The sequence below is a fragment of the Bradyrhizobium sp. Unk1 genome (genome assembly GCF_059512345.1).
Genome location: NZ_JCAMOP010000014.1, coordinates 168577 through 223024, shown reverse-complemented (window position 1 = coordinate 223024; position 54448 = coordinate 168577). Strand labels below are relative to the sequence as shown.

The window sequence follows — 54448 nt, the reverse complement described above, 5'->3', positions numbered from 1 at the left end:
CCTCCCTTAAGTGGTGCTCAACAACTCCACTTTGGCACATCGATGCCGTCGGGCGGGGCGTCCACCCCATCATAAAGCGAGCTTGATTGGTGCAGGCTCGCCCAATGTCCGTTGTGCCCTGGTAGCGATCAAATTCCGCACCGCCGCGAAACGACGCGATGGGCCAAAACCGGAAGTCGTCAATTTACCAGGAATACCGCACCGCGCCCTTGCCGGCGTAGCTGGTGGTGACGTCGGAGAACTCGCCCTCGAAGGTGGCGGCGGCGGACCAGCCGTTCAGCCATTTCTTTTCGGCAGAGGCGGTGACGAGCGCGGAGTCGCGGGCTTGCGCGGCGCCGCCAACGACAAAGGATGCGCCCGGCAGCGTCTGGAACGTCGCACCGATATTACGGTTGGGATTGAAATCATGCGCCCATGCCAGGCGCCCCCGCAGCGTGAAGATTCCGTCCGGCATCGCATATGATTTGTCGCTGCGAAGGCCGAGTTCGCTGCGCGTATCGGTGACGCTCTTCGCGCCGTAGGCCAGCGCAAACGTGTTGGCGCCGGTTACTGCCTGCTCGGCATAAGCCGGCAGGTCGAAGGTGGTGAACTGGCCTGCGGCATAAGGCGTGATGCCCACCCCGCCCATCCCTGGGCTGACAAAACGATAGCCGCCTTCGACGCGACCGGACCACGCATTGGTGTTGAACTGCGCGCGCAACTGGTCGATGCCGGCCACCGTCACGGTGCGGTTGGTGGTGATGTCCTGCCAGCCATAGGCCAGCGCGCCGGAGAGATACGCCGCACCCGCATTGTGCCGGATGAAGGCGCCGGCCTGGAACATATCAGATCGGCCAGAGCCGCCATTGACGACGCTGAAGTTCGTACCACCGCCCGCCAGCGCAAAGCCCGCCAGCGTATTCGGCGAGATACGATAATCGGCGCCGACCGCGGTGCCTGCGATGCGGCTGGTCGTGTTGTTGGAGCCGAGTGTCGTGTTGCCATCGGTGGTCTGCGAGCCGCCATAGCCCGCCGCCCACACGCTCCAGCGCTGCGCGAACGGATCGGCCATGACGGCCGCCTTGGTGAACATCGCATTGGCGTCCCGCGCCGCACCGGAACGCGGTCTGTCCTGCGAGGCGTAGGCCGATGCGCCCGCGGATGATCCCGCTGAAACGCCATCGCCGCGACCGTCGACGAAGGGATCGGTCAGCAGACCCATGAACTGGTTCATGGCGTTGAACGTGGTTTGCTGCGATCCCGTGCCGGTCTCGCCGGAGATCTGGGCCAGTCCCGCCGGCGTCAACCCGCCGAACGCCAGCGGAATACCGCCGTTGGTGTTGAAGAAATTGACGATCGAGTCGGCGATGTTCCGTTGGTTGATGTTGAGACCCGTCCCGGTCAGCGGCACGAAGCTGAGAGCGAGATTGAGATAAGCATTGTTGGTGTCATAGCTCAGGCTCGACGTGAATCCACCCGGCAAGTTGGTGTTGACGATCGAGCCGAACTTGCTGGTGCCGATACCGCCGGTGGCGTTGAGGATGGTGTATTGCTTTGCGACATAGGTCCCGGCTGCGAAAGATGCCTTGACGGTGGCGCCGCCGAACGTCGCCACGCCGGTGACGTTGGTGCCGTCGGCCGCCGAAGGCGATACCTCGACCATGTAGCTCGATGCGGCCGTCAACACGAGATTGCCCTGCACGGTCAACGTCCCGATCGAATTGCCGGGCGCCAGCGTGCCGCCATTGATGGTCGTGTTGCCGACCGTGCCGTTGCCGCCGAGCGTGCCGCCGGCATTCACCGTCACCGCGCTGGCCGTGCTCGTGCCGTTGACCGAGAGCAGGCCGCCGTTGACCGTGGTCGCGCCTGTGAAGGTGTTGGTGCCCGTCACATTGGTCGCGCCGCTATTCACCGTCAGCGTCATGGCGCCGCCGAGGCTGTTCAGCGTGCCGCCGCTTGAGGTCACTGCGCCGGTCAACGCGCCGTTGGCCAACGTGCCGCCCGATAGCGAAGCGATATTGATCGTTTGTCCCAGCAAACCGAGATCGAGCGTGCCACCGGTGTTGATTGTCGTCGCACTCGTAGCGCTGAATGTGTTCGCCGCAGCGCCCCTTAGCGTGCCGGCATTGATCGTCGTAGCTCCGGCATAGGTGTTGGCGGCTGTGAGCGCAGTTGTGCCGACGCCGTTCTGCTGCACGCCGCCGGTACCGGAGATCGCGCCGTCGAACTGGTAGGCGTTGGAGCGATTGAACGCGAGCGTGGCGTTGTTGAGCACGTTGCCCAGGATCGAGCCGGTGGTGCCGCCGTTGCCGAGCTGCAGCACGCCGCCATTGACCGTGGTCGGCCCGCTATAGGTGTTGGTCGCGGTCAGCATGGTGGTGCCGTTCTCCACCGTCACCGACCCCGCGCCGGAAATGGTCGGGGCGAAGTTGTAGTTCGAGGCGGTGTGGTTGAAGACGATGCGGCCGGTGCCTGCCCCGAACGCGATCGAGGGCGTGGTCAGAGTGCCCGGCGCGGCCGCGGTCTGGCCGGCGGCGGCGCCGATATTGAGCGTGCCGGTCGAGCCGGCCTGACGGGCGATTTGCATGCCCGAAGCCGGCGAGACGGCGCCGCCATTGGCGATCGTCAGCGTGCCGGTGCCGGATTCGCCAACAACGAGCACGCCGGAATTGGTCCAGGATGAGCCGGCGCCATCAACCGTCAGGGTGCCGGTCGAGCCGGCATTGTTGCCGAGGAAGGCGTGGCCGACGTTGCTCGCCTTGCCGCCGTTCTGGATCGTCAGCGTGCCGGTGCCGGAATAGCCGACAACGAGCGTGCTGGAACTGGTCCAGGCCGAGCCAGCGCCATCAACCGTCACGGTGCCGGTCGAGCCGGCAACGAAGCCGAGATAGCCGATGTTGGCGGTGCTCACCGTGCCGCCGTTCCGGATCGTCAGCGTGCCGGCGCCGAAATAGCCGACATAGAGGTCGCTGGAATTGGTCAAGGCCGAGCCGGCGCCATCCACCGTCACGGTGCCGGTCGCGCCGAAACCGTAGCCGAAATAGCCGAACCCGGCGTTGCTCATCGTGCCGCCGTTCCGGATCGTCAGCTTTCCAGTGCCGGAAATGCCGACAAAGACACTACGCGCCTGCGCGCCGGCCGCTCCGACCACTGTGGCATTGGGCGCAACGGTGTCGATATTCGCGTCGACCGCGCTGGTTGGAACGCCGGCCGACCAGTTGGTGGCGGTGAACCAGTCGGTTGAGGTGCCGCCGGTCCAGTCGGTGGCGCGCGATGGCGTCGATGTTGCCAGGACCAGTCCGAGCGCCACCATGGAGCTGGTGCCCAGCAGGCGGCGGGACAACGCGGCCAAGGTCAGCGCCGCAAAGCGGCTAATCGATCGCTTGCGCGCAACAACGGCCGCGCCGGTTTCCAGCGCGCCTTCAGACGCTTCAAAATAAGACAAACAAATCTCCCCGCAGCCCAAATAGCGACGTTTGAAATTCCGTTGCGCCGTTGTGGCGCCGGTCGCGCATGAACCCGTTAAGCGGGGCTCTGCGGTATCAGGTCTAGCGGGGGAACATCGCGGAGTCCGACCAATATCGGTCATCCGACAAAGCGCGCCGCCGTATTTGGCCGACTGCGTCACTAATATCACAGGAGGAACGCGGACAGGATATGAACGTCACCAGTTGGCAAAGAGGCGAGGTCCGTTGCGGGTCATTCGCGACCAAGTCGAGTCGCAGCAAGGTGCGCAGCACCTCGTCCATCGGACTACCCCACCAGTCGTTGGAGAATATCTCGATCTTCGAATAGCAGGATTTGTCCTGAAGCTGCCTGCGTCGGAAGATCGCAATGCCGGCCGCAGCCAACGACGAGTTAGCGGTCCGGCCAGAACCGGACTCGTGCAGCGCAGCAAACAGTAGTGACTCATGGTCCTAAGGCAAAACTCGGCATGATCCCGGCAACCGGATGAACGGCGTGCGTGGAACCTATCGGAGCGACGGACGTTTTTGTCCGCGAATGAGCAGCGCCGTGCCCGGCGCAGCAAGCGCTGAGGCCGGAGGCGATGAGCTGCGCGGATCGGAGAAATGCTCATGAGACTCACTCTTTCAGTCATCAAAGCTGACGTTGGCTCCGTTGGCGGGCATACGAAACCGTCTTCACGCATGATCGCGACTGTCGAGGGCGAGGTTGCCAAGGCGATCTGCAATGGCCTGCTGATCGACGGTTTCATCTGCCACACCGGCGACGACATTGCGATCATCATGACGCACACTCGGGGCGAAGGAAGCTCCGAGGTACATCAGCTCGCTTGGAAGTCGTTCCTCGCGGCCACCTCGGTCGCGAAAAGCTCAGGGCTCTATGGCGCTGGCCAGGATCTTCTCGCCGACGCGCCTTCCGGGAACATTCGCGGCGCCGGCCCAGGCGTCGCCGAGCTCAGCTTCGACCACAGCCTCTCCGGCGTGCGACCCGCGGAGTCCTTCATGGTGTTCGCGGCCGACAAATGCGGCCCCGGCGCCTACAACCTGCCGCTCTATCTCGCCTTTGCCGACCCTATGTACTGCGCTGGGCTGATGCTGCCTCCGATGATCAAGGGATTCCGTTTCCATGTCATCGACATGGACAACACAGCCGGCGACAGCCTACTCGAGCTCGACGCACCCGCCGACAGCTACCACATCGCCGCCCTGCTTCGCGACAACGAGCGCTTCGGCATCGATCGCATCATTTCTCGAACCCATGGCGAGGTCGTCGTAGCCGTTTCGGCACAGCGCCTCCACGCGATCGCAGGCAAGTACACCGGCAAGGATGATCCAGTCGCGATCGTCAGGAACCAGGGGATTTTCCCAGCTCCGGAGGAAATAATCTCGCCGTTCGCCAAAGCGCACTTCGTGGGCGGCGATGCACGCGGCTCGCATGTGATGCCGCTCATGCCGGTGCCACTCAACACGCCCGTTACCGGCATGTACTGCCTGCCGATCGTTTCTTGCGTCGGCTTTTCGATCGACAGGGAAGGCCGCTTTGCGGAGTCCTACACCGATTTCTTCGACAACCAGGCATGGGATGAGGTTCGCCGGCGCGCCCAGCGCAAGGCCATCGAGATGCGCAGCCAAGGCTGGTCTGGCGCCGCCATGCTACCCTATTCCGAACTGGAATATGGCGGCTTCCGCGACACCGTGTCCGGACTGCTGAAGCGCTTTCGACTGCGCGACGACCGCAAACCGGAAGCGGCCGAGTAGCGACCGCCTCCAATCAGAAGCTGGAGCGACGTTCACCATTCAATCGACAGATGCAGGCGCTATGACGACATGCCGATCCGGAGGTGGATATGGCCAAGAAACGCATCGGCATTCTCACGGGCGGCGGCGACGTCGCCGGCCTCAATGCAGTCATCAAGAGCGTGACTTATCGCGGCAGTGAGGACGACATCGAAGTTGTCGGTCTGCGCCGTGGTTGGGAGGCCCTCACGCACCTGAACCTCGACGACCCTAACAGCAGGTCCCACTACGTCATCCCGCTGAACCGTGAAAACACTCGAACCATCGACCGGCGCGGCGGTACCGTGCTGCACTCGAGCCGCGTCAATCCCTCCAAAATACAAAAGCTGCCAGATCATCTCGTCGGCAATGATGTGCCGGTCTCGCTGAGCACCAACGGCGGCATCGCGACAAAGACGTGGGACCTCACCAACCGGGTGCTCGCTAACCTTTCGGGACTTGGCATCGAACACCTGATCGCCATCGGCGGCGACGACACGCTCAGTTATGCGGCCAAGCTCAACGAACTCGGCGTCAAGATCATCGCCATCCCGAAGACGATGGATAATGACGTCCGCAACACTGAGTACTGCATCGGGTTCTCGACCGCGATCACCCGTGCCAGCGATGCCATCCAGCGGCAGCGCACCACCATCGGCTCGCATGAGCGAATTGGCATTTTCCGCGTCTTTGGCCGCGATGCCGGATTTACGGCACTCTACACCGCGTATGCGACCTCGATACGATGCGTCATACCGGAGTATAAGGTCGACCTCGACAAGCTGATCCAGTTGCTCGTCGAGGACAAGCGCGCCAATCCAAGCAACTACGCGCTGATCGTGCTCAGCGAGGGAGCTCAGTGGGAAGGCTACAAGCTGCGGGAATACGGCGAGCCTGACGCCTACGGTCACCGCAAGAAGGCCAACGTGGCGGAATCGCTTGCTGACGAGATCAAGCAGCGTACCGGGGAGGAGACGATCACCTCCGATCTCACCTACGATTTGCGATCGGGCGATCCGGACTTCATCGACAAGCTTGTGGCCCTGACTTTCGGTAACATGGCCTACGATGCCATGCTGGAAAGCAAGACCGGCCTCATGTCGGCGCTGGTCGAGGGCCGCTACGACCTCGTGCCCATCCCTGACGCCAAGCTCGGTCCGCGCAAATTGGACGTTGCGAGCAGCTACAACACGGAGCGCTACCGCCCCATCTACGCCAACAAGCAGGGGCTGCCGATCTTTCTCAACCGCGCGTCCTAGCGTGCCGGACCGGGCGCGCCAGCGCAGCGCCTCGTCCAATTGCCCCACCAGTCGTTGGAGAAGATCTCGATCTCCGAGAAGCCGGCATAGTCCTGCAAGGTCTTCCGACGTCAGCAACTCGCCCGCAATTGGCTCAAGCTGGACAGCCGCTTGAAATCGACTGGGCGCTGGAGCAGTTCGCCACCACCCTGACGCAGGATTTCTCCTGAAGCTGCCTGCGTCGGAAGATCGCAATGCCGGCCGCGGCCAGCAAAGAACGATTCCGCCAGCCGTGCGTTGAACGTCGTGGGCGATTACGAGCTGGGAGCGACAATCATGCTTCCGCGTGGCGTTTGCCTGACGGCTGTTCTAGTTGGTGTCTCGATGCTGACGGCGAGCATCAGTGCGTTCGCCCAAGGACCCGGCCAGGGACATGGAAGAGGCGGGCCACCCGGTCCAGCTGCAGCGCCGGCAGCCCGGCCAGCACCACCACCTGCGATGGCGCGTCCGGCAGCACCACCTGCCATGGCGCGTCCCGCCGCGCCGGCATTTCATCCTCCGGCCATGCCGCAGCGACCGGCCATGGCGCCGAATCCGGCGCCTCGCATGGCCTCACCGCCACCGCGCCCGGCCCCGCACTTCGCGGCACCGCCGCAGCGGGCTACCCCGCACGTGGCGGCGCCCCGGCCTGAATTCCACCGCGCGCCGGCAGCGCCGCAACGTCCGGCGATGGTACCGCAACCGACGCCGCAGATCGCCGCCCCCTCACACCCAAGCGCACCGTCGGCTGCGAGCGTGCGGCCGGAACAGCCGCGCGAGACGCTGTCGCGCCAAGCCTCGGAACGCCAGGGCCGCATCGACCGCTTGCAGCAGCGTGTGCAGACATTGCAGTCGCAAAAACCGGAAGGCGCGAGAGCGCAACGCGATCAGCAGCGATTGCTGCAGTCGCAGAACAGGCAGCTGGAGCGCGAGCAGCGCGTACAACAGCGTGAGCAGCACGTCGAGCAACGGCAGCGCGTGATGCTGTCGCGCCAGACGACGGAGCGTCAGACCCGCATCGATCGCCTGCAGCAGCGCGTGCAGACATTGCAGTCGCAGAAACCGGAAGGCGCACGCGCGCAGCGCGAGCAGCAACGGATACTCCAGACGCAGAACCGCTTGCTCGACCGCGAGCAACGCGCACAGCAGAGCGATCTGGCGCGCCAGCAGAGGCTGGGACCGCAGGCCCCCGCTGCAACAGTTGCAGCGGCAGGCGCCGCGCGCGGGCGGTTTGGCGCGCACTTCCGCGAGCGGCCTCTTGCGCAAACCCAGGCGGCCCTCGTCGCCCGCCAGAGCGGCTGGGCTCCCCGGCAGGCCTGGCGACACCGCCATCCCGCGGTGTTCGTGGCATGGCTTGGGCCCGTGTTCTGGCCCTACGCCTATTCCGACATTTTTGACTACACGTTCTGGTCCTATGCTTACGAGCCCGGCTATTGGGCGTACGCGTATGACGACTTCGTCGACACCGTGTTCTGGGGCGATGACAGTCCCTATTCCGCCTATGCCAGCACCAACCCGAATGACTATCCGCAAGCCGGCGGCGGCACCCGCGCGCGCCAGCGCGCCAGCGCGAGCCCGCAGACGCTGCAGCAATTGTGCGGCACACCGGACAAGGGCGTCACTGCTTGGCCGCTCGACGATATCACGAGCGCGGTGCGGCCGACGGCGGAGCAACGCGCGCTGCTCGACGCGTTGAAGACCGCGGCGGCCAATGCTGCCGGTGTGTTCAAGGACTCCTGCGCTGATACTTATGCACTGACGCCGCCCGGCCGCTTGCGGGCGATGATGAACCGCGTCAGCGCGACACTGGATGCTGTCAAGATCGTGCGACCGGCACTGGAGAATTTCTACAACTCGCTCAGTGACGAGCAGCAGGCCCGCTTCAACGCGCTCGGCCCCAACATCGGCGACCGCTCGCCTCGGCAGCAGGAAGCCGGTGCCCAGGAAGGCAGTGCCGAAGGCTGCGGCGATCCGAAGTCCGGCCTGACCCAATTGCCGATCCAAAGGATCGAGGCTGTGCTCCATCCCGCGGGCAAGCAGAAGGAGGCGCTCGACCGTCTCGGCGAAGCGACGGCGAAGGGCGTTGAGGGCCTACAGGCAGCCTGTCCGAACGATGTGCCGCTGACGCCGGTCGGACGGCTGGAAGCGATGCAGCACCGGCTCGAGGCCATGCTTCAGGCCGCCAAGCTGGTCGAGCCCGCCCTGGACGAGTTCTATGCCACGCTGAGCAGCGAGCAGAAGGCGCGCTTCAACACGCTGCAACAGCTCGCAGGCCCTTGACGGCGGCGTCGCATTCTCTCGTTGCAATGTGAGCAGCGGCCGAACGACGCGGGGTGCCATTATCGCCCTGCTCCACAGTTCGACCAGAACATGCGTGTCCGGGCCGCTTCTCTCTGTGATAAGTGCGGTGGCACGGGATGCAAACAACCGCTTCGTCTTGACCTCACGCGACGGAAATCGTCTTCGGTCCAGCGTCATTCGTGGTTGGGATCGCTTGAGGCCGCTCTTTCTCATCCGAGCCGACGGCGTTGCATTGCTGGGAGTGAGCAGACAACTCAAGATCGGCCAGGTGGTCCCAGTATTCTGCTTCTGCGAGCAGCTTCCATTTGTTCATGCTGTTGTACGCGGCCTGTTGGCGGCACAGCGAACCCATCGCACGCAAGCGCTGCACTCTCTCCACTGCCTCCACTGCCAACCTCCCTTCGCGCCAGCTTGTTTACAAGCGCATTTGTGTCGTCACAATTTCGCAGATTGAATTGACGAGTGATAGTCCGGTGTTTGACGTCAATCGATGATAGCGCAATCGTCAGACTTTTCACCGACGTGAGCAGCTTCAGCCCTCAGAGCTAGTCGAAGTTCTCAGCGCCGCAGCCCCTTCGGCCACCGCTGCACACAGGCACGCAACAAGACTCGCCTCGGACGGCGGGTTCCCAAGCCGCAGGTGCATTCCATTTCAGGACTGAAATCTTAATTGTCAGCGGCCTTCCCGGGATAGTGGTTAGCTGGCGATCAGACCGGGCCGGACAAGGTTTGATCCCGAAACTATTTTGGCCCGGCCCATTGGACTGCAAGACCGCCTTCGGGCGGTCTTTCCTTGTCGCCGCAATGGAACGGGCCTGGGGCTGGAACACGCCGGGGCCTCCGGCAAAAGTCGTTAGCGTTGCCCCCGCCGATCACAACAATGGCCCCGACGATTGCGCGCCGGGGCCATCCAAGATCATCAGGCGTGGGTACATCCGCCGTGCCTGCCGATCGTTGATGCCACTGATTACCGCATCCGATCTGGCGCAGACCGTGGCGAGGCTGCGGCATCGGGATGATATCATTCTGCCTGAAAGCTGACGGCTGTCCACCTCTCGTTGGTGGTACTCCAACCGGCTCGCTGAATCGCTCGAGCCCGCCGCTTCGGTGCCGTCAAGCGGAAGGCGCGCTTCAACGCGCTGCAACAAGTCGCACGCCCGTGAGGACAGCGCGCGTGGGAGCTACACCACCCTCTTGTGCCGCGTAATGCACGTGCTCAGCACCTCGTCCATCGGCTTGCTCCACCAGTCGTTGGAGAAGATCTCGATCTCCGAATAGCCGGCAAACCCCTGCGCCTCGACCGCAGCGCGCGCCGATTTGATGTCGATGACGCCGTCGCCCATCATGCCGCGGTCATTGAGGATGTCGTTGGTCGGCACCAGCCAGTCGCAGACATGGAAGGCGAGCAGGCGATCCTTGCCGGCGCGCGCGATCTGTCCCATCAGCTCCGGATCCCACCAGATGTGATAGACGTCGAGCGCGACGCCGAGGATGCCGGTACGATCAGGGTCGAGCCGGTCGCAAATGTCGAGCGCCTGCTTTGTGGTGTTCACGCAGGCGCGGTCGGCTGCATAGGCCGGATGCAAGGGCTCGATCGCCAGCGGCAGCTTTGCCTGTTTGGCATAGTCGAGCATCTCGGCAAGCGCTTCCTCAACCTGCCCGCGTGCGCGCGCGATATCCTTCGACGCCCCGCTGCCCGGCCGCGAATATTGCGGCAGGCCGCCGACGACGAGAACGATGCAGGGCGCGCCCAGCGCCTTGGCCTCATCCACGCAGCGGCGGTTGTCGTCGCGCACTTCCCCCCGGAGCGATGCGTCCGAGGTGAACATGCCGCCGCGGCAATAGCCCGACAGCTCGAGGCCGGCATCGCGCACCGCGCGCGCGGCGCGATCGAGACCGACGGAAGCGACCTGGTCGCGCCAGGGATCGATGGCGCGGATGTCATGCCTTGCACAGGCCTCGATGATCTCGACGAGGTCACCCTGCTTGCGGACCGTCGCTGTGTTCAGCGACAGCCAGCGATGGTCGGACGAGAAATCGCGCATCAGTCTTCCAGTCCGCGCGAGGCCAGCACGGTCTTCATCCGCCGCGTCGCGAGCTCAGGATTGGCGAGCAGGCCGGCCTGATCGGCAAGCCGGAACAGCTCGGCCAGATGCAGCATCGAGCGCGCGCTCTCCTGTCCCCCGACCATGGTAAAATGATCCTGGTGGCCATTGAGATACGCCATGAAGACGACGCCCGTCTTGTAGAAGCGCGTCGGCGCCCTAAAGATATGACGTGACAGCGGGACGGTCGGACCCAGCACGTCATGGAAGCCGGCTTCGTCGCCTGCCGCGAGCCGCGACAGCGCGTAGGACGCCGCCGGCGCGATCGCGTCGAAGATGCCGAGCAGCGCGTGCGAAAAGCCCTGGTCGTCGCCGGCGATCAGCTCCGCGTAGTTGAAATCGTCGCCGGTGTACATCTTGATGCGCTTGTCCAGGCGCCTGCGCATGTCGATCTCGCGTTGCTTGTCGAGCAGCGAAACTTTTACACCATCGACCTTGGCGGCGTTGCCGTTGATGATGGCCACCGCTGTGTCCATCGCCTTGTCGAGATCTCTGGTGCCCCAATATCCCGTCAGCGCCGGATCGAACATATCGCCGAGCCAGTGGATGATCACGGGCTCACGGACCTGCGACAGCACGCGGTCATAGACTTTTGCGTAGTCATCGGCGTTGCGGCCGAGTTTCGCCAGCGCGCGTGACGCCATCAAGATGATGCGGCCGCCGACCTTCTCGACCGCCGAGATCTGCTCCTCATAGGCGCGAATCACATCGTCAAGGCTCTTGGCATCCTCGACCGCAAGATGGTCCGTGCCCGCACCAGAGAACACCAGCGCATTGCGCCGCTTGGCGGCGCTGACCGAACGCGTGATCAGCTCCAGCGAGGTCGGCCAGTCCAACCCCATCCCGCGTTGCGCGGTGTCCATGGCTTCGGCGACGCCGAGGCCGAGGTCCCAGACGTGCTCGCGGAAGGCGATGGTTTTGTCCCAGTCGACAGCAGCGGAGAGCCAGGGATCGTTGTCCGCAAAGGGATCGACGACGGTGTGCACCGCCGAGAAGGCGATGCGGTTCAGCGGTCCCTCGAGTTTCGTGGGAAACGTTCGCGAGGCCGCGAGCCGGTAGGTCTCGATCGAACGATCCGCCTTCGGTAGTTTCAGGGACAACGACGACATCGGCTGGACGGGCTTGTTCATGACTTCGAACCTCTCTCCGTCATTGCGAGGAGCGAAGCGACGAAGCAATCCAGAGTATATCCGCGGAGGCAGTCTGGATTGCTTCGCTTCGCTCGCAATGACGGCTCAACATTGAGACTTATCCAATCAACCTCAGGCCTTGATCGGGGCGACGTCGATCCAGCGCCGCTCCTTCCAGCTCTTCAGCGCGCATTCGGCGAGCTGCACGCCCTTGACGCCTTCGAGCAGCGTGAACTTGTAGGGCGCGTCCTCGTAGACGTGGCGGATGAACATCTCCCATTGCTCCCTAAAGCCGTTGTCGTAGGTGACGTTGTCAGGCAGCTTCTGCCAGTCTCCGTAGAAATCGTGCAGCCGCTTCTCGTCGGGATTCCACACCGGCCGGGGCGTCGCCTGCCGCGTCTGGATCATGCAATCCGACAGGCCCGCGACCGCCGAGCCGTGCGTGCCGTCGACCTGGAAGGTGACGAGGTCGTCGCGATAGACGCGCGTCACCCAGGACATGTTGATGTGCGCGATGACGCCGCCTTCGAGCTGGAAGGTCGCGTAGGCGGAATCGTCCGCGGTCGCCTTGTACTTCTTGCCCTGCTCGTCAAAACGCTCGGGGATGTCGGTGTTGCCGATGCAGACCACGCTCTGGACGTTGCCGAAGAGATTGTCGAGCACGTAGCGCCAGTGGCAGACCATGTCGAGGATGATGCCGCCGCCGTCCTCGTCGCGGTAGTTCCAGGACGGCCGCTGCGCTTCCTGCCAGCCGCCTTCGAACACCCAATAGCCGAATTCGCCGCGCACCGAGAGGATGCGGCCGAAGAAGCCGGAGTCGCGCAGGAAGGCGATCTTCTTCAGGCCCGGCAGGAACAGCTTGTCCTGCACCGTGCCGTGCTTGACGCCCTTGGCGTTCGCAAGCTTGACGACTTCGAGGGCCTCTTCAAAATTCGTCGCGATCGGCTTCTCGCAATAGACGTGCTTGCCGGCATTGATGGCCTGGGTCAGAAGGCCCGGCCGCGCCTGCGTGGTCGCGGCGTCGAAGAACATGGTGTCGTTCTTGTCGGCGAGCGCCGCATCGAGGTCGGTGGTCCAGCGCGTGATGTTGTAGCGCTTGGCGAGGGCTTCGACCTTGTCGGCGCTGCGGCCGACGAGGATCGGATCGGGCATGACGCGGTCGCCGTTCCTCAAGCGAACGCCGCCCTGCTCGCGAATCGCGACAATCGAGCGGATCAGATGCTGGTTGAGACCCATGCGGCCGGTAACGCCGTTCATGATGAGGCCGAGGCGTTGGGTGGTCATGCCAATTGCTCCTGAAGTGAAGTTGGATGTTCGAGCGGGCGGAGCGCCGACCAGTCCGGATGGACCGACGTCGCAAAGCCCACTGTCTTGAGCGATCCCGTCAGGAGATCGCCGTTGTGAATGGAGAGGCGGATGCCCTGCCCGGCATCGGCATAGAGATCTGGATGCGCGGCCGCGAAAGCCTGCGCTTCAGCGGGCGGCGTCTCGCCGAAACCGTCGACATAGTGGTGGCCGTTGCGCTCGGCATGCTCGAGGCAAAGGAGCGCGCCGAGTGCCAGATCCTGTTGAAGAGCAAGCCCGGGCTGGCAAGTCAGATCTTCGCCCGTCACGAGACACTCCGCACCCTCGTCGTTCAGCTTGGCGATGCGGGTGAAGTTTACGATCGACTTGTAGATGCCTTTGCAGGACTTCGACGAGACGCCGCGGTAACCGAGTTTGTAAGCGGTCGGCCAGGCGTCATAGGAATCGTCCGCTTCGTCGATAATGAAATCGCGCCAACGCAAGGCTTCACTGAGCGACGATTGACGCGTGACGTCGCGCGGCATGGGCTGTTCGATATAGAGCAGCTTGCGAAAGATCGGTTCCAGGGCGTCGTCGCGCTCCAGCCGGCTGACCAGGGTCGTGAGCGCCGTCAAATCCGCATATTGCTCATTGCCGTCAAGCGTCACCTTGTAATCAAAAGGCAGCGGCGCCAGCTCACGTCCAATACGGATCAACCGGGCGGCATCTGCCTCCGGATCGCCGCCGAGCTTCAGCTTGAAATAGCGAGCGCCGGAATTCTCCTTCGGATCGGCTACGCCGCCATCGCCCTCGACCTTGTCGTCGAGGCCGACAGTGTGGCGAACGGCAACGCGTTCAGACCGGTACTGATTGGCAATAACGAGAAATCGCGCGATATCCCCATCATTCAGGTCAGGCGAGAGCCGCGCATCGATGCCGGCAATGTTGCCTCCCATGCCGTCAAAGAAGTTCGTCTCGACACCGCGGAGCAGCGCATCGAGGATCGCCTTGTCGATTTCGGCCGGGCCATAAGCCGCCGCAAGCGCCGGAATGTTCTTGTTCGCACAGGTCGCGATCTGCGCACCGATGCACGAGGCATGCAGATCGAACGCCGTCAAGAATCCGGTCCGCGCCAGGTAAAGACCGCGCGCGATCTCAAGCGAGCGTCGCAAGCCATCGACCGTTTGTGCCGGCGACAGCTCCGGCCGCTTGTCGAACCATTTTGGCACCAGCAACTCGGCGCTGGCGCCGACGGCCGTGCCCCTGCCCTCGACCTCGACCTCGACCCGCACGAACAGCTGCGGCGTCGCGTTGATCGTGATCGCGCCAAAGCGGAACGGCCGCGCGAAATGCACGGGACGTTCGAAGAAAGCGATGTCTCGCAGCTTCAGGCGCGGCGCCATGATCGTCAGTCCAGTGCACCCTGTGAGAAGAAATGCTTGCGGATGCGTTGCACGAGCTCGGTGAAGACAGGATCCGCCATCACGTCGAGCGAACGCGGGCGCGGCAGCGGCACGTCGTAGATCGCCGCGATCGCGCCGGGCCGCTCGGTCATGACCAGCACGCGGTCGGCGAGGAACACGGCTTCCGGAATCGAATGCGTGATCAGCAGCACCGTCTTCCTGGTCTCGCGCTGAATCCGCATCAGCTCGACATTCATGCGCTCGCGCGTCAGCGCGTCGAGCGCGCCGAACGGCTCGTCCATCAGCATGATCTTGGGATCGTGCACCAGCGCACGACAGATCGAGGCGCGCTGCTGCATGCCGCCGGAGAGCTGCCAGGGCAGCTTCCTCTCGAAACCTTCCAGCCCGACCAGCTTCAGCAGCGCCTTGGCGCGGTCGAGATAGTGTTGTCGGGCGAGACGCTTCATGTCGATCGGCAGCATCACGTTGTTGAGGATGTTGCGCCAGGGCAGCAGCAGCGCGTTCTGGAAGACGATGCCGACATTGCCGTGCGGCTTCGTCACATTCTCGCCCTCGACCAGGACCTCGCCTGATGTCGGCGGCAGCAATCCCGAGATCAGCTTGAGCAGCGTGGACTTGCCGCAGCCGCTTGGGCCGACCACGACGAAGAACTCGCCGTCGTTGATGTGGAAATCGAGCGGACGCAGCGACGGCACGTCGCCGTCGCGCGTCCGGTAGGTTTTCGACACGCCGGACAATTTGATGCCCGACGCATCGCCGGCAGCCCGGTCGCTCACCAGTCTCAGATGCGCGGCCTGCTGCGCGGTTTCGCTCACGGCTGCGGCTTGCTTCACGATCCGCTCTTCGGCAGATAATCGTTGGTGTAGAAGGCCTTCGGGTTCTCCTTGGCCTTGGCATCCAGCCCGCCATATTCGACCATCAGATTGACGGAGTCCGTCATGTTCTGGTCGGTGACCTGGAACGGCCGCTTGCTCTTGGTCTCCGCGGTCCGGTAGAGCGGAATGGTCAGCTCAAAGCCCTGCGTCAGCGTATCGATCTTGCCGCCCTTGGGGTTGGCATCGAGGATCGATTGCGCGGCGGCCTTCGGCTCCTTCTCGGCGGCTTCGACCGCCTTGGTCGTCGCCGACATGAAGCGGCGGACGAGATCGGCATTGGCCTTCACATAGTCGGCGTTGGCGATGATGCCGGAGGAGACCATGTTGATGCCGTAGTCGGCGAACTTGATCGGGAACACGTCCTTGCCGGTGGCGTCCTTGATCTTCATCGACTGGTCCATGACGTAGCCGAGCAGCAGATCAGCCTGGCCGTTGATGACGGCGTTGAGCTTGGTCTGGCCGTCGCCGGCGACCGTCTGGAAATCGCTCTCCTTCAGGCCGGTCTTTTTCAGGAACAGCGGCCAGATCTGGGTCATGGAGTCGGCCGGCGTGATCGCCACCGTCTTGCCCTTGATGTCCTCGGGCTTTTTGATGTTCTTGTCGGCAAAACCCATGGCGGACATCGGGCTGGTCTGCAGCAGCACGCCGGTCGCGACGACAGGCGCGCCCTTGATCGCGGCGCGCATCATGGTGGGGACGTCGACATAGCCGAAATCGGCGGTCTTGGCGGCGACAGCCTGCGTGGTCGCAGCCGATCCGCGGCCTTCCTGGATTTCGAGATCGATGCCTTCGGCGGCATAGATGCCCTTGGCCTTGCCGTAATAGAACGGCGCGTGCTCACCATAGACGTACCAGTTGAGCATCAGCACGACCTTGTCGGCTGCCTGCGCGGGCATCGCCGCAAACACCATCAGCGCAGCCGAGACAGCTCCTATCCACCGCTTCATCGTCACTCTCCCTTGTCGTTGTTGCGTCGGCCGTTGGTGGCCGTTCGTTGTTGTAGTTACGAGGCGAAAATCACGTCTTCACGCTGGCTGACATGCCAGGGAATGACCAGCTTCTCGATCCGGTCCACGATCCAAAACAGGATCACGCCGAGCAGCGCCAGGATCACCAGCGCTGCGAACATCGTCGGCAGGTCGAACGTGCCGATCGAGCGCTGCATCACGTAGCCGATGCCGGAATTGGAGCCGACGAACTCGCCGACGACGGCGCCGACCACGGCGAGCGTCACCGACACTTTGAGGCCGGAGAAGATCGCCGGCAGCGCGTGCGGCAGGTTCACCGCGAGGAAAACCCGGAAGCGGCTGCCCTGCATGGCGCGGGCGAGATCGACCATGTCGGGGTCGACGGACTTGAAGCCCTGCACGGCGGAAACGACCACGGGGAAGAAGCCGAGCAGGAACGCCGAAATCACTTTTGGAATGATCCCGAAGCCAAACCACACCACGAACAGCGGCGCGATCGCGATCTTCGGCACGGATTGCGAGAACACCAGCAGCGGATAGACATAGCTCTCCACCGTCTTCGAGCCCGCGATCAGCATGGCGACGGGGATGCCGAACAGCGCCGACAGCAGGAAGCCGCAGACGGTGGCATAGGTGGTCGGCCAGGACTGGCGCAGCAGTTCCGGCCATTCGGTGCGCAGCACCGCGACGACGTCGGCCGGCGCCGGGATCTGATAGGCGGGGATCCTGAACAGGCGGATTGCGAGGTCCCAGGCCACGACGATGAAGACCAGGAACAAAAACGGCCGGACCCAGGCCGCGTTCAGCATCTTGGACACCGCACCTTGCGGCTTCAACTCAGCCACGTCTCACTCCCGGCATTCTTCTTCGTTCGGGGGAGAAATTAACTCGTTGGATAAATACTGTCCAGAGCTTTCCCTGTGACGTTTTGTGCCGGTTCCTGGCCTCCGCTCGTGTCCCGGACGCGCTGCTGCGCCACGTCAGGGCACGAGACCGCCCCACCCTCGGTGTCATTCCCCGCGAAGGCGGGGAATCCAGTACGCCGCGGCTTCTCGGTTCAATCTCAACCGTCTCTGGAATACTGGATTGCCCGCCTTCGCGGGGAATGACGGCGGAGATTGAGGAAACGACGGACGATTAGTCCACCAACGCGCGGATTAGGCCGCTAAACCGTCTGCGCCACCGCGCTGCGCGACTTCGGCGCCTTGGCGATCTCGAACAGCGCGGTCGATCGCCCCGTCAGCGCGGCCAGCACGAGGCCGACCATGTGCGAAAGCCGCTCGTCCTTGGCGTCCTTGGCCAGCAGATCGCGGCCGAAGATCACGCTCAACGTGGCCGAATTGGAGAGATAGAAGAAGCAGAGCCCCGCGATCGAGATATAGAGCTGCACCGGATCGACCGCGACCTGGAAATCGCCGCTGTCGACGCCGCGCAGCACCACGGTGCGGATCATCTCGACGAAGGGCGAGTGCATCGACTTGACCTTGGTCGAGCGCTTGAGGTGCTTTGCGCGCGCGAGATTCTCGGTCTGGAGCAGCGACAGGAATTCCGGGTTGCGCAGGAAGTAGTTCCAGGTGAACTCGATCAGGCGCCGGATCGCTTCGGGTGGATCGAGATGCTCGAGATCCAGCCCCCGCTCTTCGCTGCGGATCTTGTCATAGGCGCCTTCGAGCACCGCGAGATAGAGCTCGTCCTTGTTGCCGACGTGATAGTAGAGCATGCGCTTGTTGGCGCCGGCCTTCGCCGCGATGCGGTCGACACGCGCTCCGGCAAGGCCGTGGGCCGAAAACTCCTGCTTGGCAGCTTCGAGAATGCGCAGCCGCATCCCCTCGGGGTCGCGCTGCCATTTCAGAGTTCGCTTTGCCTTCGCCAAACCGGTTGCTCGCTGGGTGCTGTCATGACGCGTGTAACACGCGGGCGGGCGTTTGAGAACGATCTCGTGCCCCGGACGCAGCTTCGTAGGGTGGGCAAAGGCGCATTTGCGCCGTGCCCACGTCTTCTCATCAATTGGGCAAAGACGTGGGCACGCTCCGCTTTGCCCACCCTACGGGAGTCTTCGTCGCATCCGCACAACGACGCGGGAAGAGTACGGCCCCTTACTCCACCGGCTTCGGCGAGCGTTCCAGCAGCACCGTCTGGATCCCGCAGGTCCCGTTTCGCACCGTCATGATCCGCGTGCCCGGCTTGCGGCCGTTGCGCACCTCGGTGACGTCGAGGCCGGCGGCGATCAGGCGGGCGCGCGTGGCGTCGATGTCGGCGACCCGCCAGCTCAGGCCCCAGAGACGGTCATGCAGGGAATCCCCACCGGCCACGGGGCGGCGCACCAGTTCGACGATGAGGTCGCCGCAGCGGAAGAACATCAGCTGGCCCCAATCCTGGTGCGAGCGGTCCAGTGCGAGCTCAAGGCCGAGCCGCGCGCCATAGAGCGCAGCGGCGCGGTCGGACTCCTCGGTGGTGATCACGACATGGTCGAGCCCATCGATCGGCGCGAGGTCGGTCGCAGCCGACAGCGGCCGCTCCTCGGCGAGCTCGAGGAAGAACATGCGCACGCCGCGCGTCAATTCGGTTGCGGCACGCGTGCGTTTCCAGTGCAGGACTGCGCCGCTCTCGACGTCGTTGCTTTCGACCTCGGCGACCGGATCAGGCCTCAAGGCCACCCGCTCCAGCCGCCGGCGCATCTTGCCCATGTCTGCGACACGAAAGCACAGGCTGGCGAGCACGCCCTCGCGGTCGTCGAGCAGCGCGCGGATCCGGTCCGCCGCGACGTTAAAGCCGCTCGGCGCCATCAGCTCGATCGTCATGTTCGCAAGCGTGAACAGCACGCGGTCGGCGCCCTCGCCGGAATTCTGCCAAGCCGGCGCGCGCCCGAGCAGCGTCTGATACGCCGCCTTGGCCGCACCGATATCCCTCACCAGGGCGACGACGTGATCGAGGCCGGTGATCATCATTCCCCCCTTGATCGACCTGGAACCATATTCCGAAGGACGGCGTTTGTCCGGGCTTGGCATGGACCGGTGATGGTCGTATTCCGGCCCCATGCCGACCTCAAGCGCTCGGGCGGCAGATTTGCGAATAATTTCAGCGTCCCTAGAGCGGAACCGGTGTTAGAGTAAGCCCGCCGGCCGGGACCACCCAGCGCATCACGGACAACCAATGCAGGCTCTCTTTATCGGTCAGACCTATATCGACGTCGTCTTCATCACCGACCACATGCCGACCGGCGACGAAAAGCACGTGGCAACCGATTACGCGGTCTCCTTCGGCGGCAACGCGGTCACGGCGGCGTTCTGCTGCGCCAAGCTCGGCATCGTGCCCGATCTCATCGCCACGGCGGCCAATGACTGGCTGGGGCGGATGTTCCAGGACATGTGCGCGAAATACGCGATCTCGCTGCACGGGCGGAAGGTGAACCAGTCCTCGCTGTCCTTCATCATGCCCAAGGACGGCAAGCGCGCCATCGTCCGCTGCCGCGACGACGAGCACATCCATCCGTTCCCGATGCTCAATCTCGGCGGCTGCCGCGCCCTGCACATCGACGGCCATCAGCCCGATGCCGCGATCCACTATGCAAAGGTCTGCCGCGAGGCCGGAATCCTGACCTCGCTCGACGGCGGCGGCCTGCGCACCAACACGCATGAGCTGCTCGCATTCATCGACGTCGCCATCGTCGCCGAACGCCTGTGCGAGCAGATGGACCTGACGCCCGAGAAGATGCTCGACTACCTCAAAAGCCGCGGCTGCAAGATCGGCGGCGTCACCATGGGTGAGAAGGGCCTGCTCTGGTACAATGAAACGGGTGCGGTCGAGGTCATGCCGGCGATGCCGATCCCGCGCGAGCGCGTGATCGACACCAACGGCGCCGGCGACGTCTTCCACGGCGCCTATGTCTATTCCTACCTCGCCCACCCCGGCAAAAGCTGGCGCGAGCATTTTGATTTTGCCCGCGCCGCCTCGACCTTCAAGATCCAGCGGCTCGGCAACGAGGCCGGGCTACCGACCCTTGTGGACATTGCCAAAGTCAGGCACGAGTTCGAAGTCAGGGTCTAGACTTCGAAGAGGTTGTTATGGGGCGCGTCTTTATCGCCGGCAGCATCAACATGGATGTGGTGGCGACCGCCGATCGTCACCCAAAAGTCGGCGAGACCGTCGCCGGCCGGCAGGTGCTGTATTTTCCCGGCGGCAAGGGCGCGAACCAGGCCGTCGCGGCGTCACGGCTCGGTACGAAGACCACGCTGATCGGCCGGCTGGGCAAGGATTCATTTGGCGCTGAGTTGCGGACGTTCCTCGGTGCGCAGGGCATCGACCTCGGCTCTGTTCGGGACGCCGACACGCATAGCGGCACCGCGATCATCACCGTCGCGGCCTCCGACAACACCATCGTCGTCATCCCCGGCAGCAACGCGCTGGTCGGCGCCGACGATGTCGCGGACGTTCCGCTGGCGACAGGCGATGTGGCCGTCAGCCAGTTCGAGATTCCGCTGCCGACGATTGCCGCCTTCTTCCAACGCGCCCGTAGCGCCGGCGCCACGACGCTGCTCAACCCGGCACCCGCGCAAAAGATGTCCGCCGAACTGCTGGCGCTCGTCGATATCCTCGTGCTGAACGAGACCGAGCTCGGCTTCCTCGCGGGTGTGGAGCTCTCCGACGGCGACGAGGCCGCAAGGATCATCGACGTCGCGCGGCAACTTCAGGCGCGCGCGGACCAGACCATCTGCGTGACGCTCGGCAAGCGGGGCGTGCTCGCGCTCGCCGGCGGCGAGGAATTCGCGGTGCCCGGCCGCGCGGTGAAGGCGGTCGACACGACAGGCGCCGGCGATTGCTTCGTCGGCGCACTCGCGGCGCAGCTGGCGGAGGGCGTGTCCCTGCGTACCGCGCTCGCTTTCGCCAACGCGGCCGCCTCGATCAGCGTGCAGCGGATGGGCGCCGGGCCGTCGATGCCGACGGCCGCGGAAGTCGCCGCGGTCGTCAAGGCCGGCTGATCAGGCGAGCGCGCTCTTCAGGTCGAAGCCTTCATCCGCGGCCTGCTCCGGCGTGATCGAGCGCTCCAGTCCGAACAGGCGGCGGCCGAACATGTGGTCGCCGGCACGGTTGACCGACTCGATGCCGAGCAGTCTGTCGCCCTTGTAGCAGAACGCCGAGAACGCCTTCTTCGCGGGATCGCCGCGCAGCACGACCCGATCGTAGCCGGTGGTCAGCCCCGCCATCTGGAGCTTGTCGTCGCCCTGGTCGCTCCAGAACCAGGGATGGCTGGCGTAGGCCTTGAGGTCGCCGGTCAGCCGCGCCGCGAGGCAGCGGGCGTGATCGGTGGCGTTCTGCACCGATTCCAGCCGCTGCGAGCCACCAAAGCGCGGACTGGCGAACAGCGCGCAGTCGCCGACCGCGGAGATGTCAGGATCGGACGTCGAGAGATATTCGTCGACGATGATGCCGGCGGCGACGGGAAGCCCCGCCTCCGCCGCAAGCTCGATGTTCGGCAGCACGCCGACACCGACCACGACGAGGTCTGCCGGCAGATGTCTTCCGTCGCTCAAGGAAACGCCGGTGACCTTGCCGCCCTCAGCCTCGATCGAGGTTGCCTGCACACCGAGGTGAATGCGGATGCCGGCCTCGCGATGCCGCGCCTGAAAATACTCCGAGACCTCCGCCGTCACCGCGCGCGCCATCACGCGCGGGGCGAGCTCGAGCACGTCCACCTCGAGGCCCTTGATCCGCGCGGTGGCCGCGAATTCGAGGCCGATGAAGCCGGCGCCGATCACCACGACACGCGACTTCGACGGCATGATCTGTCGCAGCGCCTCGCTGTCGTCGAGGATGCGTAAGTATTTCACGTCGGGCAAATTTGCATTCGGCAAATCAAGCAGCCGGTTGCGCGCGCCCGTGGCCAGCACGAGATGGCCGTAAGGCAGCGTCTCGCCGGATGCGAGATGCACCTTGTGGTCGGCGCGATCGATCGACACCGCGCGGCCCGCGATCAGCTCGATCTTCTGATCCTGGTAGAATTTCTCCGGCCGGAACATCAGGCTCTCCGGCCCGGCCGAGCCCTTGATATAGGCCTTGGACAGCGGCGGCCGCTGATAGGGCAGATGCGCCTCGTCGTTGATCAGGCAGACGCGATCGGAAAAGCCCGCCTGACGCAGGGATGCCGCGACCTGATAACCGCCATGGCCGGCACCGACAATGATCACCGGACCGTCAGTCATTGCAACAGCCCATTTCCGGAGACACGAGCGTCACCCATGTCGTCTCCTTTCTCGCTGATATTGGCTTGGCTTGCCCAGGAGGAGCCGGCGCTCGTGTCCGTTCCTAAACGAAGGCGGCCCCATTTGAGCCCATCATTCCGTCCTGCGCAAGAGCGGCATGCGGGGCACTGGCGGCCGGGGATTGTCACCCCCGACCTTCTGCGATTTAGTTGCAGCAACGACCTCATGCCGGGGATATTCCAGATGCCAGCTCCCGTCTCCAAACCCGATGATCCCGCCCTGCTGCGGATCGACGGCCCGATCGCAACCATCACGCTCAACCGCCCCGCCGCGTTCAACTCGGTCAACCTTGCAATCGCGCAGAAGCTCGAACAGCTCGCGGCCTATCTCGAAGGCGCCGACGACATCAGAGTCGTCGTGCTCGAAGGAGAAGGACGCGCCTTCTCGGCCGGCGGCGATCTGCAGACCATCGGCGCTGCGGCCGAAACCGGCACGGTCACGCCGGTCGTCGGCGAGCTGCTGAAGCACTATCACGCCTTCATCGAGATGATCCGGCGCATGCCGAAGATTTCGCTGTCCAGCGTGCACGGCTCGGCGGCCGGCGCCGGCATGGGCCTCGCCTTCGTCACCGATCTCTGCATCGCCGCGGAGGATGCCAAGTTCACGCCGGCCTATGCCAAGATCGGGGTGTCGCCGGACGGCGGCTCAACGGTCGGGATCGTCGGCACGGCCGGCTCCCGCCGCGCGCTCCAGATCTTCCTGTCGGAGGACAATTTTACCGCGCAGCAGGCCTATGAATGGGGCCTGGTTGCGAAGGTCGTCCCCGCCGCGGAGTTGAAGGCGGCCACGCGAAAACTCGCCGAGCGCCTGGCGCAGAACCCGCCGGCAGCGATCGCCGGCACCAAGTCGCTGGTCTACCAGGCCGCGACCACGCCGGTGAAGCAGCAGCTCGACGCCGAGGAGCACAAGATCATCATGGCGATGAACACGGAGGATTTCCGCGTGGCCGTGAAGAAGTTCACGAGCAAGGGCAAGTGAGCGCGCCGGCACCGACGCGCTCGTTCTGCGGCCTGCGCCACGGCGCGACCGACTGGAATAGGCAGGGGCTGTTTCAGGGACGAACCAACAACCCGCTGAACGCGGACGGCCTTGCGCAGGCGCACGAGGCCGCGGACATGTTGCGCGGTATCGGCATCAGCCGAATCGTCGCGAGCCCGCTGGTGCGCGCGGCACGGACGGCCGAGATCATCGCAGACGCCATCTCGGTGCCGCTCTCGATCGACGACGGCATCATCGAGTTCGATTTCGGAAGCTTTGAGGGCCTCCCTGTCCGCGACCTCATGATCAAGCACGGTGTCAACTCCGCGACGGGCCTCGTCTCGATCCTGCCCGCCGACGGCGAAAACTGGGACGCCATGACCGATCGGTCGCTGGCTTGCGTCGCCGCATGGCTCGACCGTCATCCTGACGATGACTTCCTGTTCGTCTGCCACGACGCGGTGATGCAGGGAATGGCGAAATCGCTGTGCGGCAGCTATTTCAAGAACAGCCACGGCACGCCGTTTCGCTACCTGCGCGAAGGCGAGCAATGGCGCGTCGAGCAGCTCGTCACTTAGGACAGATGTAGCCCGTCCCTGCCGGCGACTTGAAGCAGCCGACCGATTCCGGCAGCACTTTCTGTGGCAGCCACAGCACCACGCTCGGGAAGTAGATCGCGAACGCGATCGTGGCCAGGAACACCACATAGATCGGCAGGGCGGCGCGTAAGGCCTTGGCAAAACTGATGCCGACGAATTTCGAGGCCATCAGCAGCACCAGGCCGTATGGCGGCGTGATCAGGCCAAAGGCGAGCGTGGCGATCAGCACCACGCCCATGTGCACGGCGTTGATGTCGCCGGCCTCGGTCAGCGCGTTGACCAGCGGCATGAAGATGATGATGGTCGGCACCGGCTCGATGAAGTCGCCGACCACGGTGAAGAGCAGCACCATCAGCAGCATGATCAGATGCGGATCGTTGCCGGCGATCGAGGTGATCATGTCGGCGATGTAGCTCGCACCGCGTAAGTAAGCGAGCATCCAGCCGAAGGCATTGGCGGCGCCGATCGTGATCAGCGGCAGCGAGAAGATCAGGCCTGCAAGGCAGAAATCGTATGGGATCTTTTTGATATGCCCGCGGTTCAGCGCGGGGATCACGACGACGACAATCCACACCACCGCAACGACGCCGGCTTCCGTCGGCGTGAACCAGCCGGTGAGGATGCCGCCGAGCAAAATGACAGGGATCATCAGCGGAAGGGCAGCGTCACCCGCGGCGAACACCACCTGCCGCAGCGGCGCGCGCGGCTTGCGCAGGCCGGAAGGGCCGAAGAAGTAGCAATAGATCATCAACCCGAAGCCGATCATCAGCCCGGGCACCACGCCCGCCATGAACAGGCCGGCGATCGAGACGTTGCCGACCGCGCCATAGACCACCGCCGTGATGCTCGGCGGCACCAGCGCAGCGATGGTCGAGGCGGACGCGATGATCGCCGCAATGAAGGCGGGCTCGTAGCCCTCGCGCTTCATCGGGCCGCCCAGCGCACGGCTCATCACGGCAACGTCGGCGGTGGTCGAGCCCGACATTTCCGAGAAGAACATGCTGAAGACAACGACGACCTGCGACAGCCCGCCCCTGATGTGTCCGACCAGCGATACCGACAAATTGGCTATTCGTACCACCACGTTGGCCGAGCTCATGAGCTCGCCGACCAGCAGAAAGAACGGGATCGCCAGCAACGCCTCGGAGTCCACGCCGTCAAATATCTTCTGGATGATCGCGGCCAGCGAGACATCGGAGAGGAGCGCACCAATGAACACGCCGGCCATCAGCGAGAACGGCACGGGCACGCCGAGATAGCCGAACGACAGGAAGCAGATCGACATCAACGCCAGGACAACGGGTGCGCTCACGGCTGCGCCCTCATCTGCACGTCCGTGATGACGGGCGCTCCGTCCTCTTCGGGCGGCTCGCGATGGTCAAAGCCGTTGCGCAAGCCGTTGACGAGCTGCTCGATGGTGAACAGGCCGATCAGCACGCCGGACAGGGGGATGATCGCATAGAGCGAGGCGATCGGGGTGCCCGACGGCAGGCGGAAACTGCCGAAACCGCGGAGATAGTTCTGATAGCCGTACCAGATCAGGCAGAATGCGACACCGAGCACGACGAGTCGAATGATCACTTCGACGATCAGCCGCGCCGTGCCGTGCATCGCTTCGGAGATCGCCGTGAGATAGAGGTGATCGTTGCGCCGGGTCGCGACCGCGGTGCCGACGAAGATCGCATAGATGAACAGCGTCGATGTGACTTCCTGAAGCCACAGCCAGGGGTGGCCGACGGTGCGTGTGACGATGTCGGCGGTGACCGACAGCGAGAAGCCTAAGCAGAGCACGCCGCAGAGGATCATCAGCGCGAGCTCGAGCCAGTCGAGCCAGCGCCATTTCAGGTGGCGTTGCCGTTGCACCAGAAGTTTGTCGGCGATGGCCATTTACGTCCCCTGTCGTCCCGGAGCTATCGCGTGTGACAGCTGGGAAGCTGCCGATCGTGCTCGGCCTGCATGGTTCGAGACGCCCGCTTTGGCGGGCTCCTCACCATGAGGGTCTAAAATCTCGCCGCAAACGAGACCTCATCCTGAGGGCCCGCCGTAGGCGGGCGTCTCGAAGGATGGCCGCGGGCGACCTAGTTGACCGACCGGATCAAGTTCTTGATCTTCTCGGCATGCGGGCCGAGCTCCTTGGCGAGCTTATCGAGATAGGGATCGGCGATCACCGTAAAACTCTTCTTGTCGACGTTGTCGACGACCTTCACGCCCATCTTCTTCAGCTTGTCGGCCGCGGTGCGCTCGAGGTCGAACGCTTTCGCGGGCTCTTTCGTGCTGACCTCGTTGGCCGCGGTCTGCACCCACTGCTTCTGCTCGGCCGACAGGCTCTGCCAGAGCTTGTCGGAGACGAACACCAGCGCGTTGTTGGCCTCGTGCTCGGTGATATTGAGGACCGGGGCGACCTCGTAGTGTTTGTTGACGAGGTAGACGTTGATGCTGTTCTCGGCGACGTCGACGACGCCGGTTTGCAAGCTCGTGTAGACGCTGCCGAACGGCATGTGCACGGTCTGGGCGCCGTAGGCCGGGAACATGGTGTCCTCGGTCGCGGTCGCCTGGACGCGGATCTTCAGCCCCTTGATGTCGCCGACATTGTGGATCTCCTTCTTGGAGTACATGTGGCGCACACCCTGCGAACCGGTCGCAATCACGTGCAGGCCCTGCGTGGTCTCGTCGATCAGGGTCTTGAGCGCTTCGAACACGCGGGGATCGGCCAGCCCCTTGATCACGTGGTTCTCGTCGCGGAACAGATAGTGCAGCGACATCACGCCGGCCTGCGGCGAGATCGTCGCGGTGTTGGCCGAGGAGATGATCGCGAATTCGATGTCGCCGGCCTTCACGAGCTGGAGCACCTGCGGCTCCTGCCCGAGCTGCGCACCCGGATACTGGTCGATGATCATGGTGCCCTTGCTCAATTCCTTGAGCTTGTCGGCAAAGAGGTCGCCCGCGATGGAATAGCCGGTGTTGCGCGGCTGATCATAGGCAAAGCGGTAATGCTTCACCTCCTGTGCCCCGGCCCCGGTGACGAAGAGTACGGCGGCCATGGCCACCAACCCATGTAAGAATCTTGGCATGGATCGTGCAATCATCGTTTCCCCCTGTTTTATCGCCCGCCGCTTGTACGGTCTGAGCGCTCGTTCGGGTGGCTCGTCACCCCTTCTCAGTCTGCTTCCCAGTCCTCTGCATGAAATCGAAGTCGCAGCCCTCGTCGGCCTGCATGATGGTCTCGTTGAACAGCCAGGCGTAGCCGCGCCGCGCCTCGTCGGGTGCTGCGGCCGGCTTCAATGCGGCGTGCCGGCGCTCCAGCTCGGCGGCATCGACCAGCAGCTCGATGCTGCGCTTGGCAACATCCAGCCGGATCATGTCGCCGTTCTTCACCAGCGCGAGCGGTCCGCCGACGGCTGACTCCGGCGTGATGTGAAGCACGATGGTGCCGAACGCGGTGCCGCTCATGCGCGCATCCGAAATGCGCACCATATCCTTGGTGCCGCCGCGCGCGAGCTTCTTCGGGATCGGCAGATAACCCGCCTCCGGCATGCCGGGCGCGCCCTTGGGGCCGGCGTTGCGCAGCACCAGCACGTCGTCGGAGTTCACGTCGAGATCGGGCTGGTCGACCCGCAAGGTCATGTCCTCGACGGATTCGAACACCACCGCGCGCCCGGTGTGCTGCAACAGCTTGGGGCTCGCGGCCGACTGCTTGATGACGGCACCGCGCGGGGCGAGATTGCCGTGCAGGACGGCAAGGCCGCCTTCCTTCTTGATCGGATTGTCGCGCGGACGGATCGCATCCTGGCCCGGCACGTCCTCCGCATTCGCGACGACATCGCGCAGCGTCTGGCCGCTGATGGTCTTCGCGTCGAGATCGACGAGATCGCCGAGCTGCGCCAGCAATTTCGGCACGCCACCGGCGTGGTGGAAATGCTCCATGTAATGTTCGCCCGACGGCTTGAGATCGACCAGCACCGGCACCTCGCGGCCGATCTGGTCGAACACTTCGAGATCGAGGCGGTGAGGCGAGCGGTGCGCCATTGCCGTCAAATGGATCAGGCCGTTGGTCGAGCCGCCGATCGCCTGGAGCACGACCTGCGCATTCCTGAACGACGCCGGCGTCAGCAATTCGCTCGGCTTCGGCCCCTTGGTCTTGGCCATTTCGGCCGCAACCCTGCCGCTCGCTTCGGCCAGGCGAAAGCGCTCGGCATGCGGCGCGGGAATGGTCGCGCTCATCGGCAGCGACAGGCCCATGGCTTCGATCATGCAGGCCATGGTCGAGGCCGTGCCCATCACCATGCAGGTGCCGACCGACGGCGCGAGGCGGCCATTGACCGCCTCGATCTCGGCATCGTCGATTTCACCGGCGCGATACTTGCCCCAGAGACGGCGGCAGTCGGTGCAGGCACCTAACACCTCACCCTTATGGTGGCCGACGACCATGGGACCGACGGGAATGACCACGGTCGGCAGGTCGGCGCTGATCGCGGCCATGACCTGCGCCGGAAGCGTCTTGTCGCAGCCGCCAATCACGATCACCGAATCCATCGGCTGAGCCCGGATCATCTCCTCGGTGTCCATCGCCATCAGATTGCGCAGATACATCGAGGTCGGATGCGCAAAGCTCTCGGCGATCGAGATGGTCGGGAACACGAACGGCATCGCGCCCGACAGCATCACGCCGCGCTTGGCCGCCTCGATGATCTGCGGAACGTTGCCGTGGCAGGGATTGTAGTCGCTGTAGGTGTTGGTGATGCCGACGATCGGGCGCTCCAGCGCGTCGTCGGAATAACCCATGGCCTTGATGAACGCCTTGCGCAGGAACAGCGAGAAGCCGGCATCGCCATAGCTCGTCAGCCCTTTACGCAAGCCACTCGTCATCATGCCACTCCATTCACGTTGCCATTGTCGTACAGCCTACCCCCTGATTGTCAATAAGATTGGTCTATATCGCCGCACCTTCTCGCCCCGAGCGCCGCTTGCGGCACAAATTATTGACAATCCGTCCCTTCCCTGCTCCACAAGGCGGACCGGCCGAAGCCGGAGGCTGAGGGCATGTCCGACATTCGCACCGCTGAGGCACTGCCGGTCCGGCGCGACGATCCGGACGATGTCGTCGCGCGGCTGGAAGAGGACATCATCTTCGGCCGCCTGCCGCCGGGCGCGCGCCTCACCGAGGACGCGCTGATGTCGCGCTACGGCACCTCCCGGCACTTCGTGCGGCAGGCCTTGGTGGATGCGGAGCGTCGCGGCATCGTCCGGCGCGAGAAGAACGTCGGCGCCACCGTGCGGTTCTACTCGGCCGAGGAAGTCCGGCAGATCTACGAGGTCCGCGAGATGCTGACGCGGCAGGCCGCGCTGATGATCCCCCTGCCCGCACCGCAAGCCCTGATCGACGAGCTGACCGCGCTGCAGCGGCAATATTGCGCGAAAGCCGATGTGCAGGATCTGCGCGGCATCCACGAGGCCAACGACGCCTTTCACCTCGCGCTGTTCTCGGCCTGCGGCAATCCCTATCTCGTCCGCTCGCTCCAGGACTACATGAGCCTGACGCTGCCGATGCGCGCGAAAAACCTCGCCGACCGCGATGGCCTCGCGCAATCGCGGCGCCAGCATGAGTTGATGATCGAGCTGTTGAAGGGCCGCGACAGCTGGGCGCTGGCGCAGCTGTGTGTCGATCACATGCAGTTCAGCAAGTCGGATTATCTGGCAAGGATTGCGGGAGAAGAGGCGCGACGGTAGGGCTTCGCTTCGACGTCTCAGGAACTCGCGACCGGCCGGCGCGCGACGAGGACTGTGCCGATGCATTGCAGCACGATTTCACGCTTTTGATTGCGGAGATGAATCTGGTTGCGGACGACACCCCTGTCGGAATGCGACTTGGTTTCGCGCTTCTCTAGGATCGTCACCTCAAGACCAAGCTCGTCTCCCGGGCGCACCGGCGCGGGCAACCTGAGTTCATCAAAACCGAGCCCGGCCAGGACACGAAGCGAAAAGGGCTGTGTCTTGCTCAACAACGAAATGAGGATCGCGAAGGTGTGAGCACTTGATGCCGTCAGCCCCGCAAAGACCGAGCGCGCGGCAGCTTCCTCATCGACATGAAAGGGCTGCGGGTCGAACTTCCTGGCAAATTCGATGATTTCGTCCTTCGATACCTGATACGGGCCCGCCGTCCGCAATCTGCCGACCTCAGCCTCGTCGAAATACAGGATGGCCATCAACGCCTCCCACGTGCTGGCTGGATGTGATGCAACCCTACCCGTCCCGCCGCTCAAGGTCTGCAGATGGCGCGGTTCGGCGCTACCGCATACGCACGTTCAGTACCGCCTCAGCAAACCGCGATCCACGCTGGCATCGCCGTAGTCAGCACAGGCCCTTTTCGGGTCCCTGATCAAGTCCGCCCGGACGCGCCTGAACGTTTTGCCGGCCGCCTCACGCACCTCGGGGCGGAACTTGCCGGGATCGTAGCTCTCGCCGCCGCGAGCCTTGATGGCGGCGGCATAGGCGTCGATCATGGCCATCGCCGCCTCAGGGCTGCCGAGAAGCCGGGCGCCGAGTTGAACGCCGCCGGCACCATCGACCTCGTAACCGTCGCATCGCTGCTCCAGCACCACGGATGCGGTGACGAGCTGGTCGAGAAACGTCGCCTCGGCGTCGCTGAGGGCTGCGGCTCGCGCCGGTCCTGATACGATCATCGCGAGCATCGCGACGGCAGGCAGTTTGAATTTCTTGCGCAACCGGATCATGCGGGCCGATCAGGCGCGACGACCCATGACAAGCCCGTACACGAAGAGGAGAATGATGGCTCCGACGATGCTCCCGATGAAGCCGGCGCCCTCCCCGAAATGATACCATCCCACGGCTTGACCGAGCCAGGTCGCAACGAACGCGCCGACAATTCCCAGAACCGTCGTCAAGATGAACCCCTTGGGCTCGGACTTGTCGCCGGGCATGATGAACTTCGCAACCACTCCAACAATAAATCCGATGATAATCGTCCAAAGTATGCCCATGCCATCGCTCCATTTGGTCAGTTTGCACATCTACGTCTGAAGGCGTGATCGCTTGATGGGCCAGACGATCTCGGGAACGACGTTGATCTAGATCAATAGGCAGCAGCGGCCGAACCGAAGGCTGGCGCCTGCTCTTTCTTGTGTGGACGGTGCTCAACGAGCCGCGCAATGCGAAGCGGATCAATGCATGGCGATCATTGGCGAGATCACGCACACCACGACCTACCGCTATGCAAAGCCGGTGACCTTCGGCACGCACCGGGCGATGTTCCTGCCGCGGCGCGGCGCCTCGACCCGGCTGCTTCGCTGGTCCGCTTCGACCAGCCTGCCGTCAAAGGTGCGTTGGGTCACCGACTCCCGCTCCAATGCCGTCACGGTGATGGACTTCAGCGAACCCGGCAGCGAGCTGACCTTCACGTTCAGGGTTCGTGGCGTCTATTTCGGCATCAAGGGTCTGGAGACATTTCCGCTGGAGCCCCGGGCCGAGGAGGTCCCCGTGCAGTACACCCCGGACGAATGGACCGACCTTGCCGGTTACCTGCGCCCGCATACCGACGATGCAGACGGCAGTCATGCGACGTGGACCAAGAGCTTCGTTGCCGGCGATCAGGATCGGACCGCCGACGTGCTGCGCCGAATGCTCGGCAAGTTTCGCAGCGACTTCAGCTATCGCGGCAGAGATGCCGAAGGCACACAGACACCCGGCGAAACGCTGCGCACGAAATCGGGCACCTGCCGGGACTTCGCCTGGCTGATGATCGAGACGTTGCGCCGGCTCGGCTTCGCCGCTCGCTTCGTCAGCGGTTATCTCTATGACGCGGCGCTCGATGGCGGCGCCGTGGGCATGACCGGCTCGGGCGCGACCCACGCATGGGTGCAGGTATTCCTGCCCGGCGCCGGCTGGCTGGATTACGATCCGACCAACAGTTTGAGCGCCGGCTTCGACCTCATTCCGGTGGCGATCGCGCGGCATCCGGGCCAGGCCGTGCCGCTGACTGGCTCGTGGTTCGGCGATCCCGGCGATTACCAGGGCATGTCGATCAATGTCGCCGTCAACAAGATCGGCGAAATGCTCGATCCTTCGGAAGCATAGGCTACCGAGATGCGCGGCGGTCGCTGACCATGGCATTTTATCGCAACAGTACGAAGGGACATGGGCCGCTCGACGCCGTCGCCGTCCCATTTGAGGCCCTGAAGGGCAGCGGCCGCCTGATCACCGTCGTCATCATGATCTTTGGCGTGACCCTTTTCCTGAATCTCGCCAAGGCACTGCTCGCGCACCGTATTGAACATTCCCGATGAAGGCATGGACTAGGCTGCGTGCCGGCGCGCGTGCCGCGTAGAGGCCCCCTCACCTCATCACTATAGAGAGGGGGCATGGCATTTCAGCGCTTATTCCAATCAATGATCCGGCTCGCGTCGCCGTCGAACTCGTTGCTGCAGAACGCGCCGCCCTGATAGTGGTCGCCGACCGGATCCGGCTTCAGCTTGGCCTGCTCGGCCATGGCGTGCTCGCGGAAATCCTCGGCGCGCCCTGTCGGGCGATAGCCGAATTCGTAGGCGCGGTGGTTGTCCCACCAGGCGCGCTCGTTGAGGGAGGCGCCGTAGAAGACCTCGAAATGAATGTCGGGATGTTCGAGCCCGATGCGGCAGAGCTGCACGAGGTCGTCGGGCTTCAGCCAGATCGAGAGCCGGCGCTGGTCGAGCGGCATGTCGCCGAAATTGCCGATGCGCAGGCAGGTCACCTTCAGGCTATGCTTGTCGGCGTAGAGCGCACCGACGGCCTCGCCGAACACCTTGCTGACGCCATAACGGCCGTCGGGGCGCGGGGTGACGTCGGTCCCGATCTTGTGGTGGCGGGGATAGAAGCCGACGGCGTGGTTGGACGAGGCGAACACCACGCGCTTGACACCCTTGCGGTAGGCGGCCTCGAACAGATTGTAGCCGCCGATGATGTTGGCCTGGAGGATCTGGTCCCAGGTGCCTTCGACCGAATAGCCGCCGAAATGGATGATGCCGTCGACGCCCTCGCAGATCGCCTCGCACTGCGCGAGATCGGCGAGATCCGCCGCCTTGAATTGTTCGTTCGCACCGAGATCGGCGGGCGGCTTGATGTCGGAGAGCAGGAGATCCGGATAGATCGGCGGCAGCAGCTTTCGCAGGCTCGTGCCGATTCCGCCCGAAGCTCCCGTCATCAAAATACGCGGCATGTCTTCCCTCGCCCGTGGTGACCGATTTGCGGCCGTAGATAACTGATGCTAGCAGACTTGGACAGAGGGAACGCAACAAAGAGACCTGCACATGAACGATGCATCGTCCCACACTCAAGGCTGGCGGCCGGCGACCTATTACCCCGATCCGGCGATAAAAGCACTGAACCCCCGCTTCGAAAAATACTGGCTGAAGCTGTCGGCGGTGGAGCGGCTGGCGACCGGCCTGCGCTGGGCCGAGGGGCCCGTGTGGTTCGGCGACGGCCGCTATCTCTTGTGCAGCGACATTCCGAACCAGCGCATCATCAAATGGGAGGAGGAGACCGGAACCGTCTCGGTTTTCCGAAAGCCCTCGAATTTCGCCAATGGCAACACCAGGGATCGTCAGGGCCGGCTCGTCACCTGCGAGCATGGCGGGCGGCGCGTGGTGCGCACCGAATATGACGGCAGCATCAGCGTGCTGATGGATTCCTTTAATGGCAAGCGGCTGAACTCGCCGAACGACGTCGTGGTGAAGTCCGACGGCTCGATCTGGTTCACCGATCCGACCTTCGGCCTGCTCGGCAATTACGAAGGCTACAAGGCGGAGCCCGAGATCGAGCCGAACGTCTATCGGCTCGATCCCGCGACCGGCAAGGCGACCATCGTTGCCGAGGGCGTGCTCGGTCCGAACGGGCTGTGCTTCTCGCCCGACGAGAAGATCCTGTATGTCGTGGAATCGCGCGGCGTGCCGAACCGAAAGATCCTCGCCTATGACGTCTCGCTTGACGGCACCACGATCTCCAACAAGCGCGTCCACATCGATGCCGGCCCGGGCACACCGGACGGCATGCGCTGCGACATCGACGGCAATCTCTGGTGCGGCTGGGGCATGGGCGATCCCGAGCTCGACGGCGTCGTGGTGTTCGCGCCCGACGGCGTCATGATCGGCCGCATCGCGCTGCCCGAGCGCTGCGCCAATCTCTGCTTCGGCGGCGTCAAGCGCAACCGCCTGTTCATGGCGGCGAGCCAGTCGATCTACGCGCTGTATGTGAACACGCAGGGTGCGGTCGGCGGCTAGCGCTGCACTCGTAGGGTGGGCAAAGCGAAGCGTGCCCACCACTCCTCGTTCGTCGCGCAATGGTGGGCACGTCGCTTCGCTCCTTCGCCCACCCTACGAAGGAGCCGTGTAGCCCGGATGGAGCGAAGCGCAATCCGGGGACCGGTCCCGCATTACGCTTCGCTCCATGCGGGCTACAAAAAAACGCCGGAGCGGTCTCCCGCTCCGGCGCGTTGTTCGTTCAGGCGAAAAACTTACGCCGCGTTGAAGCCGGCGACCGCCTTCACTTCGAGGAAGTCCTCGAGGCCGTACTTGCCCCACTCGCGGCCGTTGCCCGACTGCTTGTAGCCGCCGAACGGCGCGGTGCGGTCGTTGGGCACGCCCTGGAGGTTGACGTTGCCGGCGCGGATCTGCCGGCCGACGCGCTTGGCGTCCTCGACCGAAGCACCCGTAACGTAACCAGCAAGGCCATACGGCGTGTCGTTGGCGATCTGCACGGCCTCAGACTCGTCCTTGGCGCCGATGATGGTCAGCACCGGTCCGAAGATTTCTTCACGGGCGATCGTCATGTCGGGGGTGACGTCGGCGAAGATGGTCGGACGGACGTAGAAGCCCTTGTTGACGCCCTCGGGCAGGCCCGGGCCGCCGGCGACGAGCGTTGCGCCCTCGTCGATGCCCTTCTTGATCAACCCCTGGATCTTGTCCCACTGGCCGCGGTTGACCACGGGGCCGATCGTGGTGCCGTCGGCGCGCGGATCGCCCGCCTTGGTCTTGTCGGCGACAGCCTTCGCGATCGCGGCGACGTCCTTCATCTTCGACAGCGGCACGATCATGCGCGAGGGCGCGTTGCAGGACTGGCCGGAATTGTTGAACATGTGCATCACGCCGCCGGTCACCGCCTTCTGCAGGTCGGCACCTTCGAGGATCACGTTCGGCGACTTGCCGCCGAGCTCCTGGCTGACGCGCTTCACGGTCGGCGCGGCGCGCTTGGCCACGTCGATGCCGGCGCGGGTCGAGCCGGTGAACGAGATCATGTCGATGTCGGGGTGCTCGCTCATGGCGGCCCCGACCTCGGGGCCGAGGCCGTTGACGAGGTTGAACACGCCCTTCGGCACGCCGGCTTCGTGGAGGATTTCCGCGAAGATCAAAGCCGAGGTCGGGGTGAACTCCGACGGCTTCAGGATCATGGTGCAGCCGGCGGCGAGCGCGGGCGCGACCTTGCAGGCGATCTGGTTCAGCGGCCAGTTCCAGGGCGTGATCATGCCGACCACGCCGATCGGCTCACGCAGCACCATGGCGGTGCCGACCGGTTCCTCGAAATGGTAGTTCTTGAGCACGTCGAGCGTGGTCATGAGGTGGCCGAGGCCGGCGCCGGCCTGGAGCTTCTCCGCCATCGGCAGCGGCGCGCCCATCTCGTCGGAGACGGCGGCGCCGATCTCCTTGAGGCGGCCCTTGTAGATCTCGATGACTTTCGTGAGCAGCGCGACGCGCTCCTCGCGGCTGGTCTGGGAGAAGGTTGCAAAGGCGCGCTTGGCAGCAGTGACGGCCTTGTCGACGTCAGCCTTGGAGCCCAGCGCAACCTCGTACATCGCCTCTTCCGTCGCGGGATTGACCACGGCGGTGGACTTCTTGACGGCGGGATCGACCCAGGCGCCGTCGATGTAGAATTGCATGCGATTGACCATCGTTAACCTCTTCTTGGGGGCTTGGAGGGGGCGTTTCGGCAGGCATCCTTGCACGAAAGCGCCGGCAATTGAACCCGCCATATGCGGGGCCAGCGTTGCGGCGGACGGAGGATATATGAGCCGATGGCGGGAACGAGGCAAGGTGGCCCCGCCGTCATTCCGGGGCGCGCATTATCCCGTGGAATGACGGCCGGGTTACTTCAGCTACACCGCCATCTTCCGGTGCAGCACCGGCGCGCCGGTGGTGAGGCTTTCCGCCGCATCGATGATCGCATTCGCATCAATGCCGTAATGGCGGTAGAGGTCCGCGATGGTGCCGGTCTGGCCGAACTGCTCGACGCCGAGCGCCTCGACGCGATGACCGCGGACGCTGCCGAGCCAGCCGAGCGCGGAGGGATGGCCGTCGATCACGGTCACGATGCCGCAGTCGCGCGGCAGCGGTGCGAGCAGCTTTTCGATGTGGCTGAGATGCTGCACACCCCGCCGATCACGCCGCAATTTCCGCGCCGCGGTCCAACCTGCATGCAGACGATCCGCCGAGGTGATCGCGAGCAGGCCGATGTCGCGGCGGCTCTCGCCGATGAAGCCGGTCGCCTCGATCGCTTCGGGCGCGACCGCGCCGGTATAGGCGATCACGAGTTCGGCATTGGGCCCCGGCTTGCGCAGCCAATAGGCGCCGTCGGTGATGCCCTGCGCAAGCTCCGGCGTCATGATCCGCTGCGCCTGCTCGATGCTGCGCGTCGAGAGCCGCAAATAGACCGAGCCGCCCTCGCCCGGATCGCGCTGCATGTGATTGAAGCCCCAAGCCATGATCACGGCGAGCTCGTCGACGAAGGCCGGCTCGAACGAGGCGAGCCCGTCCTGCGCCATGCCGATCAACGGCGTCGCGATCGACTGGTGCGCGCCGCCTTCAGGCGCGAGCGTGATGCCTGACGGCGTCGCCGCCACCATGAAGCGCGCATCCTGGTAGCAGGCATAGTTCAGCGCATCGAGGCCGCGCTCGATGAAGGGATCGTAGAGCGTGCCGACCGGCAACAGCCGCTCGCCATTGATCTGGTGCGACAGGCCGAGCGCTGAGAGCATGATGAACAGGTTCATCTCGGCGATGCCGAGCTCGAGATGCTGGCCCTTGGGAGAGAAGTCCCAATTGAACGTGGAGGGAATTTTCTCGCTGCGGAATAAGTCCGCCCTCTCGCCGCGCGCGAACAGGCCGCGCCGGTTCACCCACGGACCGAGATTGGTCGAGACCGTGACGTCGGGCGAGGTCGTGACGATGCGTCTGGCCAGCTCGCTGTCGTCGCGCGCGATCTCGTTCAGCACGAGGCCAAAGCCCTGCTGGGTCGACATCTGCGGCGACGGCTTGAACGCGAGCTGCTGGGGCACCTCGATAACAGGCGCGGTCAGCCGGCGGCCGTCCTGGTTGAACGGCACGCGCGCGAGGAAGGCGTCGAGCTCGGCGGCGTCCTGCGCGAGGCCCTCGTACTTGTCCCATTCGTGGCCCGGACGGATGTTCTGGCTCTCGCGATATTTCTCCATCTGCGTGACCGTCATCAGGCCGGCGTGGTTGTCCTTGTGGCCCTGGAAGGGCAGGCCGACGCCCTTGATGGTGTAGGCGATGAAGCAGACCGGGCGATCGTGATCGATCGACTCGAACGCCTCCAGCATGCTCGCCATGTCGTGGCCGCCGAGGTTCGACATCAGCGCCAGCAGTTCCTCGTCGCTGCGCTTGTCGATCAGCTTGGTGATCGGGCCCTGGTCGCCGATCTCGTCGTGCAGATGCTTGCGGAAGGCGGCACCGCCCTGGAAGCATAGCGCCGCGTAGAGCGCGTTCGGGCAATTGTCGATCCAAGCTTTAAGCGCCTCGCCGCCGGGCTCGGCAAAGGCTTCACGCATCAGGCGGCCGTATTTCACGATCACCACGTCCCAGCCGAAATTGCGGAACATGGTCTCGAACTTTTCCCAGAGCCCTTCGCGCACGACGGCGTCGAGCGACTGGCGGTTGTAGTCGACCACCCACCAGGTGTTGCGCAGGCCGTGCTTCCAGCCTTCGGCGAGCGCTTCGAAAATGTTGCCCTCATCCATCTCGGCATCGCCGACCAGGGCAATCATCCGCCCTTCGCGGCGGTCCTTCATCCAGCCATGCGCCTTGACATAGTCCTGCACCAGCGAGGCAAACAACGTCTGCGCGACGCCGAGGCCGACGGAACCGGTGGAGAAATCGACGTCGTCGACATCCTTGGTGCGCGAGGGATAGGACTGCGCGCCCTTGAACCCGCGAAAGTTCTCCAGCTTCTCGCGCGTCTGCCGGCCGAACAGGTACTGGATGGCGTGGAACACCGGGCTCGCATGCGGCTTCACCGCGACGCGATCCTCAGGGCGCAGCACGCTGAAATACAGCGCCGACATGATCGTCGCGAGCGAGGCGGACGAGGCCTGGTGTCCCCCGACCTTGAGCCCGTCCGCATTGGCGCGGATGTGGTTGGCGTGGTGGATGGTCCATGACGACAGCCACAGCGCCTTGCGGGCCAATGCAGTCAATGTGTCCAGACGGGCGGTATCAACGGGCATGACAATGGCTCCCGGAAACAGGTTCCACGATGATACGCCTGCGGGCGGCGCCAAACTTCTCAATTTTTCGCGCCATACCTCCAAAATATTGGGATACTTTACCAATGAAACACCACATCAGACAGGTTTCATTCCAATGCCCGACCTCGACGCCATCGACCGGAAAATCCTCGCTTTGCTCCAGAACGACAGCCGGCTGACCATGCAGGAACTGGCCGACAAGGTCGGGCTCTCGGTGTCGCCCTGCCATCGCCGGGTCAAGCTGCTGGAGGAGCGCGGGGTCATCAGCCGCTACATTGCGACCGTCGACCAGAAGGCGCTGGGGCTGCACGTCAGCGTCTTCATCTCGATCAAGCTGGCGCGGCAGAAGGAAGAGGATCTCAACCGATTTGCGCGCGCGATCTCGAAATGGGACGAGGTGCTGGAGTGCTACCTGATGACCGGCAACCGCGACTATCTCCTGCGCGTCGTCGCGGCCGACCTCGCCTCCTACGAGACCTTCCTGAAGACCAAGCTGACCCGGCTCGACGGCATTGCCTCGATCGAATCGAGCTTCGCGCTCAGCCAGGTCAAATATTCGATCGCCCTGCCGGTCTGACGGCCCCGCCGGGCAATTTCGGAACCGGTGTCACATGGACGCAATAAACCCCGCCGATGGTCACGGGCGACAGGCACCCTGCCGAAAGAAGGACCCATGACCGCATCCGATCGCACCCCTGAAATGGCCAAACGCGAGCGCATCATCCGGGAAATGACCGACGATCTCGACGAAGAGCTGGAGATGGAGCTCGATGACAGCAGGCTCGACGAGCTGCTGGACGAGACGGACGCGCTCCGCCCGACGGTGGACCGCAGGCTGTATTTCCGGGAATTGCTCCGCCTCCAGGGCGAGCTGGTCAAGCTCCAGGACTGGGTGCAGAGCGAGAAGAAGAAGGTCGTCGTGCTGTTCGAGGGCCGCGACTCCGCCGGCAAGGGCGGCGTCATCAAGCGCATCACCCAGCGCCTCAATCCCCGCATCTGCCGTGTCGCGGCGCTCCCCGCCCCGAGCGAGCGCGAGCGCACGCAATGGTATTTCCAACGCTACGTGGCGCATTTGCCGGCCGGCGGCGAAATGGTGCTGTTCGACCGCAGCTGGTACAACCGTGCCGGCGTCGAGCGCGTGATGGGCTTCTGCACCGACGAGCAATACCAGGAGTTTTTCAAGACGGTGCCGGAGTTCGAGCGGATGCTGATCCGTTCCGGCATCAATCTCGTCAAATACTGGTTCTCCATCACCGACGACGAGCAGCAGTTCCGCTTCAGCATGCGTATCAGGGATCCGCTGAAGCAGTGGAAGCTGAGCCCGATGGACGTCGAGGCGCGCAGCCGCTGGGAGGCGTACACCAAGGCCAAGGAGACGATGCTGGAGCACACGCATCTGCCGGACTCGCCGTGGTGGATCGTCGACGCCGTCGACAAGAAGCGCGCCCGCCTCAATTGCATCGCGCATCTCCTCAGCCAGATGCCGTACCAGGAGGTCGCGCGCGTGCCCGTAGTGCTGCCGCCGCGCGTGCGCAACCCCGACTATCACCGCGGCCCGATTCCGCCGGAGATGTACGTGCCTTCGAAATACTGACGGCACCCGCCGCGCCTGCCGTCGGGCGAGCTTGCCGATGAGGAAAGCGAGATGCCCGTGCCGAGCGATCTGAGCGTGAGGAGAGACACGTCGTCTCGCCGCCGCAATCGCTTTGGCCCGTGGCTCGCGCTCGCAAGCGTGCTCTCGGTGCTCACGGTCGCTCTGGCCCTCGCCTATTGCGTCTGGCAGCCGGCGACGCTGCGCATCGCGGTCGGGCCGGCCGGCAGTGACGACCAGGCGCTGATTGCGGCGGTGGCGAAGGCGTTCGACGCCAGGGGTGGCGCGGTGCGGCTCGTACCGATCGGGACCGACGGCACGCTACAAAGCCTCAATCTGCTCGGCGCCGGCAAGGCCGACCTTGCGGTGGCTCGCGGCGACCTCGCCATGCCGGCCGACACCAATTCGGTGGCGATCCTGCGGCGAAATTTCGTGGTGTTGTGGGCGCCAGCGGCGCGCAAGGGCGCCGCCAGGAAGATCATGGAGATCGCCTCCCTCACGGGGCGCCGCATCGGTGTCGTCGGCCTTGGCGATGCCAATCTCAATCTGCTCCGTGTCATCCTCGCCGAGTCAGGCGTCAACCCGCAGAAGGTCACGATCGCACAGTTCAGTATCGACCGCATCTCCGAGATGACCCAGGACTCGACGCTCGACGCCTTCATGATGGTGGGCGCACTCGACGACAAGGCGATCGCAACCACGATCGCCACCACCGCGCGCCTGCGTGGCGAGCCCAAGTTCCTGTCCGTCGACGTCTCCGACGCCATCGCCGAGCGGCATCCGCTCTACGAATCCGAGGAAATTCCCGCGAGCGCATTTTCCACGACGCCGCAGCGGCCGGACGACAAGATCGACACCATCGCCGTCAATCATCTGATCGTCGCGCCCGCTTCATTGTCCGAGGACACGGTCGCTACCTTCACCCGCGAGCTGTTTACGGTCCGTCAGTCGCTCGTGAAGGACTTGCCCGGCGCCAGTCACATTCAGAAGCCTGACACCGACAAGGACGCCGCGCTGCCGGCGCATCCGGGAGCCGCCGCCTTTATCGACGGCAACGAACGCACCTTCATGGACAAATACAGCGACTACATCTGGGGCGTGGTGCTGCTGCTCTCCGGCCTCGGCTCGGTCGCCGCATGGCTGCGGCATTATCTGCGGCGCGAGGAGCGCAGCGAGAACGCGCTGCATCGCGACCGCCTGCTCAACGCGATCTCCAGCGCGCGCGAGGCGACGTCGCTCGACGATCTCGCGGCAATGCAGAGCGCAGCCGACGACATCCTGCGCGAGACGCTGGCCTGTCACGAGGACGGCGCCATCGAAGACGGCGACCTCACCGCCTTCGGTCTCGTGCTGGCGCAATTCCACCAGGCGATCGTCGATCGCCGTGCCGTGATCGCCCAGATGAGCGATGCCGACGTCGCCGCGAAACCCGATGGCGGCGTGCTTCAGCCGTTCCCTATTTCCACGGCTGCACGATGATCTTGGTGTGCGCCTCAGGATTGGCGAGATCAGCGAACGCCTTTGCGACGCCGTCAAGGCCGACCTCGGCGGTGACCATCGCGGCCGCATCCACCTGCCCTTCCGCGATCAGGCGCAGTGATGCCGCGAACTCCTCGGGCGTGTAGCCGAGCACATATTGGACGTTGAGCTCCTTCATGATGCCGAGCATGGGTTCGCTCTTGTCGGTCTCCATGCAGACACCGACCACCACGATGCGCGCAGCACGCGGGGCGCCCTCGAACACCTGCTGCAACAGGCCGGGCACGCCGACGCATTCGAAGATGATTGCGGGCTTCAGTGCCGGCAGCATGGCCTGCAACGGCGGCCGAACGGCCTTCTCGGCCTCCGACATCTGCGCGTGCTCGGCCCAGGTCGCGTAGGGCTGCGTCACCTTGGGATCGACGACGATATCGGCCCCCAGCTTTGCGGCCAGCGCACGCCGCGCCGGCGAATAGTCGGCCGCGACGATCGGATGCAGGCCCTTGATCCTCAGCGCGGCGATCACCGCGAGGCCGACCGGGCCGCAACCGATCACGAGCGGCACCTCGCCGCCCCGGATATTGGCTTTCGCCACGGCATGGACGCCGACGGCGAGCGGCTCGGTCAGCGCCGCATGTTCCGGCGCGAGACCGTTCCGCACTTCGAGCAACAGCGGCTCGCTCAAAATCATCTGCTCCGCATAGCCGCCGACAAGATCGTTGGAATAGCCGATCCCCTTGATGCCCTCCGCCGTCACCAGCGCGGGCAGCGAGCAGACATGCGTCCCCGGCTTGAGCTTGCGTTCGGTGCCGGGGCCGCAATCGACGATCTCGCAGCAGAACTCGTGGCCGAACACGACGTCGCGCGACAGGTCCATCGGTGTGCGCCCGGTCTTCCTTGCCATCTCCACCATGCGGGGCGCGTGCTGGCGCGCGTGCAGGTCGGAGCCACAGATGCCGCAGGCGAGCGTCCTGACCAGCACCTGGCCGGGGCCCGGCTTCGGTTCGGCCATTCGGTCGACGACAATCTCACCGTTCCTGAAAATCGCAGCGCGCATCCGGCTCCTCCCGTGTTGTTGGCGCCGTTGATAGCACGAAGCGCGACGCGCGAACTTGCGTCAGGGGTTCGGGGAACGCTCTTCCAACACCAGCAGCTGGGCGCGGCGGATGCGCTCGCGATGGGCGATGTAGAGACCGCTGGCGACGATGAAGGCAGCACCAGTGACGGTCCAGACGTCAGGCAGTTCGCCGAACAGGAAGAAGCCCAGAATGCTGACCCACAGCAACTGCGTGTAGGAGAACGGTGCCAGCACCGAGGCATCGCCGTAGCGATAGGCCAGCACGATGATCCACTGGCCCACGGTGGACGCGACGCCGATCACGATGCCGAGCCCGATCGCGGTCCAGCTCGGCGTCACCCAGACGAACGGCACCATCAGGCTGAGGATCGCGACGCCCGTGAGCGCCGAATAGGCCATGGTGGTGAGGACGGCTTCGCGCCCGCTCATCATGCGCGTCAGGATCAGCGCAGCGGCCCAGCAGAATGCCGAGATGATCGGGAAGAACGCGGCGGCGTGAAACGCATTGGAGCCCGGACGCAGGATGATCATCACGCCGATGAGACCGATCGCGGTCGCGATCCAGCGGCGCATGCCGACCTTCTCGCTCAGGAAGATGATCGACAGCGCGGTGACGAACAGCGGCGAGACGAAGCCGGTGGCCGAGGCTTCCGCGATGGGGAGGAAACGGAGACCGGTGATGAAGAACAGCGAGGAGCCGAGCAGCGCGATGCCGCGCATCAGCTGCAGGCCGAGGCGATCGGTGCGCATCGCATGCAGCGGCGAGCCCGGCAGCATCACCGGCGTGAACATCAGCGCGAACGTGACGAAGCGGATCCAGGTGATCTCGATCGACGGCAGGCTCGTCGACAGGTATTTTGCGGTGACGTCGGAGCAGCCGAGGAACACCGTCGACAGCAGCACCAGCGCGATGCCCTTGAAGGGATGATCGACGCGCGCAGGCGCGCGGCGAGCCTCCTGCTTCTTCTCCGGCACGGGCATGGGAATACTGTCGAGCCTTGCGGCTACGGCGGGCGGCGGTGTCACGGCTGGAACCTGGGAAAACGACGATTCGGGAACGATCGTAAAAAACGACAAATGCGCTGCTTTCACAACTTCCGAAAACAGGATGCCGATATGCGCTGACGACCCCGCGCGTCAATACTCCATTAATAATAGGCGCTTGTGCACTACAGCATGGGCAGGCTGCGCGGCTTCGGACCGCGCGGAAACGCCGCATCGAGCGCCGAAATCTCTTCTTTCGTCAGCACGAGATCGCCCGCCGCCGCATTCTCGCCGGCATGTTCCGCGGACGAGGCCTTCGGGATCGCGAACACCGTAGTCGCACGGGTGAGGAAGCTCAGCGCGACCTGACGCGGTGTCACACGACGCGCCTCCGCGATGCGTGCCAGCACCGCACCTCCCTTGCTGTTGCTTGCGGGAAAATCGTCGTGGCCGAACGGAGAGTATGCGACGACAGCGACGCCATGTTTCTCGCACCACGGGATCACCGCATGCTCGATCGCGCGCTCCTTCAGATGATAGAGCACCTGATTGCAGGCGATGCGGCCTTCGCCGGAGACGTCGAGAATCTCGTCGAGATCGTCGGCGTCGAAATTGGAGACGCCCCAGGATTTGATCTTGCCGGCCTTCACCAACTCCTCGAATGCGGCGACCGTGTCTTCGAGCGGATAGGAACCGCGCCAGTGCAGCAGATAGCAGTCGAGACGATCGGTCTTCAGCCGCTTCAGAGAGCGCTCACAGGCCGTGATGGTGCCGCCGCGCGAGGCGTTGCTCGGCAGCACCTTTGAAACCAGGAACACTTCATCGCGGCGGCCTGCGATTGCATCCGCGATAACGAGCTCGGCATCGCCGTACATCTCGGCGGTGTCGATGTGGGTCATGCCGAGATCGAGCCCGCGCTGAAGCGCCGCGACCGCGCGCTTGCGGTCGCCGTGGTCGAGATACCAGGTGCCCTGCCCGATGACAGAGACGTTGGCGCCGGTCTTGCCGAAGGGTTTCGTGTTCATGTTCGTTCCTTCAGATGCTCTATAGGCCACTGATATCCGCGACCAGCACGCTGCCGGTCCCGGACTCCGTGATATAGAGCCGATCTTTCTTGACGCCACCGATGGCGACATTGGTGCAGCTCGGACCCGCGCACGACTTGATCTGCGCGATCAACTCCCCGTTCGGTGCGAACACGAAGACGTGGCCGAGCGAGGCGTGGCCGACGAACAGGCGACCGGCCGCGTCCATGGTCATGCCATCAGGTCCGCTGGTGCCGAACAGCGAGCAGAAGCGGCCGACCTTCGACACGCTGCCGTCCTTCATGAACGGCAACCGCCACACCGCGTTGTCGCGCGTCATGGCGACGAACAGCACGGTTTCGCTGGGGTCGAGCACCAGGCCGTTCGGGCTGATGCCGGTGTCGAGCAGGCAATCGAGCCGGCCGCTCGGCGTCAGGCGATAGACACGACCGCTTGCGTCGTGCAGGCCGGTCTGGCCCTGATCGGTGAACAAGATGTCTCCGTTGGAGGCGAGATGCAGATCGTTGCAGCCACGGAACGATTCTGAATTGCGCGCGGTCAGGATGGGCCTGATGCGCCCTGCCCCGGCGTCGAGCTCCATGATGCCGTGCATATAGTCGGCCACGAGGATGCGGCCGTCGGTGGCAATCTTCAATCCGTTCGGCCAACCGTCGTACTCGATCACGAGCGACCACGCGCCATCAGGCGCGATGCGGAAGATGCGGCCGAAGGGAATGTCGACGATATAGAGGTTGCCGTCTTTGTCGAACGACGGCCCTTCGATGAAACTATCGGTCGGCACACCCGGCCGGTTGGCCTCGGCCCAATCGGTCCGCACGCCCTTGCGGCGGAATTGGTCGGGCATGGCGGAGAAGATCTTGGTTTCGATCAAGCGCGGCGGCGTTTCCAGGTACATCATGATTGTTGTGATTGTTGACTTTGCGTGAGATGGACGGAGTGGGCGTCAGCATAAGGCACAACGCGGCGGCCGTCGATTGGCACCGACGTCAAGGCTGCGCGACCGCCCCACGCACTTTTGCAGATGTACTTCAAATGAATTCGTGACTGCAATGCGCGCAGCTCCGCCCAAGCCGCTCCAATGAGCAACCCGTGGGATCAGGCCGGTGACTTGCGATTGCAGCTCTCTTCGCCGACAGGCAGCTCGACCGACGGTCCGTCAACAGCGACGAACGACCATTTGTAACCGTCGCGATAAAGGGTGAGCTTCAGAAAGCCCCTGCTCTTGTTGGCAAAGCGCTCGCTCAGTGGATGCTTGATGTATGTTGAGTACAGCGTCGCACCGCCGGTGCCGACCACAAACGGCCGCACGCCTTTCGCCTCATCCCGCTTCCCGGCACCATCGACCTTCGGAAACTGCTCCAAGTGATGGTCGTGACCGGATACCAGGACGGTAGCGCCTTGCGCATAGAGGATGGGCATCAGCTTCGCTATCGGCGTGTAGGCTTCGCCCTGCCCGTGCTCGCCTGAACTGATGAAGAAAGGATGCGTAAAAACCAAAACGCATCGTGCCGTCGATGCCGAGAGTTGCTCCTTAAGCCATGTCTTCGAATCGACGTCGCTGCCGTAGAAATTCAACCCGGCAAGCAGCCACCCCTCCTTGTCGGGAAAGCGCGTGGCGAAGCTGAGCCTCTTGTCTTGCGGTCCAGATGAAATGCCCGTCGCACTCTTCAATTCGGCGATGCGCTGTCCGAAATAGTCCCGATAGTGCTTTGCCGGCGTAAGCTTCTTGTTGGGTGTAATATCGTCGGAATAGTCATGGTTGCCGGGTACGGGAAAGATGCGATCCTTGTGCACGCCCTATGTCGCGGCGAATTTGTCGAAGCAAGGCCCATACGTCCCCGGCTGCGGCTTCTGGTTTCTATAATTCGCATAGGCCAGATCGCCCAGAGCCAGAATGCCAACCGGAACCTGGTTGGCGGCGTCGATCTCTTTCTGGATCTGCGCCGCCACCTCCGCATGTTTGTTTCCGGTCTGGTGGCAACCGGTGATATCGCCTGCGGCCAACAGGATTCCAATCGGCTCTCCACTCGGACTCTCGGCCCGGCAGACTGTGACACCCGCAGCGGTGAGCATCGACAGGAGCAACGCGCCGACCGGAAGCGCCCGAATACAGCGACGCGAGTGGTTCGAGAGAGCATCCGCAATCTGTCGAAGCATCATCATCTCCAATAGCTCGATGTCTCGCCCGGCAATTCGGGCCCATCTTAAATTCATTCGTGAAAATCGCTCTCAAGTTGAGCCGCATCTTATCAAGTTGCAAGAAAAGAGAGCAGGCGGCGAGCCCGTGCGGGTGCGTCAGAATGTAACACAACCCATGGATGAAACCACAATGACAAGAGAGCTCGTAGCCCGGATGGAGCGAAGCGTAATCCGGGTTCTCGCCACGCGGCACGGAGAGAGGTCCCGGATTTCGCTTCGCTCCATCCGGGCTACAAGAGCGGGAGCACCTACCCCGCCGCGACCTTCGCCTGCTTCGCCGGAGCGACCTCCGTCGTCGCAATGAGCCGCTTCAGCTCGGGGATACATGACCCGCAATTGGTGCCGGCCTTCAGCTTGGCGCCGATCTCGGCCGCCGTGCGCGCGCCGCCGGCGATGGTGTCGCAGATGGTGCCGCGGCCGACGCCGAAGCAGGCGCAGACGATGGGGCCGGTCGAGGCCGCGCCCTCCGTCGATTTGCCTGACAGCAGCATGCGGCGCTGCTCGTCGGTGACGTGATCGGCCACGAACAGACTCTTCACCACCTCCCAGTCGCCGGCATCATGCGCGGGGCCGACGAACAGGCAGGTCTCGATGCGGTCGCCCGCGAACGAGGCCGCGCGATAAACGCCGCCACCGAAATCGCGATAGTCGGCGACGTCCTCGCCCGCGACGCCGTCGAGCCAGGCCGGCCAGCGCGACAGATCCGCATTGTCGGCGAAGAGATAGCCGAAGCCGCCCGTAACCGTGACACGAGTCCACATCAGGTTCGGCGGCAGATTGAGCTGATCGCGCGACAGCGCAAAGCCGCGGAAGACGTATTCATAAGGCGAGATCGCCGCCGGCGTGGCTTTCGACTCCGGCTGGCCCGAGAACGGATCGGTGAAGGGCTGCACGAGCGCCCCGACGCGGCCGTGCGAGGCGTTCATCGCGCTCCAGTGGATCGGCGCGAACACGGTGCCGCGCTGCTGACGGTCGCTGACGACGACTTTCAGGATGCACTGGCCGTAATCGGTGGTGATGCGGGCGTAGCCGTCATGCAAGATGCCGTATTTGCTGGCATCATCAGGGTGGATCTCGACGAACGGTTCCGGCAGATGCGCGCCGAGACGCTGGCTGAGCCCCGTGCGCGTCATGGTGTGCCACTGGTCGCGGATGCGCCCGGTGTTGAGCCGCAGCGGGCGCGACGGGCCGGTCTCGCCGCGCAGTGACGGCACCTCCGGCGCGACGAAGCGGCCTTTGCCGTCATTGGTGAAGAAGCCGCCGCTCGCGAAGAAGCGCTCGCTCGACGCCTGCCCCTCGCGCACCGGCCACTGAACCGGCTTCAACGCATCGAACGCCTCATCGGACAGCGAGGTGAGCCCGCTGATGTCGAAATCGCGGCTGCCATCGTTCTCGAACGCCGAGAGCGCGGCATGCTCGCGAAAAATGTCGGCGGCGGATTTGTAACTAAAACTGTCGCCGAAGCCGAGACGCTTTGCGGTCTCGCTCAGAATCCACCAGTCCGGCCGTGCCTCGCCCGGCGCCGGCAGGAACGAGCGCTGGCGCGAGATGCGGCGTTCGGAGTTGGTCACCGTGCCGGACTTCTCGCCCCAGGCCAGCGCCGGCAGCAACACGTGCGGGCCAGCCTCGACCGTGTCATTGGACAGCACGTTCTCGGAAACGACGAACAGCTCGAGCTTCTTCAGCGCTTCGCGTACGAAATCCGCATCGGGAAGCGACACCGCCGGGTTGGTGCCCATCACCCACAGCGCCTTGACCTCGCCGCGGTTGATGGCCTCGAACAGCTGCACCGCCTTCAGTCCTTCATGGGTGGCGATGCGCGGCGCCTTCCAGAACCGCCTGACACGATCGATGTCCGGCGGGGTGAAGTTCATATGCGCGGCGAGCTGGTTGGCGAGGCCGCCGACCTCGCGGCCGCCCATCGCGTTGGGCTGACCGGTGAGCGAGAGCGGCGCGGCGCCCGGCTTGCCGATGCGCCCCGTGGCGAGATGGCAGTTCAGGATCGCGTTGACCTTGTCGGTGCCCTGCGCCGACTGGTTGACGCCCTGCGAATAGAGCGTGACGACCCGCTCGGTGTCGCGGAACATCTTGAAGAAGGCGGCGACGTCCTGTTCGGACAAGCCTGTCGCAAGCGCGGTCGCGGTGACACTGCCGGCGATGTTGCGCGCGCGCGCCAGCGCGTCATCGAAGCCCGACGTGTTCTGCGCAATGTAATCCTGGTCGAGCGCGCCATTGTCGGCGAGATGGACGAACAGGCCGGAGAACAGCGCGGTGTCGGTACCGGGCTTGAGACCGAGGAACAGATCGACGTCACTGGCCGTGTCGGTACGGCGCGGATCGATCACGATCATGCGCGCGCCACGTTCCTGCCGGTTCTTCAGCATGCGCTGGAACAGCACGGGATGGCACCAGGCCGCGTTCGAGCCGACGAAGACGAGGAGGTCAGCCTGGTCGAGATCCTCGTAGCAGCCGGGCACGGTGTCGGCACCGAAGGCGCGGCGATGGCCGGCGACCGAGGACGACATACAAAGCCGCGAATTGGTGTCGACATTGGCCGTGCCGACAAAGCCCTTCATCAGCTTGTTGGCGACGTAATAGTCCTCGGTCAGGAGCTGGCCCGAGAGATAGAACGCGACCGCGTCGGCACCGTCGCGCGCGATGATGTGTTGCATGCGATGGGCGACGTGGTCGAGTGCATCGCTCCAGGCGACGCGCTCCAGCACGCCCTTGCAGCGGATCATCGGATAGAGCAGCCGGCTCTCCAGTCCGACGGTCTCGCCGAGCGCCGAGCCCTTCGAGCACAGCCGGCCGAAATTGGCGGGATGATCCGGGTCGCCCGCGATCGCCGCCCCGCCCTTGCCATCGGGCGTCGCCAGCACGCCGCAGCCGACGCCGCAATAGGGACAGGTCGTCTTGGTGGCGCGGAGCGTGGGATCGATCGCCGTCATATCGAGCTGCCTTATCAAGCCGCCTTGGAAGGACGCGCCAGCGCGCGGCCGAACATCATGTCGGTGCGGATCGCCGTCACCTTGTCGCGATTGCGGATCAGCTCGAGATACCAGAGCGCATCGACGGTATCGCCGATCAGCACCGCGCCGGTAAGCCGGCCGTCGGCGATGACGAGCTTCTTGTAGGTGCCGCGCCTGCGGTCCGACAGCACCAGGCTCTCGCTGCCGTCCCCACCCATGAAGTCGCCGGCGGAGAAGACGCTGACGCCGGAGACCTTCAGATTGGTCGAGACCACGCTGCCCTGATAGGCGGCGGGACGTCCGGCGAGATGCCGCGCCAGCACGCGCGCCTGCTCGTAAGCGGGCTCGACCAGGCCGTAGCAGGTGCCGCGATGCTCGGCACATTCGCCGAGCGCGTAGATGTCGGGCGAGGCCGTCTGCATCTCGTCGTTGACGACGATGCCGCGGTTGACCGCGATTCCCGCCTCTTTGGCAAGCGCCACATTCGGCCTGATGCCGGCGGCGAAGATCACGGCATCCGCCTCGATGCGCGTGCCGTCGGCAAGCTCGACAGCTTCGACATGGCCCTCGCCGTGAATCCGGGCGGTGGATGCATTGAGCAGGATGCGGATGCCCTTGCGCTCGACCAGCGTCTTCAGCAGGTCGGCCGCCGGCAGATCGAGCTGGCGCTCCATCAGCCGGTCCATCAGGTGCAGCAGCGTCACCGGCGCGCCGGCTTTCGCAAGGCCATAGGCCGCCTCTAACCCGAGCAGGCCACCGCCGACCACGACGACGCGCTTCTTCGCCGCAGCGAGCGTCAGCAGCAGATCGACGTCGCGCGTGTCGCGAAAGGTGTGCACCCCCGTGAGATCGGCGCCCGGCACGTTGAGCCGCAGCGGCGTCGAGCCGGTGGCGAGCACGAGCTTGGAATATTCGACGCTCTCTTCACCTTCGATCTTGAGCTCGCGGCGGCCGGTGTCGATCTCGGTGACGCGATAGCCGTAGCGCACCGTGACGCCGCGATGGCGCCACCAATCGGCCGGTCTCAGCTCGATCTCATGCGAGCCGGTCTCGCCGGCCAGCACGGAGGAGAGCAGCACGCGATTGTAAGCGAGACGCGGCTCTTCGCCGATCACCGCGACCGCGTAGCGGCCGAGCGAGGTCTTGGCGAGCTCGTCGACCAGACGCGCGGCCGCCATACCGTTACCGACGATGACCAGCGGTTCACTCACAAGGCATCTCCTATTCGGCGGCCTGCGCCTGTGCGCCGTAGGCCTCGGAAATCATGTAGCCGGACAGCACGCCATAGGTGTCGGTCCAGGCCGTGGCGAGTTCGGGCGTCCAGGCTTCGCCGAGCCCCTTTTCCAGGGTCCACAGCAAGGTCGCGCCGACCACCGGATAGTGCTCAGCCTTGGCGCCATAGGCGACGTGACGCTTGGCGAGCGCCGAGGCCGCGGGAAGAATCGTCTCGAGGTTCGACAGGCCGCCGACGACGGCGGCGAGCATGCCCATCAGCTTCTTGCGCTGCTCGGTCATGTCCTCGGGAAACATCGCGCGCACGGACGGCGCCACCTCGAACAGGCGATCGTAGAACAACACAGAGGCTGCCTCTGAAATCGGCGCGACCTTGGAAAAGCTCTGCTGGACGAGGGTAATCTGTTCGGGCGTCATGATGTTCTCCTGTCTGTTTCGGTCTGCCTTTGTCCGCGCCGTTGCGAACAAGGTTCATGGGTCAAACGTCATCAGAGAGTCTTCTCCCCGCGTACGGGGAGAAGCGACATTCGTGCCAAGTGTCACACACGTGCTTCGGCCAGGCTTGACGCGCCCTCACCCTGCGGGCTGCGACGCAGGTAGAACCACCAGGTCAGTCCGAGGCAGGACGCATAGAAAGCGAGATAGATCGCGAGCGCGAGCGACGGACCGCCGGTCATGGCGATCGACTTGCCGAAACCGGTCGGGATCAGATAGCCGCCGACCGCGCCGATCGCGCCGATGAAGCCGACCGCCGCACCGCTCTCGATGCTCGCCGTCTTCAGCGCGAGCGCGCGCGCCGCATCGCCCTTGCCGCGCACCCTGAACAGGTTCTGCTCGCGGAAGATCGAGGGGATCATGCGGTAGGTCGAGCCGTTGCCGATGCCCGTCGTCACGAACAGGATCAGGAACATCGACAGGAAGCCGATGAAATCCTTGTGCCCGACGAAGTAGAGCACGCCGACGGTGGCGCCCGCCATCGCGATGAAATTCCAGAAGGTGAGGATCGAGCCGCCGATCTTGTCGGCGAGCAAGCCGCCGAGCGGTCGCGACAGCGAACCGACCAGCGGCCCGAGGAACGCGATCGAGATCGAGATCGCCGGAAACTGGGTCTTGATCAGCAGCGGGAACGCCGCGGAGTAGCCGATAAAGGATCCGAACGTTCCGATATAGAGATACGCCATGATCCAGGTGTGCTTGCGCTTGACCACGGCAAGCTGGTTCTTGATCGACGACTTGGCCGTGGTCAGGTTGTTCATGAAGAACACCGCACCGAACACCGCGATCGCGATCGGCAGCACCCACATCAGGCCGGCGTTCTGAAGAAAGATGCCGTCGACAGGGCTTGCCTGAAACAGGTTGATGACGGCGAGAGTCATCAGGATCGGGGTCAGCAGTTGCACGCTGGAGACGCCGATATTGCCGCCGGCCGCGTTCAGCCCCAGCGCCCACCCCTTCATCCGGTCAGGGAAGAAGAAGGAGATGTTGGTCATGCTGGAGGCGAAATTGCCGCCACCGAGACCCGCAGTCGATGCGATCAGCAGCATCAGCCAGAACGGCGTGTCCGGCTGGCTGACGAAATAGGCGAGCGACAGCGTCGGGATGAACAGGACAGCCGCGCTGAAAATGGTCCAGTTGCGGCCGCCGAAGGTCGTGACCGCGAACGTATACGGGAAGCGCATCAATGCGCCGATCAGCCCTGGCACCGCCACGAGCTGGAACAGCTGGTCGGTGGTGTAGTGGAAACCCGCCTGCGGCAGCTTGGTGGTGACGATGCTCCAGATCAGCCAGACGGAGAAGCCGATATGCTCGGCCACGATCGACCAGATCAGGTTGCGCCGGGCGATCACTTTGCCGCCCGCATTCCAGAACGCCTCGTCTTCGGGGCGCCAATCAGAAATCCACGTCGGATTTCGAGTCGGATTCGTCGTCATTGATAATCCCTTCTAGGCTCACCGCTGCGTCGTTGCAGGCTCAGCCTCCACGCGGAGGCGCGCGCCGAGGCCATGCCCCGGTGGCGAGTTCACGATGCTGATTGATGATGTTGAGGGACGTCGTCGTTGGCGTCGGAAAAGGTATTTCAATTTCCGTGCCAATTGCGCGCGTTCGGGAAATACAGGGAATTCAGGGGCTTGTTCGCATTGCCCGAAATTGTTCCAGGTGTATTTCGCTCGCAAATTTTGCGATTCGCTCAATCCTTGTGCGGCGCACAAGGATTGAGCGAGGTGTCGATTATTTAGGCGCGCGGATCTTCCGCGTTAAACCTTCGTTTACGCGGCCTCGACGAAGCGATGACGCTCGTAGAGGAATTCGAGCACGCGATGCCGGCACTTCAAATAAGTGGAGTTGGTCGCGAGATCGAGCCGCTTGCGGGGACGTGCGAGCGGCACCTCCAGCACCTCGCCGATGCGCGCGCTCGGCCCGTTCGTCATCATGACGATGCGATCGGATAGCAGCACCGCCTCGTCGACGTCGTGGGTGATCATCAAAATGGTGTTGCCGAGCTTCTGATGCAGCGCCATCACCGAGTCCTGCAGATGCGCGCGGGTCAGCGCGTCGAGCGCGCCGAACGGCTCGTCGAGCAGCAGGACCTTCGGCTCCATCGCCAGCGCACGGGCGATGCCGACGCGCTGCTTCATGCCGCCGGAGATTTCCGAGGGGCGCTTGTCCCTGGCGTGGGCCATCTGCACCAGGTTGAGATTGTGCATGACCCAGGCGTCGCGTTCGGCGCGGGTCTTGGTCCTGGCGAAGACCTTGTCGACGCCGAGCTTGACGTTCTCGTAGACGGTCAGCCACGGCAGCAGGCTGTGGTTCTGGAACACCACGGCGCGATCGGGACCCGGCGAGTTGACCTCGCGGTTCTCGAGCAGCACGCCGCCGGTGGTGGCGCCGGTCAGGCCTGCGATGATGTTGAGCAGGGTCGACTTGCCG

Annotated in this window: 49 protein-coding genes (1 of these 49 cut by a window edge); 14 read left to right on the top strand and 35 right to left on the bottom strand. The window is 64.2% G+C overall.

The window, feature by feature from the left end; genetic code table 11:
* Positions 1–184: 184 nt before the first annotated feature.
* Positions 185–3424 (bottom strand): autotransporter outer membrane beta-barrel domain-containing protein, encoded by a 3240-nt coding sequence (locus AC5ZFO_RS20180; protein ID WP_496122420.1) that lies wholly within the window; start codon positions 3422–3424, stop codon positions 185–187.
* Between the two features lie 625 nt (positions 3425–4049).
* On the opposite strand from AC5ZFO_RS20180, the gene AC5ZFO_RS20175 reads away from it, so the two are divergent.
* On the top strand, positions 4050–5201 hold the full coding sequence (locus AC5ZFO_RS20175) for a fructose-1,6-bisphosphatase (RefSeq protein ID WP_306664498.1): 1152 nt from the start codon (positions 4050–4052) through the stop codon (positions 5199–5201).
* A gap of 89 nt (positions 5202–5290) precedes the next feature.
* Positions 5291–6478 carry a 6-phosphofructokinase gene (locus AC5ZFO_RS20170; protein ID WP_282522827.1) on the top strand — a complete coding sequence of 396 codons (1188 nt, stop codon included), beginning with the start codon at positions 5291–5293 and terminating at the stop codon, positions 6476–6478.
* Between the two features lie 379 nt (positions 6479–6857).
* On the opposite strand, the gene AC5ZFO_RS20165 is transcribed toward AC5ZFO_RS20170, so the two are convergent.
* Both AC5ZFO_RS20165 and AC5ZFO_RS20160 read right to left on the bottom strand, forming a co-directional pair.
* Positions 6858–7007, bottom strand: a complete 150-nt coding sequence (locus AC5ZFO_RS20165; RefSeq protein ID WP_282522826.1) for a hypothetical protein — start codon at positions 7005–7007, stop codon at positions 6858–6860.
* Positions 7008–7222: 215 nt separating this feature from the next.
* Positions 7223–7591, bottom strand: coding sequence for a hypothetical protein (locus AC5ZFO_RS20160; protein ID WP_282522825.1), 369 nt, complete (start codon positions 7589–7591; stop codon positions 7223–7225).
* A gap of 24 nt (positions 7592–7615) precedes the next feature.
* Between AC5ZFO_RS20160 and AC5ZFO_RS20155 the strand changes: the two genes are divergently transcribed.
* Complete coding sequence (locus tag AC5ZFO_RS20155; RefSeq protein ID WP_282522824.1) at positions 7616–8776, top strand: Spy/CpxP family protein refolding chaperone; 1161 nt, start codon at positions 7616–7618, stop codon at positions 8774–8776.
* Positions 8777–8939: 163 nt separating this feature from the next.
* Here the strand turns inward: AC5ZFO_RS20155 and AC5ZFO_RS20150 are convergent, their stop codons facing one another.
* From AC5ZFO_RS20150 to AC5ZFO_RS20105, 10 genes are all read right to left on the bottom strand, one after another.
* Positions 8940–9185, bottom strand: coding sequence for a hypothetical protein (locus AC5ZFO_RS20150; RefSeq protein ID WP_282522823.1), 246 nt, complete (start codon positions 9183–9185; stop codon positions 8940–8942).
* A 793-nt stretch (positions 9186–9978) separates the two neighbouring features.
* Entirely contained in the window at positions 9979–10842 is an 864-nt protein-coding gene (locus tag AC5ZFO_RS20145; protein ID WP_496122419.1) for a sugar phosphate isomerase/epimerase family protein, read from the bottom strand.
* Complete coding sequence (locus AC5ZFO_RS20140) at positions 10842–12032, bottom strand: dihydrodipicolinate synthase family protein (protein ID WP_282522821.1); 1191 nt, start codon at positions 12030–12032, stop codon at positions 10842–10844. The genes AC5ZFO_RS20145 and AC5ZFO_RS20140 overlap by 1 nt, the downstream gene beginning before the upstream one ends.
* A gap of 132 nt (positions 12033–12164) precedes the next feature.
* Complete coding sequence (locus AC5ZFO_RS20135; protein ID WP_282522820.1) at positions 12165–13316, bottom strand: Gfo/Idh/MocA family protein; 1152 nt, start codon at positions 13314–13316, stop codon at positions 12165–12167.
* The gene (locus tag AC5ZFO_RS20130) at positions 13313–14719 is read right to left on the bottom strand and encodes an enolase-like domain-containing protein (protein ID WP_282522819.1); all 1407 of its coding nucleotides are present in this window, start codon (positions 14717–14719) and stop codon (positions 13313–13315) included. Before AC5ZFO_RS20130 ends, AC5ZFO_RS20135 begins: the two co-directional genes overlap by 4 nt.
* Before the next feature lie 5 nt (positions 14720–14724).
* Positions 14725–15573, bottom strand: a complete 849-nt coding sequence (locus tag AC5ZFO_RS20125) for an ABC transporter ATP-binding protein (RefSeq protein WP_282522818.1) — start codon at positions 15571–15573, stop codon at positions 14725–14727.
* Positions 15570–16562 (bottom strand): ABC transporter substrate-binding protein, encoded by a 993-nt coding sequence (locus AC5ZFO_RS20120; protein WP_282522817.1) that lies wholly within the window; start codon positions 16560–16562, stop codon positions 15570–15572. Before AC5ZFO_RS20120 ends, AC5ZFO_RS20125 begins: the two co-directional genes overlap by 4 nt.
* A gap of 56 nt (positions 16563–16618) precedes the next feature.
* On the bottom strand, positions 16619–17428 hold the full coding sequence (locus tag AC5ZFO_RS20115) for an ABC transporter permease (RefSeq protein WP_354119758.1): 810 nt from the start codon (positions 17426–17428) through the stop codon (positions 16619–16621).
* Between the two features lie 320 nt (positions 17429–17748).
* A complete protein-coding gene (locus AC5ZFO_RS20110; protein WP_014496982.1) occupies positions 17749–18456 on the bottom strand; it encodes a TetR/AcrR family transcriptional regulator in 708 nt (235 codons plus the stop codon).
* 223 nt (positions 18457–18679) lie between these two features.
* Positions 18680–19528, bottom strand: a complete 849-nt coding sequence (locus tag AC5ZFO_RS20105) for a VOC family protein (protein WP_282522843.1) — start codon at positions 19526–19528, stop codon at positions 18680–18682.
* Positions 19529–19736: 208 nt separating this feature from the next.
* Here AC5ZFO_RS20105 and AC5ZFO_RS20100 point away from each other — a divergent pair, with 208 nt between their 5' ends.
* Together AC5ZFO_RS20100 and AC5ZFO_RS20095 are read left to right on the top strand one after the other, a co-directional pair.
* A complete protein-coding gene (locus tag AC5ZFO_RS20100) occupies positions 19737–20630 on the top strand; it encodes a sugar kinase (RefSeq protein ID WP_014496984.1) in 894 nt (297 codons plus the stop codon).
* A gap of 17 nt (positions 20631–20647) precedes the next feature.
* Positions 20648–21562 carry a ribokinase gene (locus AC5ZFO_RS20095; protein WP_282522815.1) on the top strand — a complete coding sequence of 305 codons (915 nt, stop codon included), beginning with the start codon at positions 20648–20650 and terminating at the stop codon, positions 21560–21562.
* On the opposite strand, the gene AC5ZFO_RS20090 is transcribed toward AC5ZFO_RS20095, so the two are convergent.
* Positions 21563–22783: an NAD(P)/FAD-dependent oxidoreductase gene (locus AC5ZFO_RS20090; RefSeq protein ID WP_496122418.1), complete on the bottom strand. Its 1221-nt coding sequence runs from the start codon at positions 22781–22783 to the stop codon at positions 21563–21565. It lies immediately after the preceding gene.
* Between the two features lie 243 nt (positions 22784–23026).
* On the opposite strand from AC5ZFO_RS20090, the gene AC5ZFO_RS20085 reads away from it, so the two are divergent.
* Both AC5ZFO_RS20085 and AC5ZFO_RS20080 read left to right on the top strand, forming a co-directional pair.
* Positions 23027–23821, top strand: a complete 795-nt coding sequence (locus AC5ZFO_RS20085) for an enoyl-CoA hydratase/isomerase family protein (protein WP_282522813.1) — start codon at positions 23027–23029, stop codon at positions 23819–23821.
* Positions 23818–24399 carry a histidine phosphatase family protein gene (locus AC5ZFO_RS20080; RefSeq protein WP_282522812.1) on the top strand — a complete coding sequence of 194 codons (582 nt, stop codon included), beginning with the start codon at positions 23818–23820 and terminating at the stop codon, positions 24397–24399. The genes AC5ZFO_RS20085 and AC5ZFO_RS20080 overlap by 4 nt, the downstream gene beginning before the upstream one ends.
* On the opposite strand, the gene AC5ZFO_RS20075 is transcribed toward AC5ZFO_RS20080, so the two are convergent.
* The 4 genes from AC5ZFO_RS20075 to AC5ZFO_RS20060 all read right to left on the bottom strand — a co-directional run bounded on the left by AC5ZFO_RS20075 (position 24392) and on the right by AC5ZFO_RS20060 (position 29286).
* On the bottom strand, positions 24392–25732 hold the full coding sequence (locus tag AC5ZFO_RS20075; RefSeq protein ID WP_166099373.1) for a TRAP transporter large permease: 1341 nt from the start codon (positions 25730–25732) through the stop codon (positions 24392–24394). The two genes, AC5ZFO_RS20080 and AC5ZFO_RS20075, sit on opposite strands and share 8 nt — an antisense overlap.
* A complete protein-coding gene (locus AC5ZFO_RS20070; protein WP_282522811.1) occupies positions 25729–26307 on the bottom strand; it encodes a TRAP transporter small permease in 579 nt (192 codons plus the stop codon). The genes AC5ZFO_RS20075 and AC5ZFO_RS20070 overlap by 4 nt, the downstream gene beginning before the upstream one ends.
* A 191-nt stretch (positions 26308–26498) precedes the next feature.
* The gene (locus AC5ZFO_RS20065) at positions 26499–27506 is read right to left on the bottom strand and encodes a TRAP transporter substrate-binding protein (RefSeq protein ID WP_282522810.1); all 1008 of its coding nucleotides are present in this window, start codon (positions 27504–27506) and stop codon (positions 26499–26501) included.
* Positions 27507–27567: 61 nt separating this feature from the next.
* Entirely contained in the window at positions 27568–29286 is a 1719-nt protein-coding gene (locus AC5ZFO_RS20060; RefSeq protein ID WP_282522809.1) for an IlvD/Edd family dehydratase, read from the bottom strand.
* A gap of 174 nt (positions 29287–29460) precedes the next feature.
* On the opposite strand from AC5ZFO_RS20060, the gene AC5ZFO_RS20055 reads away from it, so the two are divergent.
* Positions 29461–30147 carry a GntR family transcriptional regulator gene (locus tag AC5ZFO_RS20055; RefSeq protein WP_282522808.1) on the top strand — a complete coding sequence of 229 codons (687 nt, stop codon included), beginning with the start codon at positions 29461–29463 and terminating at the stop codon, positions 30145–30147.
* Between the two features lie 17 nt (positions 30148–30164).
* On the opposite strand, the gene AC5ZFO_RS20050 is transcribed toward AC5ZFO_RS20055, so the two are convergent.
* The 3 genes from AC5ZFO_RS20050 to AC5ZFO_RS20040 all read right to left on the bottom strand — a co-directional run bounded on the left by AC5ZFO_RS20050 (position 30165) and on the right by AC5ZFO_RS20040 (position 31418).
* Positions 30165–30623 (bottom strand): MaoC/PaaZ C-terminal domain-containing protein, encoded by a 459-nt coding sequence (locus tag AC5ZFO_RS20050; protein WP_282522807.1) that lies wholly within the window; start codon positions 30621–30623, stop codon positions 30165–30167.
* A gap of 99 nt (positions 30624–30722) precedes the next feature.
* On the bottom strand, positions 30723–31151 hold the full coding sequence (locus tag AC5ZFO_RS20045; protein WP_282522806.1) for a hypothetical protein: 429 nt from the start codon (positions 31149–31151) through the stop codon (positions 30723–30725).
* Between the two features lie 9 nt (positions 31152–31160).
* A complete protein-coding gene (locus AC5ZFO_RS20040) occupies positions 31161–31418 on the bottom strand; it encodes a GlsB/YeaQ/YmgE family stress response membrane protein (protein ID WP_282522842.1) in 258 nt (85 codons plus the stop codon).
* 187 nt (positions 31419–31605) lie between these two features.
* On the opposite strand from AC5ZFO_RS20040, the gene AC5ZFO_RS20035 reads away from it, so the two are divergent.
* Positions 31606–32511, top strand: coding sequence for a transglutaminase family protein (locus AC5ZFO_RS20035; protein WP_496122417.1), 906 nt, complete (start codon positions 31606–31608; stop codon positions 32509–32511).
* 29 nt (positions 32512–32540) lie between these two features.
* Positions 32541–32720 carry a hypothetical protein gene (locus AC5ZFO_RS20030; RefSeq protein ID WP_282522844.1) on the top strand — a complete coding sequence of 60 codons (180 nt, stop codon included), beginning with the start codon at positions 32541–32543 and terminating at the stop codon, positions 32718–32720.
* Between the two features lie 83 nt (positions 32721–32803).
* On the opposite strand, the gene AC5ZFO_RS20025 is transcribed toward AC5ZFO_RS20030, so the two are convergent.
* Entirely contained in the window at positions 32804–33628 is an 825-nt protein-coding gene (locus AC5ZFO_RS20025; protein WP_282522804.1) for an NAD-dependent epimerase/dehydratase family protein, read from the bottom strand.
* 91 nt (positions 33629–33719) lie between these two features.
* Here AC5ZFO_RS20025 and AC5ZFO_RS20020 point away from each other — a divergent pair, with 91 nt between their 5' ends.
* On the top strand, positions 33720–34688 hold the full coding sequence (locus AC5ZFO_RS20020; RefSeq protein WP_496122416.1) for an SMP-30/gluconolactonase/LRE family protein: 969 nt from the start codon (positions 33720–33722) through the stop codon (positions 34686–34688).
* A 233-nt stretch (positions 34689–34921) separates the two neighbouring features.
* On the opposite strand, the gene AC5ZFO_RS20015 is transcribed toward AC5ZFO_RS20020, so the two are convergent.
* Together AC5ZFO_RS20015 and AC5ZFO_RS20010 are read right to left on the bottom strand one after the other, a co-directional pair.
* Positions 34922–36352, bottom strand: coding sequence for an aldehyde dehydrogenase family protein (locus AC5ZFO_RS20015; RefSeq protein WP_282522802.1), 1431 nt, complete (start codon positions 36350–36352; stop codon positions 34922–34924).
* Positions 36353–36556: 204 nt separating this feature from the next.
* On the bottom strand, positions 36557–38920 hold the full coding sequence (locus tag AC5ZFO_RS20010) for a thiamine pyrophosphate-binding protein (RefSeq protein ID WP_282522801.1): 2364 nt from the start codon (positions 38918–38920) through the stop codon (positions 36557–36559).
* Positions 38921–39056: 136 nt separating this feature from the next.
* Here AC5ZFO_RS20010 and AC5ZFO_RS20005 point away from each other — a divergent pair, with 136 nt between their 5' ends.
* The 3 genes from AC5ZFO_RS20005 (at position 39057) to AC5ZFO_RS19995 (ending at position 42011) form a co-directional block, all read left to right on the top strand.
* Positions 39057–39518, top strand: coding sequence for an Lrp/AsnC family transcriptional regulator (locus tag AC5ZFO_RS20005; protein ID WP_014497003.1), 462 nt, complete (start codon positions 39057–39059; stop codon positions 39516–39518).
* A 96-nt stretch (positions 39519–39614) separates the two neighbouring features.
* Complete coding sequence (ppk2, locus tag AC5ZFO_RS20000; protein WP_282522800.1) at positions 39615–40535, top strand: polyphosphate kinase 2; 921 nt, start codon at positions 39615–39617, stop codon at positions 40533–40535.
* Between the two features lie 51 nt (positions 40536–40586).
* Entirely contained in the window at positions 40587–42011 is a 1425-nt protein-coding gene (locus AC5ZFO_RS19995) for a TAXI family TRAP transporter solute-binding subunit (protein WP_282522799.1), read from the top strand.
* Here the strand turns inward: AC5ZFO_RS19995 and AC5ZFO_RS19990 are convergent.
* The 11 genes from AC5ZFO_RS19990 to AC5ZFO_RS19940 form a co-directional block, all read right to left on the bottom strand.
* Positions 41989–43068 (bottom strand): zinc-binding dehydrogenase, encoded by a 1080-nt coding sequence (locus tag AC5ZFO_RS19990; protein WP_496122415.1) that lies wholly within the window; start codon positions 43066–43068, stop codon positions 41989–41991. The genes AC5ZFO_RS19995 and AC5ZFO_RS19990 overlap by 23 nt on opposite strands.
* 60 nt (positions 43069–43128) lie before the next feature.
* The gene (locus AC5ZFO_RS19985) at positions 43129–44070 is read right to left on the bottom strand and encodes a DMT family transporter (RefSeq protein WP_282522841.1); all 942 of its coding nucleotides are present in this window, start codon (positions 44068–44070) and stop codon (positions 43129–43131) included.
* Positions 44071–44258: 188 nt separating this feature from the next.
* Positions 44259–45098 (bottom strand): aldo/keto reductase, encoded by an 840-nt coding sequence (locus AC5ZFO_RS19980; RefSeq protein WP_282522797.1) that lies wholly within the window; start codon positions 45096–45098, stop codon positions 44259–44261.
* Between the two features lie 19 nt (positions 45099–45117).
* Positions 45118–46014 (bottom strand): SMP-30/gluconolactonase/LRE family protein, encoded by an 897-nt coding sequence (locus AC5ZFO_RS19975; protein ID WP_282522840.1) that lies wholly within the window; start codon positions 46012–46014, stop codon positions 45118–45120.
* Between the two features lie 200 nt (positions 46015–46214).
* Positions 46215–46913 (bottom strand): metallophosphoesterase family protein, encoded by a 699-nt coding sequence (locus AC5ZFO_RS19970; protein ID WP_496122414.1) that lies wholly within the window; start codon positions 46911–46913, stop codon positions 46215–46217.
* 3 nt (positions 46914–46916) lie between these two features.
* Positions 46917–47333, bottom strand: a complete 417-nt coding sequence (locus tag AC5ZFO_RS19965; RefSeq protein ID WP_496122413.1) for a hypothetical protein — start codon at positions 47331–47333, stop codon at positions 46917–46919.
* Between the two features lie 233 nt (positions 47334–47566).
* The gene (locus tag AC5ZFO_RS19960) at positions 47567–50266 is read right to left on the bottom strand and encodes a nitrate reductase (RefSeq protein ID WP_282522795.1); all 2700 of its coding nucleotides are present in this window, start codon (positions 50264–50266) and stop codon (positions 47567–47569) included.
* A 14-nt stretch (positions 50267–50280) separates the two neighbouring features.
* Positions 50281–51498 (bottom strand): NAD(P)/FAD-dependent oxidoreductase, encoded by a 1218-nt coding sequence (locus AC5ZFO_RS19955; RefSeq protein WP_167768250.1) that lies wholly within the window; start codon positions 51496–51498, stop codon positions 50281–50283.
* Between the two features lie 10 nt (positions 51499–51508).
* Positions 51509–51937, bottom strand: coding sequence for a globin family protein (locus AC5ZFO_RS19950; RefSeq protein ID WP_282522794.1), 429 nt, complete (start codon positions 51935–51937; stop codon positions 51509–51511).
* A 122-nt stretch (positions 51938–52059) separates the two neighbouring features.
* A complete protein-coding gene (locus AC5ZFO_RS19945) occupies positions 52060–53451 on the bottom strand; it encodes an MFS transporter (protein WP_282522793.1) in 1392 nt (463 codons plus the stop codon).
* A 336-nt stretch (positions 53452–53787) separates the two neighbouring features.
* Positions 53788–54448: the 3' portion of an ABC transporter ATP-binding protein gene (locus AC5ZFO_RS19940; RefSeq protein ID WP_282522792.1), read on the bottom strand. 134 nt of this gene lie beyond the right edge of the window; only the last 661 of its 795 coding nucleotides appear in the window; the start codon falls outside the window, past its right edge; the stop codon is at positions 53788–53790.

Bases quoted from the DNA above. Each gene is read 5' to 3' on its own strand.
- AC5ZFO_RS20175 (WP_306664498.1), top strand. From the start codon at position 4,050: ATGCTCATGAGACTCACTCTTTCAGTCATCAAAGCTGACGTTGGCTCC.
- AC5ZFO_RS20170 (WP_282522827.1), top strand. From the start codon at position 5,291: ATGGCCAAGAAACGCATCGGCATTCTCACGGGCGGCGGCGACGTCGCC.
- AC5ZFO_RS20165 (WP_282522826.1), bottom strand. From the start codon at position 7,007: ATGCCGGCGCGGCGGGACGCGCCATGGCAGGTGGTGCTGCCGGACGCG.
- AC5ZFO_RS20145 (WP_496122419.1), bottom strand. From the start codon at position 10,842: ATGCGCGATTTCTCGTCCGACCATCGCTGGCTGTCGCTGAACACAGCG.
- AC5ZFO_RS20140 (WP_282522821.1), bottom strand. From the start codon at position 12,032: ATGAACAAGCCCGTCCAGCCGATGTCGTCGTTGTCCCTGAAACTACCG.
- AC5ZFO_RS20135 (WP_282522820.1), bottom strand. From the start codon at position 13,316: ATGACCACCCAACGCCTCGGCCTCATCATGAACGGCGTTACCGGCCGC.
- AC5ZFO_RS20130 (WP_282522819.1), bottom strand. From the start codon at position 14,719: ATGGCGCCGCGCCTGAAGCTGCGAGACATCGCTTTCTTCGAACGTCCC.
- AC5ZFO_RS20120 (WP_282522817.1), bottom strand. From the start codon at position 16,562: ATGAAGCGGTGGATAGGAGCTGTCTCGGCTGCGCTGATGGTGTTTGCG.
- AC5ZFO_RS20105 (WP_282522843.1), bottom strand. From the start codon at position 19,528: ATGATCACCGGCCTCGATCACGTCGTCGCCCTGGTGAGGGATATCGGT.
- AC5ZFO_RS20100 (WP_014496984.1), top strand. From the start codon at position 19,737: ATGCAGGCTCTCTTTATCGGTCAGACCTATATCGACGTCGTCTTCATC.
- AC5ZFO_RS20095 (WP_282522815.1), top strand. From the start codon at position 20,648: ATGGGGCGCGTCTTTATCGCCGGCAGCATCAACATGGATGTGGTGGCG.
- AC5ZFO_RS20090 (WP_496122418.1), bottom strand. From the start codon at position 22,783: ATGACTGACGGTCCGGTGATCATTGTCGGTGCCGGCCATGGCGGTTAT.
- AC5ZFO_RS20085 (WP_282522813.1), top strand. From the start codon at position 23,027: ATGCCAGCTCCCGTCTCCAAACCCGATGATCCCGCCCTGCTGCGGATC.
- AC5ZFO_RS20070 (WP_282522811.1), bottom strand. From the start codon at position 26,307: ATGGCCATCGCCGACAAACTTCTGGTGCAACGGCAACGCCACCTGAAA.
- AC5ZFO_RS20065 (WP_282522810.1), bottom strand. From the start codon at position 27,506: ATGATTGCACGATCCATGCCAAGATTCTTACATGGGTTGGTGGCCATG.
- AC5ZFO_RS20060 (WP_282522809.1), bottom strand. From the start codon at position 29,286: ATGACGAGTGGCTTGCGTAAAGGGCTGACGAGCTATGGCGATGCCGGC.
- AC5ZFO_RS20055 (WP_282522808.1), top strand. From the start codon at position 29,461: ATGTCCGACATTCGCACCGCTGAGGCACTGCCGGTCCGGCGCGACGAT.
- AC5ZFO_RS20050 (WP_282522807.1), bottom strand. From the start codon at position 30,623: ATGGCCATCCTGTATTTCGACGAGGCTGAGGTCGGCAGATTGCGGACG.
- AC5ZFO_RS20045 (WP_282522806.1), bottom strand. From the start codon at position 31,151: ATGATCCGGTTGCGCAAGAAATTCAAACTGCCTGCCGTCGCGATGCTC.
- AC5ZFO_RS20040 (WP_282522842.1), bottom strand. From the start codon at position 31,418: ATGGGCATACTTTGGACGATTATCATCGGATTTATTGTTGGAGTGGTT.
- AC5ZFO_RS20035 (WP_496122417.1), top strand. From the start codon at position 31,606: ATGGCGATCATTGGCGAGATCACGCACACCACGACCTACCGCTATGCA.
- AC5ZFO_RS20030 (WP_282522844.1), top strand. From the start codon at position 32,541: ATGGCATTTTATCGCAACAGTACGAAGGGACATGGGCCGCTCGACGCC.
- AC5ZFO_RS20025 (WP_282522804.1), bottom strand. From the start codon at position 33,628: ATGCCGCGTATTTTGATGACGGGAGCTTCGGGCGGAATCGGCACGAGC.
- AC5ZFO_RS20020 (WP_496122416.1), top strand. From the start codon at position 33,720: ATGAACGATGCATCGTCCCACACTCAAGGCTGGCGGCCGGCGACCTAT.
- AC5ZFO_RS20015 (WP_282522802.1), bottom strand. From the start codon at position 36,352: ATGGTCAATCGCATGCAATTCTACATCGACGGCGCCTGGGTCGATCCC.
- AC5ZFO_RS20010 (WP_282522801.1), bottom strand. From the start codon at position 38,920: ATGCCCGTTGATACCGCCCGTCTGGACACATTGACTGCATTGGCCCGC.
- AC5ZFO_RS20005 (WP_014497003.1), top strand. From the start codon at position 39,057: ATGCCCGACCTCGACGCCATCGACCGGAAAATCCTCGCTTTGCTCCAG.
- ppk2 (WP_282522800.1), top strand. From the start codon at position 39,615: ATGACCGCATCCGATCGCACCCCTGAAATGGCCAAACGCGAGCGCATC.
- AC5ZFO_RS19995 (WP_282522799.1), top strand. From the start codon at position 40,587: ATGCCCGTGCCGAGCGATCTGAGCGTGAGGAGAGACACGTCGTCTCGC.
- AC5ZFO_RS19990 (WP_496122415.1), bottom strand. From the start codon at position 43,068: ATGCGCGCTGCGATTTTCAGGAACGGTGAGATTGTCGTCGACCGAATG.
- AC5ZFO_RS19985 (WP_282522841.1), bottom strand. From the start codon at position 44,070: ATGCCCGTGCCGGAGAAGAAGCAGGAGGCTCGCCGCGCGCCTGCGCGC.
- AC5ZFO_RS19980 (WP_282522797.1), bottom strand. From the start codon at position 45,098: ATGAACACGAAACCCTTCGGCAAGACCGGCGCCAACGTCTCTGTCATC.
- AC5ZFO_RS19975 (WP_282522840.1), bottom strand. From the start codon at position 46,014: ATGTACCTGGAAACGCCGCCGCGCTTGATCGAAACCAAGATCTTCTCC.
- AC5ZFO_RS19965 (WP_496122413.1), bottom strand. From the start codon at position 47,333: ATGAATTTAAGATGGGCCCGAATTGCCGGGCGAGACATCGAGCTATTG.
- AC5ZFO_RS19960 (WP_282522795.1), bottom strand. From the start codon at position 50,266: ATGACGGCGATCGATCCCACGCTCCGCGCCACCAAGACGACCTGTCCC.
- AC5ZFO_RS19950 (WP_282522794.1), bottom strand. From the start codon at position 51,937: ATGACGCCCGAACAGATTACCCTCGTCCAGCAGAGCTTTTCCAAGGTC.
- AC5ZFO_RS19945 (WP_282522793.1), bottom strand. From the start codon at position 53,451: ATGACGACGAATCCGACTCGAAATCCGACGTGGATTTCTGATTGGCGC.